This window comes from Streptomyces sp. MMG1533 (genome assembly GCF_001279775.1).
Classification (GTDB): domain Bacteria; phylum Actinomycetota; class Actinomycetes; order Streptomycetales; family Streptomycetaceae; genus Streptomyces.
Genome location: NZ_LGDG01000229.1, coordinates 1 through 57671, shown reverse-complemented (window position 1 = coordinate 57671; position 57671 = coordinate 1). Strand labels below are relative to the sequence as shown.

48 protein-coding genes and 3 pseudogenes are annotated in these 57671 nt (G+C 72.5%); 28 read left to right on the top strand and 23 right to left on the bottom strand.

What is annotated here, in order from left to right; all coding sequences use genetic code 11:
• Positions 1-138 precede the first annotated feature (138 nt).
• Positions 139-333 (top strand): annotated as a pseudogene (locus ADK57_RS47910) (ectoine/hydroxyectoine ABC transporter ATP-binding protein EhuA); the annotation flags it as partial.
• A 70-nt stretch (positions 334-403) separates the two neighbouring features.
• Here the strand turns inward: ADK57_RS47910 and ADK57_RS28295 are convergent.
• Positions 404-1069 (bottom strand): GntR family transcriptional regulator, encoded by a 666-nt coding sequence (locus ADK57_RS28295; protein WP_053752442.1) that lies wholly within the window; start codon positions 1067-1069, stop codon positions 404-406.
• Between the two features lie 116 nt (positions 1070-1185).
• Here ADK57_RS28295 and glyA point away from each other — a divergent pair, with 116 nt between their 5' ends.
• Genes glyA through ADK57_RS28265 form a run of 6 tightly spaced genes read left to right on the top strand, consistent with a single transcriptional unit; the run spans position 1186 to position 7793 of the window.
• A complete protein-coding gene (gene glyA, locus ADK57_RS28290) occupies positions 1186-2490 on the top strand; it encodes a serine hydroxymethyltransferase (RefSeq protein ID WP_053752425.1) in 1305 nt (434 codons plus the stop codon).
• Positions 2487-3707: a sarcosine oxidase subunit beta family protein gene (locus ADK57_RS28285; RefSeq protein ID WP_053752424.1), complete on the top strand. Its 1221-nt coding sequence runs from the start codon at positions 2487-2489 to the stop codon at positions 3705-3707. The genes glyA and ADK57_RS28285 overlap by 4 nt, the downstream gene beginning before the upstream one ends.
• Before the next feature lie 10 nt (positions 3708-3717).
• Positions 3718-4014 (top strand): sarcosine oxidase subunit delta, encoded by a 297-nt coding sequence (locus ADK57_RS28280; RefSeq protein ID WP_053752423.1) that lies wholly within the window; start codon positions 3718-3720, stop codon positions 4012-4014.
• Complete coding sequence (locus ADK57_RS28275) at positions 4011-6884, top strand: sarcosine oxidase subunit alpha family protein (RefSeq protein WP_053752422.1); 2874 nt, start codon at positions 4011-4013, stop codon at positions 6882-6884. The genes ADK57_RS28280 and ADK57_RS28275 overlap by 4 nt, the downstream gene beginning before the upstream one ends.
• Positions 6877-7515 (top strand): sarcosine oxidase subunit gamma, encoded by a 639-nt coding sequence (locus ADK57_RS28270; protein ID WP_053752421.1) that lies wholly within the window; start codon positions 6877-6879, stop codon positions 7513-7515. The genes ADK57_RS28275 and ADK57_RS28270 overlap by 8 nt, the downstream gene beginning before the upstream one ends.
• Complete coding sequence (locus tag ADK57_RS28265) at positions 7515-7793, top strand: hypothetical protein (protein ID WP_053752420.1); 279 nt, start codon at positions 7515-7517, stop codon at positions 7791-7793. The genes ADK57_RS28270 and ADK57_RS28265 overlap by 1 nt, the downstream gene beginning before the upstream one ends.
• A 14-nt stretch (positions 7794-7807) precedes the next feature.
• Here ADK57_RS28265 and ADK57_RS28260 read toward each other — a convergent pair whose 3' ends face one another.
• Positions 7808-9265, bottom strand: coding sequence for an MFS transporter (locus tag ADK57_RS28260; RefSeq protein WP_053752419.1), 1458 nt, complete (start codon positions 9263-9265; stop codon positions 7808-7810).
• 648 nt (positions 9266-9913) lie between these two features.
• On the opposite strand from ADK57_RS28260, the gene ADK57_RS28255 reads away from it, so the two are divergent.
• From ADK57_RS28255 to ADK57_RS28230, 7 genes are all read left to right on the top strand, one after another.
• On the top strand, positions 9914-10783 hold the full coding sequence (locus ADK57_RS28255; RefSeq protein ID WP_053752418.1) for an intradiol ring-cleavage dioxygenase: 870 nt from the start codon (positions 9914-9916) through the stop codon (positions 10781-10783).
• Positions 10780-11850 (top strand): maleylacetate reductase, encoded by a 1071-nt coding sequence (locus tag ADK57_RS28250; protein WP_053752417.1) that lies wholly within the window; start codon positions 10780-10782, stop codon positions 11848-11850. Before ADK57_RS28255 ends, ADK57_RS28250 begins: the two co-directional genes overlap by 4 nt.
• A gap of 101 nt (positions 11851-11951) precedes the next feature.
• Positions 11952-12086, top strand: coding sequence for a putative leader peptide (locus ADK57_RS52275; protein WP_324612210.1), 135 nt, complete (start codon positions 11952-11954; stop codon positions 12084-12086).
• 116 nt (positions 12087-12202) lie between these two features.
• Positions 12203-13072, top strand: a complete 870-nt coding sequence (locus ADK57_RS28245; RefSeq protein WP_053752416.1) for a glutathione S-transferase C-terminal domain-containing protein — start codon at positions 12203-12205, stop codon at positions 13070-13072.
• A 54-nt stretch (positions 13073-13126) separates the two neighbouring features.
• Positions 13127-13357 carry a putative leader peptide gene (locus ADK57_RS52575; protein ID WP_053752415.1) on the top strand — a complete coding sequence of 77 codons (231 nt, stop codon included), beginning with the start codon at positions 13127-13129 and terminating at the stop codon, positions 13355-13357.
• Between the two features lie 73 nt (positions 13358-13430).
• Positions 13431-14636: an LLM class flavin-dependent oxidoreductase gene (locus ADK57_RS28235; RefSeq protein WP_053752414.1), complete on the top strand. Its 1206-nt coding sequence runs from the start codon at positions 13431-13433 to the stop codon at positions 14634-14636.
• 18 nt (positions 14637-14654) lie between these two features.
• Positions 14655-16031 carry an NtaA/DmoA family FMN-dependent monooxygenase gene (locus ADK57_RS28230; protein ID WP_053752413.1) on the top strand — a complete coding sequence of 459 codons (1377 nt, stop codon included), beginning with the start codon at positions 14655-14657 and terminating at the stop codon, positions 16029-16031.
• A 28-nt stretch (positions 16032-16059) separates the two neighbouring features.
• Here ADK57_RS28230 and ADK57_RS28225 read toward each other — a convergent pair whose 3' ends face one another.
• Entirely contained in the window at positions 16060-16431 is a 372-nt protein-coding gene (locus tag ADK57_RS28225; RefSeq protein ID WP_053752412.1) for a hypothetical protein, read from the bottom strand.
• 99 nt (positions 16432-16530) lie between these two features.
• On the opposite strand from ADK57_RS28225, the gene ADK57_RS28220 reads away from it, so the two are divergent.
• Both ADK57_RS28220 and ADK57_RS28215 read left to right on the top strand, forming a co-directional pair.
• Entirely contained in the window at positions 16531-17502 is a 972-nt protein-coding gene (locus ADK57_RS28220) for a helix-turn-helix transcriptional regulator (RefSeq protein ID WP_053752411.1), read from the top strand.
• 8 nt (positions 17503-17510) lie between these two features.
• Positions 17511-17978 (top strand): GNAT family N-acetyltransferase, encoded by a 468-nt coding sequence (locus ADK57_RS28215; protein WP_234390443.1) that lies wholly within the window; start codon positions 17511-17513, stop codon positions 17976-17978.
• Positions 17979-18088: 110 nt separating this feature from the next.
• Here ADK57_RS28215 and ADK57_RS28210 read toward each other — a convergent pair whose 3' ends face one another.
• Entirely contained in the window at positions 18089-19174 is a 1086-nt protein-coding gene (locus tag ADK57_RS28210; RefSeq protein WP_053752409.1) for a M12 family metallopeptidase, read from the bottom strand.
• 77 nt (positions 19175-19251) lie between these two features.
• On the opposite strand from ADK57_RS28210, the gene ADK57_RS28205 reads away from it, so the two are divergent.
• Positions 19252-21075, top strand: a complete 1824-nt coding sequence (locus ADK57_RS28205; RefSeq protein WP_053752408.1) for a LuxR C-terminal-related transcriptional regulator — start codon at positions 19252-19254, stop codon at positions 21073-21075.
• A 134-nt stretch (positions 21076-21209) separates the two neighbouring features.
• On the opposite strand, the gene ADK57_RS28200 is transcribed toward ADK57_RS28205, so the two are convergent.
• The gene (locus tag ADK57_RS28200) at positions 21210-23777 is read right to left on the bottom strand and encodes a CHAT domain-containing protein (RefSeq protein WP_053752407.1); all 2568 of its coding nucleotides are present in this window, start codon (positions 23775-23777) and stop codon (positions 21210-21212) included.
• Positions 23778-23925: 148 nt separating this feature from the next.
• Between ADK57_RS28200 and ADK57_RS28195 the strand changes: the two genes are divergently transcribed.
• Genes ADK57_RS28195 through ADK57_RS28185 form a run of 3 tightly spaced genes read left to right on the top strand, consistent with a single transcriptional unit; the run spans position 23926 to position 26524 of the window.
• Entirely contained in the window at positions 23926-25359 is a 1434-nt protein-coding gene (locus ADK57_RS28195; protein ID WP_053752406.1) for a S8/S53 family peptidase, read from the top strand.
• 59 nt (positions 25360-25418) lie between these two features.
• Complete coding sequence (locus tag ADK57_RS28190; protein ID WP_053752405.1) at positions 25419-25991, top strand: RNA polymerase sigma factor; 573 nt, start codon at positions 25419-25421, stop codon at positions 25989-25991.
• An 8-nt stretch (positions 25992-25999) separates the two neighbouring features.
• Entirely contained in the window at positions 26000-26524 is a 525-nt protein-coding gene (locus ADK57_RS28185) for a hypothetical protein (protein WP_053752441.1), read from the top strand.
• Between the two features lie 328 nt (positions 26525-26852).
• Here ADK57_RS28185 and ADK57_RS28180 read toward each other — a convergent pair whose 3' ends face one another.
• On the bottom strand, positions 26853-27650 hold the full coding sequence (locus ADK57_RS28180) for an N-formylglutamate amidohydrolase (protein WP_053752404.1): 798 nt from the start codon (positions 27648-27650) through the stop codon (positions 26853-26855).
• Positions 27651-27736: 86 nt separating this feature from the next.
• On the opposite strand from ADK57_RS28180, the gene ADK57_RS28175 reads away from it, so the two are divergent.
• Positions 27737-28078 carry a DUF5713 family protein gene (locus ADK57_RS28175; protein ID WP_053752403.1) on the top strand — a complete coding sequence of 114 codons (342 nt, stop codon included), beginning with the start codon at positions 27737-27739 and terminating at the stop codon, positions 28076-28078.
• A 74-nt stretch (positions 28079-28152) separates the two neighbouring features.
• On the opposite strand, the gene ADK57_RS28170 is transcribed toward ADK57_RS28175, so the two are convergent.
• Entirely contained in the window at positions 28153-30372 is a 2220-nt protein-coding gene (locus ADK57_RS28170) for an NADP-dependent isocitrate dehydrogenase (protein ID WP_053752402.1), read from the bottom strand.
• 224 nt (positions 30373-30596) lie between these two features.
• Between ADK57_RS28170 and ADK57_RS28165 the strand changes: the two genes are divergently transcribed.
• Entirely contained in the window at positions 30597-32138 is a 1542-nt protein-coding gene (locus tag ADK57_RS28165) for a M1 family metallopeptidase (RefSeq protein ID WP_053752401.1), read from the top strand.
• Between the two features lie 18 nt (positions 32139-32156).
• Here the strand turns inward: ADK57_RS28165 and ADK57_RS28160 are convergent, their stop codons facing one another.
• The 3 genes from ADK57_RS28160 to ADK57_RS28150 all read right to left on the bottom strand — a co-directional run bounded on the left by ADK57_RS28160 (position 32157) and on the right by ADK57_RS28150 (position 36023).
• Positions 32157-33254 (bottom strand): mechanosensitive ion channel family protein, encoded by a 1098-nt coding sequence (locus tag ADK57_RS28160; RefSeq protein WP_053752400.1) that lies wholly within the window; start codon positions 33252-33254, stop codon positions 32157-32159.
• Between the two features lie 197 nt (positions 33255-33451).
• Positions 33452-34981 carry an amino acid permease gene (locus ADK57_RS28155; RefSeq protein ID WP_053752399.1) on the bottom strand — a complete coding sequence of 510 codons (1530 nt, stop codon included), beginning with the start codon at positions 34979-34981 and terminating at the stop codon, positions 33452-33454.
• A gap of 46 nt (positions 34982-35027) precedes the next feature.
• The gene (locus ADK57_RS28150; protein ID WP_053752398.1) at positions 35028-36023 is read right to left on the bottom strand and encodes a hypothetical protein; all 996 of its coding nucleotides are present in this window, start codon (positions 36021-36023) and stop codon (positions 35028-35030) included.
• Between the two features lie 283 nt (positions 36024-36306).
• Here ADK57_RS28150 and ADK57_RS28145 point away from each other — a divergent pair, with 283 nt between their 5' ends.
• The 3 genes from ADK57_RS28145 to ADK57_RS28135 are packed head-to-tail and all read left to right on the top strand — an operon-like array spanning position 36307 to position 40360.
• Positions 36307-37746, top strand: a complete 1440-nt coding sequence (locus ADK57_RS28145) for an FGGY family carbohydrate kinase (protein WP_053752397.1) — start codon at positions 36307-36309, stop codon at positions 37744-37746.
• Positions 37743-39149 (top strand): FAD-dependent oxidoreductase, encoded by a 1407-nt coding sequence (locus ADK57_RS28140; protein WP_053752396.1) that lies wholly within the window; start codon positions 37743-37745, stop codon positions 39147-39149. The genes ADK57_RS28145 and ADK57_RS28140 overlap by 4 nt, the downstream gene beginning before the upstream one ends.
• The gene (locus ADK57_RS28135; protein WP_053752395.1) at positions 39146-40360 is read left to right on the top strand and encodes an NAD(P)/FAD-dependent oxidoreductase; all 1215 of its coding nucleotides are present in this window, start codon (positions 39146-39148) and stop codon (positions 40358-40360) included. Before ADK57_RS28140 ends, ADK57_RS28135 begins: the two co-directional genes overlap by 4 nt.
• A gap of 1 nt (position 40361) precedes the next feature.
• Here ADK57_RS28135 and ADK57_RS28130 read toward each other — a convergent pair whose 3' ends face one another.
• Positions 40362-41330: a lysylphosphatidylglycerol synthase transmembrane domain-containing protein gene (locus ADK57_RS28130; RefSeq protein ID WP_420711905.1), complete on the bottom strand. Its 969-nt coding sequence runs from the start codon at positions 41328-41330 to the stop codon at positions 40362-40364.
• A 144-nt stretch (positions 41331-41474) separates the two neighbouring features.
• Between ADK57_RS28130 and ADK57_RS28125 the strand changes: the two genes are divergently transcribed.
• Positions 41475-43367, top strand: a complete 1893-nt coding sequence (locus tag ADK57_RS28125; protein ID WP_063786021.1) for an ABC transporter ATP-binding protein — start codon at positions 41475-41477, stop codon at positions 43365-43367.
• 136 nt (positions 43368-43503) lie between these two features.
• Here ADK57_RS28125 and ADK57_RS52570 read toward each other — a convergent pair.
• From ADK57_RS52570 to ADK57_RS28075, 11 genes and pseudogenes are all read right to left on the bottom strand, one after another.
• A pseudogene (locus tag ADK57_RS52570) lies at positions 43504-43812 on the bottom strand (alpha/beta hydrolase fold domain-containing protein); the annotation flags it as partial.
• A complete protein-coding gene (locus ADK57_RS28120; protein WP_078973382.1) occupies positions 43713-44741 on the bottom strand; it encodes a helix-turn-helix domain-containing protein in 1029 nt (342 codons plus the stop codon). The pseudogene ADK57_RS52570 and the gene ADK57_RS28120, both read right to left, overlap by 100 nt.
• A gap of 172 nt (positions 44742-44913) precedes the next feature.
• On the bottom strand, positions 44914-47226 hold the full coding sequence (locus ADK57_RS28115; RefSeq protein WP_053752393.1) for an ATP-binding protein: 2313 nt from the start codon (positions 47224-47226) through the stop codon (positions 44914-44916).
• A gap of 127 nt (positions 47227-47353) precedes the next feature.
• Positions 47354-48091, bottom strand: coding sequence for an alpha/beta hydrolase (locus ADK57_RS28110; protein ID WP_053752392.1), 738 nt, complete (start codon positions 48089-48091; stop codon positions 47354-47356).
• A gap of 23 nt (positions 48092-48114) precedes the next feature.
• Positions 48115-49086: an alpha/beta hydrolase gene (locus ADK57_RS28105; RefSeq protein ID WP_053752391.1), complete on the bottom strand. Its 972-nt coding sequence runs from the start codon at positions 49084-49086 to the stop codon at positions 48115-48117.
• 335 nt (positions 49087-49421) lie between these two features.
• Positions 49422-50477, bottom strand: coding sequence for an NAD(P)/FAD-dependent oxidoreductase (locus ADK57_RS28100; protein WP_053752390.1), 1056 nt, complete (start codon positions 50475-50477; stop codon positions 49422-49424).
• A gap of 11 nt (positions 50478-50488) precedes the next feature.
• Positions 50489-51007 carry an isoprenylcysteine carboxyl methyltransferase family protein gene (locus ADK57_RS28095; protein ID WP_053752389.1) on the bottom strand — a complete coding sequence of 173 codons (519 nt, stop codon included), beginning with the start codon at positions 51005-51007 and terminating at the stop codon, positions 50489-50491.
• On the bottom strand, positions 51004-52092 hold the full coding sequence (locus ADK57_RS28090; RefSeq protein ID WP_053752388.1) for a type III polyketide synthase: 1089 nt from the start codon (positions 52090-52092) through the stop codon (positions 51004-51006). Before ADK57_RS28090 ends, ADK57_RS28095 begins: the two co-directional genes overlap by 4 nt.
• Positions 52089-52679 carry a hypothetical protein gene (locus ADK57_RS28085; RefSeq protein ID WP_053752387.1) on the bottom strand — a complete coding sequence of 197 codons (591 nt, stop codon included), beginning with the start codon at positions 52677-52679 and terminating at the stop codon, positions 52089-52091. The genes ADK57_RS28090 and ADK57_RS28085 overlap by 4 nt, the downstream gene beginning before the upstream one ends.
• Complete coding sequence (locus ADK57_RS28080; RefSeq protein WP_053752439.1) at positions 52679-53515, bottom strand: UbiA family prenyltransferase; 837 nt, start codon at positions 53513-53515, stop codon at positions 52679-52681. The genes ADK57_RS28085 and ADK57_RS28080 overlap by 1 nt, the downstream gene beginning before the upstream one ends.
• Positions 53512-53769, bottom strand: a complete 258-nt coding sequence (locus tag ADK57_RS28075; RefSeq protein WP_053752386.1) for a hypothetical protein — start codon at positions 53767-53769, stop codon at positions 53512-53514. The genes ADK57_RS28080 and ADK57_RS28075 overlap by 4 nt, the downstream gene beginning before the upstream one ends.
• Before the next feature lie 475 nt (positions 53770-54244).
• Between ADK57_RS28075 and ADK57_RS28070 the strand changes: the two genes are divergently transcribed.
• A complete protein-coding gene (locus ADK57_RS28070) occupies positions 54245-55117 on the top strand; it encodes an oxygenase MpaB family protein (RefSeq protein ID WP_053752438.1) in 873 nt (290 codons plus the stop codon).
• A gap of 188 nt (positions 55118-55305) precedes the next feature.
• Positions 55306-55539 (top strand): annotated as a pseudogene (locus tag ADK57_RS28065) (alpha/beta hydrolase); the annotation flags it as partial.
• A gap of 49 nt (positions 55540-55588) precedes the next feature.
• Here the strand turns inward: ADK57_RS28065 and ADK57_RS28060 are convergent.
• Positions 55589-57616, bottom strand: a complete 2028-nt coding sequence (locus tag ADK57_RS28060) for a beta-galactosidase (RefSeq protein WP_053752384.1) — start codon at positions 57614-57616, stop codon at positions 55589-55591.
• Between the last annotated feature and the right edge of the window lie 55 nt (positions 57617-57671).

The following is a 57671-nucleotide window of genomic DNA, read 5'->3' as shown; positions in this document are numbered from 1 at the left end:
CGAGAGCGCTGCCGTCGATCATGGGCAGTCCGACGCCGCCGCGGGCCTTCTCGACGTGGTAGGTGCGGTGGTGATCCTCGAGCAGGCCGTCCTCACCGCAGGCCGGCTCGTGGGACGTGCTGACGATCCTGTTGCGCGGCTGTCATGAAACGGCTGGCGACCAGCGGGATGACGATGATCGTGGTCACCCATGAGATCGGCTTCGCCCGCGGCGTCGCCGACGAAGTGGTCTTCATGTCCGAGGGCCGGCTTGTCGAGAAGGGCCCGCCGTCCCAGGTCATCGACGCGCCCGTCCACGAATCCACGCGCAACCTTCACGACAGCATCCTGTGACAGCAGCGCCGGTCTGTCCCGAGGCGAGCCGGCGCCATGAACGGTGTGTGGAACACCCGGGAGCCTCGGGTCAGATGGCGTCGCGGATGGCCTGTTCGAAGCCCTCGACGTGGCTTCGGGCGAGCCGCGACGCCGTGTCGGGGTCGCCTGCGACGATCGCCTCGATCAACGGTTTGTGCTCTTGGACGTGGCCGGCCATGCCGGGCAGGCGGTCGATGAACAGGCACCAGATACGGGTGGCCAGGTTGTCGTGGCGGACGAGGGTGTCCTCCAGATACGGGTTGTGCGTGGCGGCGTAGGTGGCGCGGTGGACCCGGAGGTCCAGGCGCATGAGCTCGGCGGCGTCACGCCGAGGCGAGTCCACGCTCTCCAGGTCCCGCAGCAGGTCCGTCAGGGTCGCACGGTCGATGGCCGTGCCGCGCCGCGCGGCCTGGGCGGCGGCCAGGGGCTCCAGCTCCTGGCGCACCTCGGAGATGTGGGCCAGGTCGGTGATGTTGACCTCGGTGGCGAAGGTGCCGCGCCGGGGGTAGGTCGTGATCAGGCGCTCGTACTGGAGCCGCTTGAGCGCCTCGCGCACCGGGGTCCGCCCGACGCCGAGGGACTGGGCCAGCTGGTCCTCGTTGATCGGTGCGCCCGGCCGGATGTCGAGCATCACGAGCTGGTCGCGGATGGCGCGGTAGGCGCGCTCGGCGAGGGACAGCTCCTCGCCCCTGGGCTCGGTCGCCATCTGCTGCATGAAGCCCCCTGCCTGCTGCACGTAGTCCCCCTTGACCTGTCCGGAAGACTCCCATACCGTATCGCAGAGTCTGATATATCAGTTGCTCATTAGTTGGCTCTCAGGATGGTGCACAGATGGCAACGAACCCGTCGCTCACCCCGGTCGCCTCCCCCCTCTCCCGCCCGCTCGGCGAACTCGACCCCGATGTCGCCGCCGCCGTCGACGCCGAACTGCACCGTCAGCAGTCGACCCTCGAGATGATCGCCTCCGAGAACTTCGCCCCGGCCGCGGTCATGGAGGCCCAGGGCTCGGTCCTGACCAACAAGTACGCCGAGGGCTATCCCGGCCGCCGCTACTACGGCGGCTGCGAGCACGTCGACGTCATCGAGCAGCTCGCCATCGACCGGGTCAGGGAACTGTTCGGCGCCGAGGCCGCCAACGTGCAGCCGCACTCGGGTGCCCAGGCCAACGCGGCCGCGATGTTCGCTCTGCTCGACCCCGGCGACACGATCCTCGGCCTCGACCTGGCGCACGGCGGGCACCTGACCCACGGCATGCGCATCAACTACTCCGGCAAGCTGTACAACGTCGTGCCGTACCACGTGCGCGAGTCCGACCTGCGGATCGACATGGACGAGGTCGAACAGCTCGCTCTCGCGCACCGGCCCAGGATGATCGTCGCCGGGTGGTCGGCCTACCCCCGCCGGCTGGACTTCGCCGCGTTCCGACGGATCGCCGACGAGGTGGGCGCCTACCTGATGGTGGACATGGCGCACTTCGCCGGGCTGGTGGCCGCGGGCCTCCACCCGAACCCGGTGCCGTACGCCGACGTCGTGACGACCACGACGCACAAGACCCTCGGTGGCCCGCGTGGCGGTGTGATCCTCAGCCGGGCCGGCCTGGCCAAGAAGATCAACTCCGCGGTCTTCCCGGGCCAGCAGGGCGGCCCGCTGGAGCATGTCATCGCGGCGAAGGCGGTGGCCTTCAAGGTGGCGGCGGGCGAGGAGTTCAAGGAGCGCCAGCAGCGCACCCTGGACGGCGCCCGCATCCTCGCCGGACGGCTGCTGGCCGACGACGTGGCCGAGGCCGGGATCACGGTGCTGACCGGCGGCACCGAAGTGCACCTGGTCCTCGTCGACCTGCGGAACTCCGTGCTCGACGGGAAGCAGGCCGAGGACCGGCTGCACCGCGTCGGCATCACCGTCAACCGCAACGCGGTGCCGTTCGACCCCCGCCCGCCGATGGTCTCCTCGGGGCTGCGGATCGGCACCCCCGCCCTGGCCACCCGCGGCTTCGGCGCGGAGGAGTTCCGGGAGGTCGCCGACATCATCGCCGAGGCCCTGAAGAGCGGGCACTCCGACGACGAACTGCGCGCCCGGGTCGAGAAGCTCGCCGCCGCCTTCCCCCTCTACCCCCACCTGAACGGAGCCGCGGCATGACCAGCACGCCGCTGCCGGAGCATCCGGACTTCCTCTGGCGCAACCCCGAGCCGCGCTCCTCGTACGACGTCGTCATCATCGGCGCGGGCGGCCACGGCCTGGCCACCGCCTACTACCTGGCCAAGAACCACGGCATCACCAACGTCGCCGTCCTGGAGAAGGGCTGGCTGGCGGGCGGCAACATGGCCCGCAACACCACGATCATCCGCTCCAACTACCTGTGGGACGAGAGCGCGGCGATCTACGAGCACGCGCTCAAGCTGTGGGAGCGGCTGCCGGAGGAGCTGGGCTACGACTTCCTGTTCAGCCAGCGCGGCGTCCTCAACCTCGCGCACACCCTGCAGGACGTCCGCGAGGGCATGCGCCGCGTCAACGCCAACCGTCTCAACGGCGTCGACGCCGAGTGGCTCACACCGGACCAGGTCGGCGAGGTCTGCCCGATCGTCAACCTCTCGCCGCGCACCCGGTACCCGGTCCTCGGCGGCACCTTCCAGCCACGGGCCGGCATAGCCAAGCACGACCACGTCGCCTGGGCGCTGGCCCGCAGGGCCGACGAGCTGGGTGTCGACCTCATCCAGGGCTGCGAGGTCACCGGCTTCCTCAAGGACGGCGACCGGGTCGTGGGCGTCGAGACCAACCGCGGTCGTATCCACGCAGGCCGGGTCGGACTCGCGGCCGCCGGGCACAGCGGCGTGCTGGCCGAGCGGGCCGGATTCCGCCTGCCGATCCAGTCGCATCCGCTGCAGGCGCTGGTGTCCGAGCTGCACGAGCCGGTGCACCCGACGGTCGTCATGTCGAACCACGTGCACGTCTACGTCTCCCAGGCCCACAAGGGCGAGTTGGTGATGGGCGCGGGCGTCGACTCGTACAACGGCTACGGGCAGCGCGGCTCCTTCCACGTGATCGAGCAGCAGATGGCCGCCGCCGTCGAGCTGTTCCCCGTCTTCGCCCGCGCGCACGTGCTGCGGACCTGGGGCGGCATCGTCGACGTCACCCCGGACGCGTCCCCGATCATCGGCACCACCCCGGTGGAGAACCTCTACGTCAACTGCGGCTGGGGCACCGGCGGGTTCAAGGCCACCCCGGCCGCCGGCTGGGCCTTCGCGCACACCATCGCCACGGGTGAGCCGCATCCGCTGAACGCCCCCTTCGCCCTCGAACGTTTTGCGACGGGCGCCCTGATCGACGAGCACGGCGCCGCGGCCGTGGCCCACTGAGGAGGACACCGTGCTGCTGATCAGCTGCCCCTGGTGCGGACCGCGGGACGAGACCGAGTACCACTACGGGGGACAGGCCCACGTCCCCTACCCCGAGAACCCGGCCGACCTCACCGACGAGCAGTGGGCCGAGTACGTCTTCTACCGCGACAACCCCAAGGGCCCCTTCGCAGAGCGGTGGATGCACAGCACCGGCTGCCGCCGCTGGTTCAACGTCCTGCGCGACACCGCCACCTACGAGGTGCTGACCTCCTACCGGCTCGACGAGCCCCGCCCCGAACTGCCCCAGGCCGGAGGGAACCGATGACCGACCAGCACTTCCGGCTGCGGCAAGGGAGCCGCGTCGACCGCGGCGCCGTGCTGCGATTCACCCTCGACGGGCGGGAACTGACCGGGCACCCCGGAGACACCGTCGCCTCGGCGATGCTGGCGAACGGACTCGTCGAGGTCGCTCCGTCGATCTACCGCGGCCGCCCGCGCGGCATCGTCGCCGCGGGCGTCGAGGAGCCCAACGCCCTGTTGCAGATCGGCGGTTCGTACTCGGAGGGCATGCTGCCGGCGACGGCGGTGGAGCTGTACGACGGCCTGTCCGTCACGACGCTGTCCGGGATGGGCCGGCTCGACCCGGGCGCCGACCCCGCCGTCTACGACAAGAAGTACGTGCACACCGACGTCCTGGTCGTCGGCGCCGGACCGGCCGGGCTCGCTGCCGCCGCGGCTGCCGCCGGCTCCGGAGCCCGCGTGATCCTCGTCGACGACCAGCCCGAGCCCGGCGGTTCGCTGCTCTCGGGTGCGCAGACCGGCCTGACGTGGGTCGCCGACGTCCGCGCCGCGCTCGACTCCGCCCCCGAGGTCGTCGTACTGCAACGCACCATGGCCTTCGGCTCGTACGACGACAACTACGTGCTGGCCCTGCAGCGGCGCACCGACCATCTCGGAGCCGGCGCCCCCGACGCCTCCGCGGGCGTCTCGCGCCAGCGGCTGTGGCACATCCGGGCCCGCCAGGTGGTCCTGGCGACCGGCGCGCACGAGCGTCCGCTGGTCTTCGCCGGCAACGACCGACCCGGGGTGATGCTCGCCGCGGCCGTGCGTACGTACCTCAACCGGTACGCCGTGGCCCCGGGTTCGCGGGCCGTGGTGAGCACGACCAACGACAGCGCCTATGACACGGTCGCCGACCTCCACGCCGCCGGGATCGACATCGCCGCCGTCGTGGACGCGCGCCCCGGGCTGTCCCACCGGGCCGCCGAGGTCGCCGTGGCGACGGGGGTGCGGGTGCTGACGGGCAGCGCGGTGGTCGACACGGCGGGGGAGGGCCGACTGGCCGCCGTCACCGTCCAGGCCCTCGATGCCGACGGTCAACTCACCGGCGCACCACAGTCGTTCGACTGCGACCTGCTCGCCGTCTCCGGCGGCTGGAGCCCGGTGGTGCACCTGCACAGCCAGCGCCAGGGCAAGCTCCGCTGGGACGAGGACCTGGTCGCCTTCGTCCCCGACGGCACCGTACGGGACCAGCAGGTCGTCGGTGCCGCCCGCGGGACGTACGATCTCGACGGCTGTCTGGGCGAGGGGGCGCGGGCCGGTGCACGGGCCGCGACGGAGGCCGGGTTCCCGGTCCCCGTGCCCGCACCGCCCTCCGGTGATGCCCAGGGCTCGGGCCCGGTGCGCGCCCTGTGGCTGGTGCCCGCCCTCGAAGGCGAACCCGGCACCTGGGACACCCACTTCGTCGACCTGCAGCGCGATGTCACCGTCGCCGACGTCTGGCGGTCCACCGGCGCCGGCATGCGCGGTGTCGAGCACGTCAAGCGCTACACCTCGCTCGGCACGGCGGGCGACCAGGGCAAGACGTCCGGCGTCAACGCGATCGGGGTGATCGCCGAAGCCCTCGGCGGTTCACTGGGAGAGATCGGCACCACGGCCTATCGGGCGCCGTACACACCGGTGGCGTTCGCCGCCCTGGCGGGACGTGAGCGCGGCGAGTTGTTCGATCCGGAGCGGACCACCTCCATCCACAGCTGGCACGTGGCCCACGGCGCGGAGTTCGAGGACGTCGGGCAGTGGAAGCGCCCCTGGTACTTCCCCCTGCCCGGTGAGGACATGGACACGGCCGTGGCCCGCGAGTGCCGCGCGGCCCGTGAGGGGGTGGCGGTCATGGACGCCTCCACCCTCGGCAAGATCGAGCTCTGGGGCGCGGACGCGGGCGAGTTCCTCAACCGCATCTACACCAACGCCTTCAAGAAGCTCAAGCCCGGCCTCGCCCGCTACGGCGTGATGTGCAAGCCCGACGGCATGATCTTCGACGACGGTGTGACGCTGCGCCTCGACGACAACCGCTACTTCATGACCACCACGACCGGGGGCGCCGCAGGCGTCCTGGACTGGCTGGAGGAGTGGCTGCAGACCGAGTGGCCCGAACTCGACGTCCACTGCACCTCGGTGACCGAACAGTGGACGACGATCGCGGTCGTCGGCCCCAAGTCACGCGAGGTCGTCGCCCAGCTCGCGCCCGAAGTCGACCTGTCCGCCGAGGCGTTCCCCTTCATGGCCTTCCGCGAGACCACCCTGGCCTCCGGTGTCCCGGCCCGCATCTGCCGGATCTCCTTCTCCGGCGAACTCGCCTACGAGATCAACGTCTCCGCGTGGTACGGCCTCGCCGTCTGGGAGCAGGTGCACGAGGCCGGACAGCCGTACGGCATCACCCCGTACGGCACCGAGACCATGCACGTCCTGCGGGCCGAGAAGGGCTACATCATCGTCGGCCAGGACACCGACGGCACCGTCACCCCGCAGGACGCGGGCATGTCCTGGGTCGTCTCCAAGCAGAAGGACTTCATCGGAAAGCGGTCCTACGCCCGCGCCGACACCGCCCGCACCGACCGCAAGCAGCTCGTCGGCCTGCTGCCGGCCGACCGCACGACCCGGTTGCCCGAGGGCACCCAACTCGTCGCGCCGGACGTGCCGATCACCCCGGAGGCCGGGCCGGTGCCGATGCTCGGCCACGTCACCTCCAGCTACCACAGCCCGGCCCTCGGCCGCCCCTTCGCCCTCGCCCTCGTGGCCGACGGACGGGCCAGGATCGGCGAGACCCTGCTCGCCCCGGTGGGCGACGATCTGGTGCCCGTCGAGGTGGCCGACTTCGTCCTCTACGACCCCGAAGGGACCAAGCGAGATGGCTGAGCTGACCGAGGCCGGCCCGGTGCACCTGCGCCGCAGCCCGCTGGCACATCTGGAAGAGCGGATGCGCGCCGCCGCCGTCACGGGCGCCCGCGGCGTCACGGGCGCCCGCGGCGTCACGCTGACCGAGTGGCCGTTCGTCACCATGGTGAACCTGCGCGTCGACCCCGCTTCCGAAGCGGCCGACCGCATCGAGAAGGCCGTCGGGGCGCCGCTCCCGCAGCAGTGCGGCGACACCTCGACGTCCGGCCCCCACACGGTGCTCTGGCTCGCCCCCGACGAGTGGCTCGTGCTGTCCCAGGCCGAAGAGACCGCCGTCGCCGCCGAGTTGCGGAAGGCACTCGGAGGAGACCCGGGCTCGGTCGTGGACGTCTCGGCGAACCGCACCACGCTGGAGCTCAGCGGCCCGGCCGCCCGGCAGGTACTGGAGAAGGGCTGCCCGCTGGACCTGCATCCCCGGGTCTTCGGTCCCGGCCGGGCGGTGTCGACCACGGTGGGCCCTGTCGCGGTGCTGCTCTGGCAGGTCGACGACCTGCCGACGTACCGGCTGTTCCCACGGTCCTCGTTCGCCGACTACCTGGCGCGCTGGCTCCTCGACGCGATGACCGAGTACGACGGCCCGGAGGTGCCCTGATGGGCACGTCACCGAATGTCGAGCACGTCCTCACCCTCGACTGCCCCGAGGCTCCCGGCATCGTCCTTGCCGTCTCGCGGTTCCTGGTCGGGCAAGCAGCGACATCATCGACAACCAGCAGTTCGGCGACCGCCGCGACGGCCACTTCTTCATGCGGGTCGGGCCTCGACGCCCTCGACCAGGAGTTGCCGGTGGTTCCCCACGGGACCGGCCTGCCGCTTCGGACGTCCCCGACCCACGGGGCGGGCGACGGGAAGCGGCCACGGCCGGTGCCGTGAGGCGAACGCCGGGGTCAGGCTGCCTGGCCGACCTCGGCCTCGTCGAGGCGCTTGGCCCTGGGGATCAGGAGAACCAGCATCGTGCCCACGGCACAGCATCCGACGACCAGCCAGAGCCCGTTGGTGAAGCCGGTGTCGAGATAGAACTGAGTGCCCTTGAGGACGGCCCCGTGCTGGGCCATCACGACGAAGGCCAACTGGGAGACGACGATCTGTGCGACGCCCTGGCCGAGTGTCTGGACGCCGTTGGCCAGTGCCTGCTCTTCGGGGGTGACCACCTCGATGATCATGATGGGCACGATGGCCATGACGATGCCCGTGCCCAGCCCCGCGATCAGACCCATCCCCACGATCTGCTGGGCGTTGTGGTGCAGCTGGGTGCCGATGCCGTAACCGAGGACCGTGAGCGCGGAGCCGGTGCCCAGGATGATGCGCGCATCCACCCGGCGGGCGAGCAGACCGGTGCCGACGGCCGCCACGATGATCATGGCGCTGATGGGGCTCGTGACGATCGCGTTCCGGGTTCCGGACCAGCCCAGGCCCTCGGAGATGGTGGGGATGTTCGGCATCAGTATCAGCAGCTGTATCACCACGCCGACGGCGCTGAGTGAGCCGGCCGCGATGGATGTGGCCAGCAGGACGGTCCACACCGGACGACGCCGTGTCATGGCCGGCGGGAACAGCGGTTCGGCGACCCGGCGCTCGACGAGCACGAAGACGACCAGTGTGATCAGCGCCCCGGCGACCCAGGTGGCGAACTTGCCGCTGTCCCAGCCCCAGTGTGATCCCTGGCCGATGGCGTAGACGATCGCCGTGACCCCTCCGCCGAGGAGGATTCCGCCGATCCAGTCCATCCGGCCGCCCGCCGCGCGAATCGGGCTCTCGGGCACGAAGGCGGCCACCAGCAGGAAGCTTACGGCGGTGCTGATGGCCATGAACCACAGAACGCCGCGGAAGCCGTAGTCGTCCAGGAGCCAGCCGGACAGGAACGGCCCGCCGAAGGCGACGAGGCCGACACCGCCGGCGAGGATCCCGCTGGCGAGTCCGACCCAGCGGCGGGGGAACACGTCGCGGGTGATCGCGTAGGCGAGCGGGGCGGTGGCGGCGTAGATGCCCGCGATGCCGCGCCCGATCAGCAGGGTGCGGTAGTCGGTGGCGACGGCGGCGATCAGGTCGCCGACGAAGCCCAGACCGGTGGCGACGAGCAGGACGCGCTTCTTGCCGAAGAGGGCCGCGGCCTTGACTGCGAAGGGCAGAAAGAACGTCCCTGTCAGCAGGGTCATCAGGGTGAACCAGGCGATCTCGGTGGTCCGGAAGTGGATCGCGACCTCGGCCTGTGCGATGCCGGACAACGCGGCCATGAGCGCGACCAGTTGGACGGTCCACACGAGGGCGATGACGACGAGCACGTTGCGCGAGGTGGAGCGGGATCCCTCCTGCGTCTGCGGGGGAGGGGTTTTTGTCTGGGACATCGGCGGCCTTCCGTGGGTGAGCGGAGATGCGGAGAGTGGCTCTGGTCCAGGCGGCGTGGGGGACGTCCGGCGCGTGATCGGCTCCTGCCGGTCACACCGGCGAGAGCGGCTACTGGTCCGGGAAGAGCGGGACCCGGGGGCAGTGCGTGGCGGTCGCAAGCGCCGGCATACGTGCCTCCCGTCTGCAGCTCCGGTGCGGCTGACCGGTAAAATAGACCTAGCGGTCGGTACAATCAATGAAGTGCGCGGAAAAAGGGGCCCAAGGTGCTGAGCAGTCTGGTGAGACGGCTCCCGCTAGCGCTGTGACCTGCGCATTCGGCTCGTCGCCGACGGATTGTCCCGCAGGGCGTGGCCCGATTCCGTCCCGCTCAGTGGAATCGCGGACGTGCTCCAGCCCAAGGAATTCGGGCCACGCCTGCCGCCTCTGGCGCCTCTGCCACGTCTGCCGTGGCCACCGAGGACGCTGAGCGGTTGCCGACCGGGGCGGTGCGGTTGCCGACCGGGGCGGTGCGGCGGATCCTCGGGCATCTGACGGGAACGGAGGGGAAGACCTTCAGGTACGGCCCAGGGGCTGGCCGAGGGAACGGCCGAAAGGACGCCCGGAAGAACGCCCGAGGAAACAGTCGCGCCATCCAGGAGAGTGGTGGGATGACCACCGAATTCACCACCCGCCTCACCGAGGCGGTGGTCGACAGCATCGAGGGCACGGCCGACCCCCGGCTGCGCGAGCTGCTCGCCGCCCTCACCCGCCATCTGCACGCCTTCGTCCGCGAGACCCGGCCGACCATGACGGAATGGGAGAGGGCCGTCGGATTCCTGACGGCGACCGGGCAGGCATGCACGGACACCCGGCAGGAGTTCGTCCTCCTTTCGGACGTGCTCGGCATCTCGATGCTCGTCGAGACGATCAACAGCGACGGACGGGGAGGCGTGACGGAGTCGACGGTGCTCGGCCCCTTCCACATGACCGAGTCCCCGGTCCGCGCACTCGGCGCAGACATCGACCTGGTCGGCGGCGGCGAGCCGTGCGTGGTCAGCGGGCGCGTGCTGTCCCGGGACGGCACCCCGCTGCCGGGCGCGGTCCTCGACGTCTGGCAGGCGAACGCCGAGGGCTACTACGACGTCCAGCAGCCGGAGATCCAGCCCCCGGGCAACGGGCGAGGCCTGTTCACGGCGGACGGCGGGGGGCGCTTCTGGTTCCGCACCTGCGTGCCCAGCCCGTACCCGATCCCCACGGACGGCCCCGTCGGGGACCTCCTTCGGGCCACGGGCCGACACCCCTACCGCCCGGCCCACATCCACTTCATCGCCTCGGGTGAAGGGCATGCGCCGGTCACCACGCACATCTTCGTGGCGGGCAGCGACCACCTCGACTCGGACGCCGTGTTCGCAGTCAAGGAGAGCCTGGTCCAGGACTTCACCGAAACCGACGACCCGTCCCAGGCGCGGGAGTTCGGCGTCCCGAACCCCTTCCGGCACGCGCGCTTCGACCTCGTACTCGACCCGGTGCGCTCATGAGGGAGTTCGCCTACGAGGCCCAGCCCATGCGGGTCGTCCTGCGGCCCGGCGCCTCGGTCACCGCGACCCCGGACGAGGCCGAACGGCTCGGGCTGCGGCGGCTGTTGGTGGTCAGCGGGCCACGGGGCGCCCGGACGGCCCGGGCCGTCGCGGACGCGTTGGGCGGCGCCTGTGCCGGGCTGCACACCGAGGCCCGTATGCACGTTCCCGCGGAGGTCGCCGACCGGGCCGTAGAGGTCGCCCGGGCAGTCGGCGCCGACGGCTGCGTGGCGGTCGGCGGCGGCTCCGCCATCGGCCTCGGCAAGGTGATCGCGTTGCGCACCGGGCTGCCGCTGGTCGCCGTGCCGTCGACCTACTCGGGCTCCGAGATGACCCCGGTCTGGGGCCTGACCGAACACGGCGCCAAACGCACCGGCCGTGATCCGTCGGTCCTGCCGCGCAGCGTCGTCTACGACCCCGAGCTCACCCTGTCGCTCCCGGTGAGCCTGTCCGTGACCAGCGGCATCAACGCGGTGGCGCACGCGGCCGAGGCACTGTACGCGCCGGACGCCTCGCCGCTGGTGTCGCTGATGGCCGAGGAGGGCGCACGGGCCATGGCGGGTGCGCTGACCGACGTGGCGGCCGATCCAGGGGACCTGGACGCCCGCGGCCGTGCCCTCTACGGAGCCTGGCTCTGCGGTGCCGCACTCGGTGCGACCACCATGGGCCTGCATCACAAGCTGTGCCACGTCCTCGGCGGCACCTTCGGGCTGCCGCACGCCGAGACCCACACCGTGGTCCTGCCGTACGCCCTCGCCCACAACGCGCCCGCCGCGCCCGAGGCCATGACGGCGCTCGGCCGGGCCCTGGACGGCGACGATGTCCCGCTCGCCCTGTGGGAACTGGCCGGTCGCCTCGGCGCACCCCGTTCCCTCGCCGAACTCGGCCTGGCAGAAGCCGACTTGACGGTGGCGGCCCGCGAGGTGACCGGCCAGGCGTACCCGAACCCGCGGCCGGTCGGCGTGGCGGACGCCCTGGGCGTACTGAGAGCGGCGTACAAGGGCGACCGGCCGGCACCGGGGCCCTGACCTCCCACCCGGGCCATGCTCGCCCCGTGGACGCCCTCTTGACGTCGGCCCGACCTCGGCCGACACTCCAGATGGGAATCCTAGTGAACAGGTAGGGAAACATGGGGCGCCTTGGACCGGTCACCACCGACGTGAGCCGTACGTCCGGGCAGTCACCCCTTCTGACACCCCTTCTGACATCCCGCCGTCACATCGACCTGCTGCGAGTATGCAGCGCGATCAGCCCCCTGGGCTGAGTCCCGTCTTCCCTCGCGCCCCGACGGGTGCCGTCGCACGCGGGGGAGGGCCGTCTCTCACTGCCCGACGTCGCTTCCGCCGCGCGTACGTCCACGCGTCCACCCCGGGGAGAACCATGTCCGTCACACCGCTCGCCGCCGTCCCCTCCGCCCAGCCCGCCCCCGCCTTCAGGGGAAGGATCGGCCAGGACGCGCGCAGCGGGCACTACGCCGTGCCCCGCCGCTACCGACTCCATCTCGCACCCGCCTGTCCGAACGGGCTGCGCATCGCCGTCGTGCACAGCCTGCTCGGCCTCGACGACGCCTGTCCGGTCACCTTCCTGGACGCGGTCCCCGACGGTCCCGACGGGGGACATTCCGCGCTGCGCCCGTTGTACGAGGCGAGCGCGCACCGGTACGCCGGGGCGGCCGTCGGGCCGGTGCTCAGCGACGACTGGTCGGGGCGGATCGTCAGCACCCACGCCGCGGACATCACCCGCGACCTGGCCCGGCACTTCGGCGGCGGCCGCCCGGCGCTGTACCCGTGCGGGGCGGAGTCGGAGATCGAGGCCGTGGAGCGGCTGTGCGGGCAGGGCATCGAGCAGGCCGCTCAGGAGGCCGGGGCTGCGGGATCCGAACCGGCGGCGCGGGCCGCGGGACTCGCCGGGCTGCTCGAGACGCTGGGTTCGCTGGAGCGGTGGCTCGTCGGGTGCGACTACCTGATCCGCGATCAGATCACCGCGGCCGACGTCGAGTTGTGGGTCACGCTGGTCCAACTCGACACCGTGCACCGCCACCACCTGGACGCCGCCGCGGTGCACCGCATCGCCGACCACCCCGTCGTGTGGGCCTACGCCCGCCGCCTGGCCACCCACCCGGCCTTCGGCGCCCACCTCGACATCGACGGCATCGCCCGCCGGCACCACGCGCACTGCCGGGGCCTGGAGGCCGCCGGAGCGGCCGTGCAGATCCTCGACTGGGCCGCCCATGCCGGCCGGGGTGCCTGACCGTTCCTCGAGAAGAGCCGCCGAAGCCGGAACAGACCGCACGGGCGGGCCGTTGTGACTGACGACGACACGCGACCCGTGCACGACGACCCGTGCACGACGACCCGTGCACGACGACACGCGCACGACGACCCGTGCACGACGATCCCGGCGCACCGGACGGAGGTGGAGGAGTTGCCCCGCACACCCCACCCCCGTGTGCTGAACCCGCGCCGCCGTGTCCTCCTCCACTCCCGGCCGCACATCGACCTGCAGCGCGTGGCCGGCGCGCTCTGTTGTTCCTGACCCGTCGCTCCCCGCCGCGCCCTCCCGACGAGGGCCGGTGATCTCGTACGGACTTCCAGGAAGGCACCCCCTCTTGTCCTCGGCACCCTCTTCTTCCCCGCTGCACCTTGCCGTCGCCCTGGACGGCACCGGCTGGCATCCGGCCTCCTGGCGCGAGCCGGTGGCCCGTCCCCGCGACCTGTTCACCGCCGGATACTGGGCCGACCTGGTCGCCGAGGCGGAACGCGGTCTGCTCGACTTCGTGACCATCGAGGACGGCCTGGGCCCGCAGTCCTCCCACTTCCTCGCCCCGGACGAGCGCACCGACCAGGTGCGTGGCCGCCTGGACGCCGTCCTGATCGCGGCGCGCATCGCCCCGCTGTCCCGGCACATAGGACTGGTCCCGACCGCGGTGGTCACGCACACGGAGCCGTTCCACATCTCCAAGGCGATCGCCACCCTCGACTACGTGAGCACCGGCCGGGCGGGCCTCAGGGTGCAGATCACCGCCCGCCCGAACGAGGCCGCGCACTTCGGCCGCCGCACCATCCCCCGCATCGAGGCCTACGACAGCCCGGACACCCGCGACCTGGTGACCGACCTCTTCGACGAGGCGGCCGACTACGTCGAGGTCGTACGCCGCCTCTGGGACAGCTGGGAGGACGACGCGGAGATCCGGGACGTCGCCACCGGCCGCTTCGTCGACCGCGACAAGCTGCACTACATCGACTTCCGGGGCAGGCACTTCAGCGTCAAGGGGCCCTCCATCACGCCCCGCCCGCCACAAGGCCAGCCGCCGGTCAGCGCCCTCGCGCACGACATCGTGCCGTACCGCCTGGTGGCCCGGGCGACCGACATCGGCTACGTCACCCCGCACGACACCGACCAGGCCCGCGCGATCGTCAACGAGATCCGCGCCGAGCAGAAGACGGCCGGCCGCGCCGACCAGCTCCTGCACGTCTTCGGGGACCTGGTGGTCTTCCTCGACGACGACCCGGCCGAGGCAGCGGCCCGCCGGGACCGTCTCGACGCCCTCGCGGGGGAGCCGTACACGAGCGACGCGCGCATCTTCACCGGGAACCCGGCCCAACTAGCCGATCTTCTGCAGGAGTTGGCGTCGGCCGGTCTAACGGGCTTCCGGCTCCGTCCCGCCGTCCTCGGCCACGACCTCCCGGCGATCACCCGGGGCCTGGTCCCCGAACTCCAGCGCCGCGACGCCTTCCGCCGCGTCTACGAGGCCGACACCCTGCGCGGCCTGCTGGGCCTGGCCCGCCCCGCCAACCGCTACGCCGCCGCCTGAGCCGGAAGGACCGCAGACATGAGCAAGCCGCTGAAGCAGATCCATCTGGCCGCCCATTTCCCCGGCGTCAACAACACCACGGTCTGGAGCGACCCCGAGGCCGGCAGCCACATCGAGTTCAGCTCCTTCGCCCACTTCGCGCAGACCGCGGAACGCGCCAAGTTCGACTTCCTGTTCCTCGCCGAGGGGCTCAGGCTGCGCGAACAGGGCGGGAAGATCTACGACTTGGACGTCGTCGGCCGCCCGGACACCTTCACCGTCCTCGCCGCGCTCGCCGCCGTCACCGAGCGCCTCGGCCTGACCGGCACCATCAACTCCACCTTCAACGAGCCCTACGAGGTCGCCCGCCAGTTCGCCAGCCTCGACCACCTCTCCGGCGGCCGCTCCGCCTGGAACGTCGTCACCTCCTGGGACGCCTTCACCGGCGAGAACTTCCGCCGCGGCGGCTTCCTCCCGCAGGAAGAGCGCTACTCCCGGGCGAAGGAGTTCCTCGCCACCGCGAACGAACTCTTCGACTCCTGGCAGGGCGACGAGATCCTCGCCGACCGGACCACCGGTACCTTCCTGCGCGACGCGAAGGCCGGCTCCTTCGTCCACACCGGGCAGCACTTCGACATCCACGGCCGGTTCAACGTGCCCCGCTCCCCGCAGGGCCGCCCGGTCGTCTTCCAGGCCGGCGACTCCGAGGAGGGCCGGGAGTTCGCCGCCTCCGGCGCCGACGCGATCTTCAGCCGGTACGCCACGCTCGACGCGGGCCGGGCCTTCTACACGGACGTCAAGAACCGTCTCGCCAAGTACGGCCGCAGCCACGACCAGCTCAAGATCCTGCCCGCCGCGAGCTTCGTCCTCGGCGACACCGACGCCGAGGCCGAGGAGATCGCCAAGGACGTCCGCCGCCGGCAGGTCAGCGGGGCCACCGCCATCAGGCACCTGGAGTTCGTCTGGAACCGGGACCTGTCCTCGTACGACCCGGACGGCCCGCTGCCCGACATCGACCCGGACCTCGGCGACCACCACATCGCCCGCGGTCGGGCCCAGGTGCGGATGTACCGGGACCCGTCGGCCACCGCCCGCGAGTGGCGCGAGCTCGCCGAAGCCAACAACTGGTCGATCCGCGACCTGGTCATCGAGACCGGCAACCGCCAGAACTTCGTCGGCTCCCCGGCCACCGTGGCGAAGACCATCAACGACTTCGTCCAGTTGGATGCCAGTGACGGCTTCATCCTCGTCCCGCACATCACCCCGACCGGCCTGGACGGCTTCGCCGACAAGGTCGTCCCCCTGCTCCAGGAGCAGGGCGTGTTCCGCACGGAGTACGAGGGCCCGACCCTCCGCGACCACCTCGGCCTCGCGCTCCCGGACGCCGTACGGGGTGAGCAGCGGGCGGCGTCGTGAAACCGCTCGCCGGGAAGGGCGCCGGCGCTCACTCCCTCCAGTCGAGCTGATGCTCGGGAGTGCCCGCCGCGCGGCCGTACGCGATCGCTTCGGCGCGGCCCGCCTCGTCGCCGCGCCGGTAGCGGAAGACCTTCCCGGCGAAGACCACCACGCGTTTGTCACCGGCGGTGAAGTCGGCGTACCAGCCGTTCTCCGGTTCCAGCGCGGCGGAGAAGGCGTTCGCGAGCCCGGCGACGTCCTCGCCGTCGCTCTCCCACTCGACGAACGTCCACAGCCGCGGCTGCGCGTCGGTCGCGCTCGCCCCGACGTCGAGCCGGCCGACCTTCCGCAGCCGCAGTCCGTGCGGCTCGAACACCGCGCCGGGCCGGAGGCTTTCGCCGATGACGTATCCGCTGATCACGTGCTGTCTCCCTGAAGATCGGTGCCCTGCGTGCGGACGACGCTACGACGCCATGACTGACATCCTGTGTCAGTCATACGGTGAGGGAGTGATCGCCCGATGCGAGCGGACCGACTGCTGTCGCTGCTGCTCTGCCTGCAGTCCCGCGGACAGCTGACGGCCCGTCAACTCGCCGAGGAGCTGGAGGTGTCGGTCCGTACCGTCTACCGGGACCTGGAGGCGCTCGGTGCCGCCGGAGTGCCGGTGGTGGCCAGCGGAGGCCCCGGCGGCGGGTGCCGCCTCCTGGACGGCTGGCGCAGCCCGCTGCTCGGTATCAGCGCCGAGGAGGCGACGGCGCTGCTGGCCGTCTCCTCCGGCGGCCCGCTGGAGCGGATCGCGCTGGGCGACGCGCTGGCGCAGGCGAGGCTGAAACTGCTGGCGTCGCTGCCGGCGGCGGGCCGCGAGCACGCGAACACCGCGGCGAGCCGCTTCCACATCGACACACAGGCATGGTTCAAGCCGCCCGAACCGGTCCCGCACCTCGCCGTGCTCGTCGACGCGGTACGTCGGGACAGGCGCCTGCGCCTGACCCACGCGAGCCGGTCCGTCGCGAGGGTCGTGGACCCGCTGGGGCTCGTCGCGAAGGCGGGCGTCTGGTACCTCGTCGTTCGATCGAGCAGAGGAATCCGCGCGCACCGGGCGTCAAGGATCGCGGCAGCGGACCTCCTCGCCGAAGGCTTCACCCGCCCGGCGGACTTCGTCCTCGCGGACTACTGGGCGCACTGGACCGCCGAGTTCGAGGCGAGCCTGGACCGACTCCCCGTCACCGTACGCCTCACGTCGGACGCACTCGCCGCCCTGCCCGAGGTCCTCGGCGACACCTCCTCCGGCGCCCGCGCGACCCCGGACCCGGAGGACGGCTGGCACCGTCTGGTCCTCCGCTTCGACTCACCACGCGCCGCTTGCCGCCGCCTGCTGGCCTTCGGTCCCGACGCCGAGATCCTCGAACCTGCGGAGGTCCGGGAGGAGTTGGCCGAGACCGCCCGCCGCACAGCCGCCCGTTACCGGGAGCCGGGCGGCTCCGTGCCATGATCGACGCCATGGCTCTCCGTATCGTCCCCGCCGAGGTCATCGACATCCGTCAGGTCCTGGAGGACCACGCCCGCTACTGGGGTGACCGTGACCTTCGGGCGCTCCATCTGACGGCGCTGGTGCAGGAGTTCGGATCCACCTGTCTGGTCGCCCGGTCCGACGACGGCATCCGCGGATACCTCATCGGGTTCGTCACACCCGACCACACCGGGTACGTGCACCTGGTGGCGACACGGGACGACGCGCGCGGGTCCGGCCTCGGCCGCAGTCTGTACGGGGCATTCGTCGAGGCCGCCCGGATTCAGGGCGCGGTCCGCCTCAAGGCGATCACCTCGGTCACCAACGAGGGCTCCATCGCCTTCCACGACAGCCTGGGCTTCGACGCCCGCGTCGTGGAGGACTACGACGGCCCCGGCCGGCCTCGTGTCGTCTTCACCCGTGACCTGCCGCCGGAGCGGGTGAGCCAAGGCCGTTGACGTGGCATGGGCCGGGGCACGTCACCCTCCCCCGAAGGTGACGTGCCCCGACCGCTCCCCCGGCGCCGGACTGTGGTCCAGCATCGCCCGTGTGCGGCCTGCCTGTGCTGTCACCAGCACATGACCGCTGTTTCCCCCGAACCCCAGCCGGAGTACAGGCGCACACGGACGAAGTAGCGGCGGCCCTTGACGAGACGGGCCTTGATCGTGGCGTTGCGCGGGGTGCCCCCGTCGTCCTCGCCGGTGAGGTAGCGGGGCTCGCCGTCCCGCTCCTCGAAGAGCACCACCAGGGCGTCGCTGTCGCCGAAGGTGCCCACGGTGTACTCGCGGGTCTCCGGCGGCTCGACGACGAAGTCGGCCTGCTCGCCCGGGCCGAGACCGAGCGGCGCCGAACGGAAGGGCACCAGTGCGGGCGCCGGCTGCGGCTCGCGCGGCGGGTACCAGCGCAGCACGTACTCCTTGTCGGAGGCGGAGAGGGTGCCGGGCGGGTCGAGGCCCGCGCGGTACTCCTCCGGCTCCAGGATCAGCCCCGCCTCGAAGGGGTACTCCATGATCGACTGAGGGTCCCAGACGGAGCCGTTCACCTCGTGCGGGTCCAGCTTGCGCAGGATGTTGAAGAACGTCCGGTCCCGGCTCCAGAAGTTCGGCGGGCCCGCCAGATCGGCGTAGACGGCCTCGTCGTCCCAGTGGATGCCGGCGAACGGGCTCTGGTGCTCGTGCAGCATGCCGAGCCCGTGCCCGATCTCGTGCAGGGCCGTCCCGCGCTCCCCGGGCGCGGTCAGGTCCCAGCCGAAGTTCATGGTGCGCTCGTTCAGACCGACCTGGAGGGCGTCCTTGCCGACGGTCGACCAGGAGCCGTCGCCGAGCTGGAACCCGATCCGCAGCTCGGCCTCGGAGCGGTCCAAGACCTCGGTGAACGACACTCCGATGCCGAGGTCCTGCCAGTCGCGGAAGCACTCGCGTACGACGTCCCGCTGCTCCTTGGCGCCGGCCCACGACACCCGCCTGGTCGCGCCGGATCCCGGCACGGGAATGACGGACCCGTCGGTGTCGTCGTCGAAGAAGTAGTAGTGCAGCACGGTGTGGTTGGCCCACATCCGGCCGCCGGCGATGAGCGCACTGTGCCGCTCGGCGGCCAGTCCCGGCGCGAAGGCGGGGGCGGGCTGCTGCGCGAGTGAGCAGTAGCGTGCGGTCATGGCGAACAGACTGCCGCGGGCCGCCCCCGGGCGCCTGAGTCGGGGGCTACTCAAGTCCCCCTGTATCAGGCGTGAGTATGGCGGCTCTTGCTGTCGTGACGACTTTCGAGCGGGACGCGAAGACGCTGGAGCTGCCCTGGCCGTTCACTGGTCGGGAGGACGAACTCGCACTGGTCCGCAGGGCCCTGACCGCCGCCCGCCACGGCATCGTGGTGACCGGCCCGGCGGGCAGTGGCAAGACCCGCCTCGCCGCCGAGGCCGTCCGCGGCGCCGACTGTGCCAAGGTCGCCGGGACGCCCGAGACCCGGCAGCTCCCCTTCGCCGCGTTCGCGCACCTGCTCCCCGAGCCCGTCTCCCTGCACCGTGCCGTCCAACTCCTGGCCGGCACCCGGCTGTTGCTGGTCGACGACGCCCATCTGCTCGACGACGCCTCGGCCGCCCTGGTCCACCAGCTGGCCGTGCACGGGCGCACCCGTCTCGTGGTCGTCGCCACCGAGGGCGTCCCGGTGCCCGGCGCGATCTCCCGGCTGTGGACCGGAGAGCTGCTGCCGCGCCTCGCCCTGGAGCCGCTGCCCCGGGAGGAGACGGCCCACCTGCTCGCGGCGGTTGACGGTGAGGGTCTGGAGCCGCTCACCGTCAACCGCCTGTACCGCCTGTGCCAGGGCGACCTGCGGCTGCTGCGCGACCTGCTGGGCGCGGTGCGCGAACGGCTCACCCCCGTGCCGGGCTCCGGTACGCGGGCCTGGCGCGGTCCGGTGCCGATCACGGCGACCGTCCGTGAGCGCACCGCGCACCTCCTCGGCCGCACCGCCCCCGACGAGCGCGAGACCCTCGAACGGCTGGCCTTCGCCGAGCCCCTCCCGCTCCCCATGGACGACCTCGACCTGCGGCCCCTCGAACACCTGGAGGCCGACGGCCTGGTCCACGTCGACGACCACGGCGCCGTCCGCCTCGCCCACCCCCTGTACGGCCCGGTCCTGCGCGCCGCCGCCGGACGGCTGCGCGCCCGGCGACTGGCCCGCACGCCGGACAGCTGCACGGCCGCCCTGGCCGCCGAGTCGGCCGCGCTGACCAGGGGGATCGAGCGGGCGGACGTACGGACGATTCCGGCACCGGTGGGGGAGTGGCTGCTGGACGAGGGCGCCGAGGTGCCGGCCGCGTACGCGGCCGTACGCGCGCGGTTCTCGCGGCTGCGGGGGGAACTGCGCGAGGCGGCGGCCTGGGCGCGGGAGGGTTTGCGAGGGTCCGGTGACGATCCGGACTGCCGTCGTGAACTCGCCCTGGCCGCCGCCCAGTCGGGCGACACGACGACCGCCCACGAGGTCCTGGGTGGCCGCCCTCACGGGGGTGGGGCGGCCACCTGGCCGGCGGCGGGTGGTGACATCGACGGAGCCGTGGCGGCGCTCACCGGCGACGGGTACGACGCCGTCCGGCTCGGCGTCCCCGAGCCGGACGGCAGTCGGCTGTCCGGCGTCTTCCGTGTGCACGCCGACGCGCTCGCCCGTGGTGACGGTCCCGCCCTGGACCGGGCGGCCGAAGAGCTGGAGGAGCGCGGCTTCCTGCTGTTCGCGGCCGAGGCGCACGCCCAGGCCGTACGCGCCCACCGCGACCCGCGGGCCGCCCGCACGTCACGTACGCGTGCCGTCGCCCTCGCCCGGCGCTGCCAGGGCGCCCGCACCCCGGCACTGTCCGGCCTGGTCCTGGGCGAACTGACCGCCAGGCAGCGGCAGATCGTCACGCTCGCAGCCGCCGGCCTGAGCAACCGGCAGATCGCGGAGAAGCTCACCCTGTCGATCCGTACCGTCGGCAATCACCTCTACAGCGCGTACGCCCGCCTCGGCGCGAGCGACCGCGGCGCGCTGCCGTGGCTCGTCGAACTGCCGGAGGCACAGCCGGCCTGAGCCGCACACCGGACCGGCGGTCTGACCCCCGTGATCGGGGGAGGGGTCAGGCCGCCACACAGCGGGTCAGGCCCGCCACACACAGTGGGTCAGGCCCGCCACACACGGAGGGTCTGACCGTCACACACGGAGGGTCAGGCCGCCCCGAACGCCGAGAAGGCCCACCCCGTCGCCTGGTGGGTCGCGTCGCCCGGCAGCGCGGCGCGCGCGTCGCGCAGCGCCTCCGCCAGGGACAGGCCGGCGCCGAGTCCCTTGTGCAGGGCGAGCATCAGGGGCACCACCGCGGCGTCGTTGACGGGCGCGCTGCACGCCACCACCCCGGCCGTGCCCAGCGGCAGCAGCGCGGTGACCAGACCGAGCAGTTCGTCGGCGCCGACGGACGCGAACCGCGCGGTGTCGCAGCAGGAGAGGATTATCCGGTACGGGCTGCGGTCCAGGCGTTCGAAGTCGTGGACGATGAGCGGGCCGTCGGCCATCCGCAGCGACGAGAACAGCGGGCTGTCCGCGCGGAACGTGCCGTGCGCGGCGATGTGCGCCAACGCCGACCCGTCGAGCTCCTCCAACACCCGTGGAACCCGCGCCTCTTCGTGCTCCAGCACGATCGATCCGCCGTACCGGCCCGCCAGTTCGGGCACCTCCGCACCGCCGGTCGCCAACCCCGGTCCGCGTACCAGCACCTGGCGGCCACCCGGCGGCGGCGCCGTGTCCCGGGCGCGCAGCCAGCTGCTCGCCGACGGCGACACGCTGAACACCCGCTCCCGCAGCGACGGCAGCAACGCCCACGGCACCCGGTGCAGCCGGCCCGGCGGCACCACCACGACCGGGCCCGTGCCCAGATGCGCCGCCGCCGGACCGAACAGCAGCTCCTCCAGGCGGCGCCCCGCCGCCTCCACCACCGGAAAACGCGCCTCCGCCCCCGGATGGGCCAGCCGCCGCAACCCGGCCTGCACATGCTCGGCCTCGGTCTCCGCCTCGGCCAGCAGCCCGGCCTCGAACCGCCGCACCCGCCCCCGCCCGCACAGCAGCACCTGCACCCGCCCGTCGAGGACGGCCAGTTCCACCAGCCGTACGTCGTCCCCCAGACGTTCCAGCAGCCGGGCGGGGTCGAACCGGTCCCCGTCGCCCGGCGCGTCACCGCGGATGTGCAGGGTCCGGGAGCGGATCTCCCGCTCCAGGCGCCGCTGTTCGCGCTCCAGTGCCGGCACCGGACGGCCCTCCATCCGGGCGGCCTCGGCGCGGGCGGCGATCTCCCGGAAGGCGGTCATTCCGCTGAGCAGGGCGGGGTCGGCCGGGGGCCGGGTCGGCGGCGCGGACAGGACGGTGGCCCGCCAGCGTTCGCTCCACACCAGCAGCCGCCGCGGGCCGCCCGAGTCGAGACTGGCCTGCTGGGCCAGCGCGGCGAGTTCCGCGCCCTGTGCGGTGGCCCGGGCCCTCAGCTCCGAGGCGCCGAGCGTCGTCCGGTGGTCGTCCAGCACGTCGAGACCGCGCCGGCAGGCCTCCAGGACACCCCGGCCGGAACCGGCGGCCCGGGCCCACAGCGCCTGCGCCGCCCAGCCCGTCATCCGCGCCAGCGGCGGCCCGCTGTGCCTGCTGCGGGCGGCGACCGTCAAGTGCCGCTCGGCGTCGGCCGTCCAGCCGAGGCCCAGGGCGATCCGCCCGGCGAGCAGCGAGGCCTCCGGTGCGGCCGGCGCGCCGAAGGCGGCCAGCCGGTCGGCCACCGCGGCGGCGTCCGCGACCAGCCGCCCGGAGCCGCGCCCGGCGGCGACCCGCGCCTCGATCAGCACCAGCCGGGCGTGCGTCTCCCACCAGGTGCGCCGCTGCCCGGCGAAGAGCCGTACGGCCATGTCCGCGCGCGCGATCGCGGTGTGCGGATCACCCGCCAGCCGGGCCGCCCGCGCGGCCGCCAGCAGCAGCTCGGCCTTGCGGGTGGACTGACCGCCGATGCCGTCGAGGACGGCGATCGCCGCGTCCGCCTCGCCGAGCGCCTCGGGTGCGAGCCCGGCCGCCATCAGGACCTCGCAGCGCCGGATGTTGAGCATGAAGGTCGGCGTGCCGAGCTTGGAGTACCGTTCCCCCGCCTCGTCGAGCAGCCGCAGCGCCGCAGGGATGTCGCCCGACCGGAACGCGGCAAGGCCCCGGCTCTCCACCGCGTCGGCCTTGTCGTGTTCCTGCCCGGTGGTGTCCCACAGCGCCTCGGCGGCGGCGAAGTCGGCCTCCGCGCGGTCCACAGCGCCGAGCGCGAGATGCACCGTCGCGCGCAGGGTCAGCGCGCGCGCCGTCCAGATGACGTCGTCCGCCTGTCGCAGCACGGGGATCGACCGGCGCACGTCCTCCAGCGCCTCCCGGTGATGCCCCAGTACCCACGACGCGTAGGCCCGCCGGAACAGGACCCGCGCGCGCGTGTGCCCGCTGCTCACCGCGACACCCCGCTCCAGGGCCTTCAGGCCCTCCCGGGTACGGCCCGCATGCACCAGCGCCACCCCGAGGGCGGCCAGGACGTCCGCCTCACGGTCGGGAGACTCCGCGCGCACCGCCAGATCGCGGGCAAGGCGCAGGTGGTGCAGCGCGATCCTGAGATCGCCCCAGTCCCGCTGCCAGATGCCGATCACCTGGTGGGCCACGGAGGCACACCACGGCGACGGATCGGAGTCGAGCACGGCCCGTGCCCGCGTCAGAGCCTCGTTCGGTGCGGCGAACACCATCGGCAGCAGTTCGAGAACCGAGTCGCTTCCCGCTGTCACTCCATGGATGGTAGTGGCCCCGGTTGCACGTCACACAGGTTTGGCGCTGTATCAATCGGCGCCCCCGTGGCTCTGACTGACGACCGCCGTCACAAGGGGAGGACATGCCATGGCACCACAGCGTTTCCACGAGCAGTTCGACCAGATCCAGCGCTCCATGCCCGACGTCCCCCTGGCCCTGGGGCCCGACGACGCCGCGGAGTTCATCTACGAGAAGGGAGTCGTACTCGCCCGCGACGGTGAGGAGGCGCGACTCGTCGAGGACAGCGTGCGCACCCACTTCACCGCGGCGCCCGACCTGACCGCCGACCACGTGCGGCGGGCGAGCCCTCAGACCAACCGCTCGGGCATCACCCGCATCCAGGTCGGCGACCCCGGCCAAGGCGGCCGAAGCGCCGACCAGGCCGTCGCCCACGCCCTGCGCGCCCTGCGCGAGCCCGAGGGACGTGCCGGACGCCGGCTGATCAGCCGCAACCACGTGGTGTCGATCGCGGTCAACTCCTGCCCCGGCGACGAGCCCGTGCCCGCCCCCCGCGCCCAGGGCACCAACCCGGCCCCGGCCGAGGCCGGCCACGACCCGGACACCGCCGTCGGCGTCCTCGTCGTCGACAACGGCCTCACGCACGACTACACGGCCGCGGGTGCCCTGCTCGCCCACGTCCAGGGCGACCTGCACGGCACCGAGACCGACAGCCAGGGCAACCTCCTGCAGTACATCGGCCACGGCACCTTCATCGCGGGCCTCGTCGCGGCCGTCGCACCCAACACGGACATCACCGTGCTGAGCAGCCTCAACGACGCCGGCGCCATCCTGGAGTCGGAGTTCGGCGAGCGGCTCTTCGACGCCGTCGACCGGCGCGGCTGGCCCGACATCATCAGCCTCTCCGCCGGCACCTCCAACGGCCGCACCGACGGCCTGCTCGGCCTCGACGCCTTCATGGCGGAACTCCTGCAACAGCGCACCCTGTTGGTCGCGGCGGCCGGCAACAACGCCAGCGCCACGCCCTTCTGGCCCGCCGCCTACGCCGCACTTCCCGAGTACCGCAACAGCGTCCTGTCGGTCGGCGCGCTGCGCGGCGACGGCGAGTACGGCGCCTGCTTCAGCAACCACGGCGCCTGGGTGAACGCCTACGCCCCCGGCGAGCGCCTCACCAGCGCCCTCACCGGCTTCGACGCCCCCGTCCCGTACGTGTACCAGCACTCCACGTACGACGCCTGCCGCTACGGCTTCACCTACGCCTGCACCTGCCAGTCCCCGCAGCATGCCGGCGTGTTGAGCGAGGACGGCGACACCGTCACGCCCGACCGCGTGACGTTCGAGGGGTTCGCACACTGGAGCGGCACGTCCTTCGCCACCCCGGTCGTCGCCGGCCTGGTCGCCGCCCACATGACCGCGCACAAGGAGACCGACCCCCGCGCCGCCCGGCAGCAACTGCTCGCCGCGAACACCGAGTTCGCGGAGGTGCGCGGGGCGCACGTGCCGGCGCTGCGCCCGGCCACTTGGCACCCGGTCACCGACGGTCAGTCCGCGGCGGGCGTATGACGGCCGGAATCGCCCACTCCACGGCGTACGATGACTTGCCGTACACGAGGGGTGGGACCGTGGACCGTGCAGATGTCGGCGCGCTCGTCCAGTCCGCCGTCGACGGCGACGCGGCGGCCTGGAAGGCATTGGTGGAAGGGCTGAGCCCACTGGTGTGGTCCGTGGTGCGCGCGCATCGGCTGTCCGACGCCGACGCGCACGAGGTGTACCAGACCGTGTGGTTCCGCTTCGCCCAGCACCTGGGCCGGATCCGCGAACCGCAGAAAGCGGGCTCCTGGCTGGCCAGCACCGCGCGGCACGAGTGCCTGAAGGTGCTCAAGAGCTTAAGGCGGCTGACGCCGACGGACGACCCGCAGGTCCTGGACCGCATCAGCGAGGACCGTACGCCCGAGCAGTCGTTCCTCGACTCGGAGGAGGCCGCCGCCGAGACCGAGCGCATCCGGCGGGTGTGGCAGGAGTTCGAGGAACTCGGCGACCGGTGCAGGCAGTTGCTGCGGGTGCTGATGGCCTCGCCGCCGCCGAGCTACCAGGAGGTGTCCGGCGCACTGGGCATCGCGGTGGGCAGCATCGGGCCGCTGCGCCAGCGCTGTCTGCGCCGCCTGCGGGCCCGACTCGACGCACGGGGAGCGTAGTGAACGACATGAGTGACCTGAATGATCTGAATGATCCGAAGAGCGGCTCCTTCGCCGAAGAAGGCATCGGCGAAGAGGAGTTCGACGACGGACCCGACGAGGAGTTCGACGACAGCCTCTTGCAGGATCTGCGCCTGGCCGCCGGCATCCTGGACCCGGTGCCGGCCGAGCTGCGTCAGCTCGCCGTCGAGGCGTACGCGCTGCACGACCTCGACGCCCGGCTCGCCGAGCTGACCTTCGACTCGCTGGTCGACGCGATCCCGGTCAGAGGGGCGACGGATCCTCCGCGGATGCTGACCTTCCACACCGGTGACGTGACCGTCGACGTCGAGGTGACCTCGCAGGGACTGATGGGGCAGGTGCTGCCACCGCAGCCGGCGAGCATCGAGGTGCTCAGCGGACCCCGGGCGGGTGCCGCGCTCGAGGCCGACGACCTGGGGCGCTTCACGTCCGATTTGGCCCCCGCCGGACCCTTCGCACTGCGGCTGCGGGCCGGCGGGGAGGTGGTGGTCACGGAGTGGCTGCGGGCCTGACCCGGCGGTCCCTCCTCACCACATGACGGGCAGGGTCTGCAGCCCGCGCATCATCGCCTTCCTGCGCCGGACGACCGGGTCGGTGGAGACCGCGGGCCGCAGCCCGGGCAACCGGTCGAGCAGCGTGCCGACCCCGGGTCACTCGACGGCTCGTCACCTCCCCGCCCGGCTGAACCGCGGATCGTTGGTGATCGCCGACGCGGGCCGGTCCCGTATCGGCGACGGCGACGGCGCCGGTCCCGTGAGCGTGGAGGTCTCCTCGGTCATGGCCCCCGCCCCCACCACCACCGCCCGGCAGCCTGTCGCGCGGGAGTGCTCCAGCCGGAGGTCAGCCGGTCAGGACATCGACGAGGCCGGCCAGCGCCGACGCGAGACGGGTCAGTCCGGGTCCGGCGGGGCCGCCCGGCTCGCTCATGTAGGTGTCGCGGCGGATCTCCACCATCAGGGCACTCACCCGGGGTTCGGTCCCGTAGAACTCCAGCGGCACGTACGCCCCGCCGAACGGGCTGTCGAGCCCGATCTCCCCGCACTCCGCGAACGCCTCCCGTGCCGCGCCGAGCAGCTCGCCGGGCGTGTGGAAGGAGTCGGTGCCCAGGCAGACCGGCGGCCGAGGTCCCGCGCCGTGCAGCTCGTAGGGCAGCGACGCGGTGGGATACGAGTGCACGTCGATGATCACGGCCCGCCCGGCGACGGCGAGCCGTCCGGCCACGGCTTCCGTCATCGCCTGCGCGTACGGTCGGAAGTACCGCGCGATCAACGGCTCCGGGTCGGTGTCCGCGGGCCGCAGCGGCGCGCGATGAGTCGTCCGGGTGTATACGGCGCCCATCCCGACGGCGAGCATCTCCTCCCGCTCGTCCGGGAACCGCTCCGGGTCCACGACGAGCCGGGAGAGCCGGTTGACGAACCGCCAGGGAGCGACCGGGGACAGCCCGGAGGCTTCGGCGGCGATCTCGGCGGTGTGCGCGTCGGTGATGTGGTCCAGCTCCCGCTCCAGCCCCGCGTCGTCCAGCACGATCCCGGTCCGCACCGCGGGCGGTATCTCCCGCGCCGAGTGCGGCACATGCAGGATCACGGGCGAGTCCGCCGCGCCGGGCAGCAGCTCGAAGGACGGTGCGGCGGACGTCATGAGGCGGCTCCCGGGGGCGTTGTCAGTGGCGTGGTGCACGATCAAGGTGCCACATTCGCACCATCGAGGAAGGGCGGGGGAGCAGCATGCCCGTCGGCAACCAGCAGGTCACCGCACACCCGTTTCTGAAGGGTCTCTACCGGGACGACTACTACCCCGACCACGTGGTCGACCGGGGCAAGGAGATCCTGCTGCGCCTGTGTGAGCGCATCGAGACCGAGCGGCCCGCGGACCTGTCGGCGCTGTACGCCCTGACCCAGGCCGCCACCGACGAGTTCAACGACCTGCAGGCCGACTTCGAGGAAGCCGACAGCGACATCGAGACCGTGGCACGCGAGGAGATAGCCGAGGACTTCTGGTTCGTGGCACAGGCCTACGGCTTCGCCGACGCGGACGTGGAGGAGCTGATCGCCACCCGGGACTGGTGAGACACGGCTCCGCCCCGGCCGGGCAGCTGCCGACCGGGGCGGAGTCACGCAAGGGCCTCGCGGAGGCCGTCGCGTCAGCTCAGGGACGCGAGCGCCTCGTTCCACGTGGTCGACGGGCGCATGACCGCGGCGGCCTTGGCCGGGTCGGGCTGGTAGTAGCCGCCGATGTCGGCCGGCTGGCCCTGGACGGCGTTCAGCTCGTCGACGATCTGCTGCTCGTTCGCCGCGAGGGTCTCGGCGAGCGGGGCGAAGGCCTTCGCAAGGTCCGCGTCGTCGGTCTGCCGGGCCAGCTCCTGCGCCCAGTACAGGGACAGGAAGAAGTGGCTGCCGCGGTTGTCGATGCCGCCGACGCGACGGGTCGGCGACTTGTCCTCGTTGAGGAAGGTAGCCGTGGCGCGGTCGAGGGTGTCGGCGAGGACCTTGGCGCGGGAGTTGCCGGTGAAGTCGGCGAACTGCTCCAGGGACGGGACCAGCGCGAAGAACTCACCGAGGGAGTCCCAGCGCAGGTAGTTCTGGTTGACCAGCTGCTGGACGTGCTTCGGCGCGCTGCCGCCGGCACCCGTCTCGAACAGGCCGCCGCCCGCCATCAGGGGGACGACCGACAGCATCTTGGCGCTGGTGCCCAGCTCCAGGATCGGGAACAGGTCGGTGAGGTAGTCACGCAGCACGTTGCCGGTCACCGAGATGGTGTCCTCGCCGCGGCGGATCCGCTCGACCGACAGCTTGGTGGCCTCGACCGGGTTGAGGATCCGGATGTCCAGGCCCTCGGTGTCGTGCTCCGTCAGGTACGCGTTGACCTTGGCGATCAGGTTGGCGTCGTGCGCACGGGTCTCGTCCAGCCAGAAGACGGCCGGGTTGCCGGTGGCGCGGGCACGGGTGACGGCCAGCTTCACCCAGTCCTTGATCGGGGCGTCCTTGGTCTGGCAGGCGCGGAAGATGTCACCGGCGGAGACGGTCTGCTCGATCACGACGTTGCCGGCCTGGTCGACGAGGCGGACCGTGCCGGTGGTCGGGATCTCGAACGTCTTGTCGTGGCTGCCGTACTCCTCGGCCTTCTGCGCCATGAGGCCGACGTTCGGGACCGAGCCCATCGTGGACGGGTCGTAGGCGCCGTTGGCGCGGCAGTCCTCGATCACGGCCTGGTACACGCCGGAGTAGCTGCTGTCCGGCAGGACCGCGAGGGTGTCGGCCTCCTGGCCGTCCGCGCCCCACATGTGGCCGGAGGTGCGGATCATGGCCGGCATCGAGGCGTCGACGATCACGTCGGACGGCACGTGCAGGTTGGTGATGCCCTTGTCGGAGTCGACCATGGCGAGCTCGGGGCCCTCGGCGAGCTCGGCGTCGAAGGAGGCCTTGATCTCGGCGCCCTCGGGCAGGGCCTCCAGGCCCTTGTAGATGCCGCCCAGACCGTCGTTCGGGGTCAGGCCGGCCGCGGCGAGGGCCTCGCCGTACTTCGCGAAGGTCTTCGGGAAGAAGGCGCGCACCACGTGACCGAAGATGATCGGGTCGGAGACCTTCATCATCGTGGCCTTGAGGTGGACGGAGAAGAGCACGCCCTCCGCCTTGGCCTTGGCGATCTGCGCGGTGAGGAACTCACGCAGCGGCGCGACGTGCATGACGGAGGCGTCGACGACCTCGTCCTTGAGGACGGGTACGGACTGGCGCAGCACGGTGGTCGTGCCGTCGTCGCCCACGAGCTCGATGCGCAGGGCGCCGTCCTCGGCGATGACGGCGGACTTCTCGGTGGAGCGGAAGTCGTCGACGCCCATGGTCGCCACGTTCGTCTTGGACTCGGGGGTCCAAGCGCCCATGCGGTGCGGGTGGGTCTTGGCGTAGTTCTTGACCGAGGCTGGGGCGCGGCGGTCGGAGTTGCCCTCGCGCAGGACGGGGTTGACCGCGGAGCCCTTGACCTTGTCGTAGCGGGCCTGGATGTCCCGCTCCTCGTCGGTCTTCGGGTCGTCCGGGTAGTTCGGCAGCGCGTAGCCCTGGCTCTGCAGCTCGGCGATCGCGGCCTTGAGCTGCGGGATCGACGCCGAGATGTTCGGCAGCTTGATGATGTTGGCCTCGGGCGTCTTGGCGAGCTCGCCGAGCTCCGCGAGGGCGTCCGGGATGCGCTGTCCCTCCTCCAGGTACTCCGGGAACAGCGCGATGATGCGCCCGGCGAGGGAGATGTCGCGGGTTTCGACGGCGACACCCGCCTGCGAGGCGTACGCCTGGACCACCGGCAGGAAGGAATACGTCGCCAGGGCCGGGGCCTCGTCAGTGTGCGTATAGATGATGGTCGAGTCAGTCACCGGGTGCTCCGCTCCACGTCTGCAACATTGCTCGACATCAAGATATCTCGTGATCGACCTCGTCTCGACAGGGGTCCGCACAGTCGTGCAGCACCCGCGAGAAATATTCGCTCCCAGGCAACCCGCGCTCCCGATCATGTGGTCATGGAGGGTGATCGCCCACGATCGCCCACTGGACGCGACGGCCGGACCTGACCCCCCGGCCGCCCGAGCGAAAGCGGATCATGAGATATCGCACCAGAGTGACGGCCCCGGTGGCCGTCCTCATCGGCACGGCCGCGGCCCTGACCACGGCATCCTCGGCACACGCGGCCCCGACGGAGACCGGCACCCCAGGGCCCGAGACCCTCGGCGACCCCGTCTTCCCGAGCCTCGGCAACGACGGCTACCGCGTCTCGGCCTATCACCTGGACCTCGCCTACGACGCGACGACACAGCTCGTCGACGCCACGGCGACCCTGCGGATCCACACCACCCAGGCCCTGACCCGCCTCTCCCTCGACGCTCTCGGCCTGGACATACGCGCCGTCCGTGTCGCGGGCCGCCCGGCCACGTACGAGCAGGTCGACGAGAAGCTGCGGATCACGCCGGCGAGCCCCCTGCAGGCGGACACGCCGGTCACCGTCTGCGTCGAGTACGCGGCCGACCCGCGCCGCGAGCTCGCGCACACCGCCTGGGTGCCCACCCCGGACGGGTTCGCGGTGTGCCCCCAGCCGAACTCCGCGCACACCGTCTTCCCCTGCAACGACCACCCGGCGGACAAGGCCGGCTTCACCTTCCGGCTCACCGTTCCCAGCGGCCTGCGCGGCGTCGCCACGGGCCTTCTCGTCCGCACCGAGAGCCTCGACGGCGACCGGACCGCGTACACCTACCGGTCCGGCTCGCCGATGGCCACCGAGTTGGTGCAGATCACCGTCGGCGACTACGTGGTCAAGGACCGGCAGGGTCCGCACGGGCTGCCGCTCAGGGACGTCGTGCCGGTCGCCCGCGCCGCCGCGCTGGAGCCCGCGCTCGCGCTGACGCCCGGCCTCGTCGAGTGGATCGAGCAGCGGCTGGGGGCGTACCCCTTCGAGACGTACGGGCTGCTGCCCTGCAACTCCGACGACGCGAACGCCTTCGACTTCACCGGCCTGGAGACCCAGACCCTCACCCTGTACAAGCCGAACTACCTGCTCCAGGCGGAGCCGAAGATCGGCTCGCACATGATGCACGAGCTGGTCCACTCCTACTTCGGCAACAGCGTCAGTCCCGCCACCTGGGCCGACCTGTGGCTGAACGAGGGCCACGCCGACTTCTACGGGCTGCTGTACCGCTATGAGCGCGGCTGGGCCGACTCCCTGGGCCTGACCACGATGGAAGCCCGGATGAAGGACACGTACGCGCGCGGCGACCAGTGGCGCAAGACCTCCGGGCCGGTCGCGTCGCCCAACGCGGTGAACCTCTTCGACAGCCAGCGCTACCTGGGCGGCGTCCTGGTCCTCTACGCGCTCCGGCAGGCCGTCGGCGAGGACGTCTTCCACGCGGTCGAGCGCACGTTCCTGGAGCGGTTCCGGGGCTCCTCCGCGTCCACCGAGGACTACATCGCCGTCGCCACGGAGGTCTCCGGCCAGGACCAGTCCGGTTTCCTGCGGGACTGGCTGTACGGCACGAAGACCCCGCGGATGCCCGGCCATCCGGACTGGACGGTCACGCCGGTGACCTCGTCCCTCGTCGCACCGCAGGGCCGGACGGGCGGGCACTACCACGACAACTCGGCCACCCTGTGAGGGAGTCGAGGTAGGTGATCAGTCGAGCCGGGCGGAGGAGACTTCGCCCGGTTCGATCTCCGCGCCGCGCTGCTGCGGGATCACCACCGTGCCCTGCTGCAACGCCACCGTGCGCGTGGGCGCCGGGATGCGGATGCCCTCCTCGCGGTAGCGCCGGTGCAGGCGCTTGATGAACTCGTGCTTGATCCGGAACTGGTCGCTGAACTCGCCGACGCCCAGGATCACCGTGAAGCCGATCCGGGAGTCGCCGAAGGTGTGGAAGCGGACCAGCGGCTCATGGTCGGGGACCGCGCCGGTGATCTCGGTCATGACCTCGGCGACGACCTCGATGGTCACCCGCTCGACGTGCTCCAGGTCGCTGTCGTACGCCACCCCCACCTGGACCAGGATGGTCAACTGCTGCTCGGGACGCATGAAGTTGGTCATGTTCGTCTTCGCGAGCTCCCCGTTGGGGATGACGACCAGGTTGTTGGAGAGCGCGCGGACCGTGGTCTGACGCCAGTTGATGTCCTCGACGTAGCCCTCCTCGCCGCTGCTCAGCCGGATGTAGTCGCCGGGCTGGACGGTCTTGGAGGCGAGGATGTGGATGCCCGCGAAGAGGTTGGCGAGGGTGTCCTGGAGGGCCAGCGCGACCGCCAGACCGCCGACGCCCAGCGCGGTGAGCATCGGCGCTATGGAGATGCCCAGCGTCTGCAGCACCACCAGGAAGCCGATCGCCAGGACCAGCACCCGGGTGATGTTGACGAAGATCGTGGCCGACCCGGCGACCCCGGAGCGGGACTGGGTGACCGACCGGACGAGACCGGCGACCAGCCGGGCGGCCGCCACCGTCACGACGAAGATCAGCAGCACGGTCAGGATCTGGTTGACGGTGTGCTGGACGGCCGAGATCAGCGGCAGCGCCGCCGCCGCGGAGGCAGCACCACCCGCGATCGCCGCAGCCGGTACGACCGTGCGCAGCGCGTCCACGATGACGTCGTCGCCGCTCCAGCGGGTGCGGTCGGCGTGCTTGCCCAGCCAGCGCAGCAGCATGCGCAGCAGGAACGCCGCCAGCAGGCCCGCGATCAGGGCGATCCCGGCGATCACCAGGTCGTCCATGGTGAGATCCCGCTTCACCGGTCACCTCCGGAGAGAAGTCCTGCGGCGAAGGCCCTCGCCGACGGCCGGATGTGAAGTTGCGTCACGTTGCCACCTGTTCGATTCCGGATGAGAGGTCGTGCCGGCCAGGAAGCCCCCCATGGTCGGCGCGACCGCTCATCCTGCCGCATCCGGTACAGGAGTTCGTACCGGGCCCGGCGCCGGATCGCGGTGTTTCAGACGATCCCCTCGGCCAGTTCGGCCTGCTCGCGGTCGGAGTACGCGGCGGTGGTGGGCGTTCCGTACGAACGGCGGGCGACGAACCACCACACCGTGGCGAGGACCAGTACGACGGCGAGGGCCACGGAGGCGTAGTTCATCGTGGCCACCGTCACCGGCGACGACTGCGGCAGACAGAACAGGACCGTCACACAGGCCACCCACACCACGGCGACCCATCCGATCGGCTTGCTCCACCGGCCCAGGTTCCACGGACCCGGCTGAAAACGATCGCCAGCGCGCAGGCGCAACAGGACGGGAATGGCGTACGCCGGTGTGATGCCGATGACGTTGATGGCGGTCACCGCGCCGTAGGCGGTCGTCGAGTACAGGGACGGCAGGGCGAGCACACAGGCGACCACCACCGACAGCCACACCGCCGCGACCGGGGTCTGGGTGCGCTCGCTGACCTTGCGCCACAGTGCGGAACCCGGCAGGGCCTTGTCCCGGCTGAACGCGAACACCATCCGACTGGCCGCCGCGACCTCCGCGTTGCCGCAGAACAGCTGGGCCACGATCACCACCAGCAGCAGCGCGCTCGCCCCGTCCGTGCCCAGACCGTCGAGCAGGATCTGCGCGGGCGGCACCCCGGTCTCCGTGGCCCGCGTGGCGTCGTAGTCCTGGATGGCGAAGGTGAGACCGGCGAGCAGCACGAAGCCCGCGATCCACGACACCCAGATGGAACGCACGATGCCCTTCGCGGCCGACACCGACGCGTTGGAGGTCTCCTCGGACAGGTGCGCCGAGGCGTCGTAGCCGGAGAACGTGTACTGGGCGAGCAGCAGGCCGATCGCGGCCACGTAGACCGGGTTGGACCAGCCGGTGTCGTTGACGAACTCGGTGAACACGAAGGACGGGGACCGGTGGTGGTCGGGGACGATCGCCAGCGCGCCGACGATGACGGCCACGCCCGCCAGGTGCCACCACACGGATATCGAGTTGAGCACGCTGACCAGCCGCACGCCGAACAGGTTCAGTACGGCGTGCAGCAGCAGGATCGCCATGAAGATCAGCATCGTCTTCTCCGGCGTCGGCTCGAAACCCCACTGGAGGTTGGCGAACGCCCCCGCGAACAGGGCGGCGCCGTAGTCGATGCCGGCGATCGCGCCGAGCAGACCGAGCAGGTTCAGCCAGCCCGTGTACCAGCCCCAGCGGCGCCCGCCGAGCCGGTCGGCCATGTAGTACAGGGCGCCGGACGTCGGATACGCGCTGGTGACCTCAGCCAGCGCCAGTCCCACGCACAGCACGAACAGGCCGACGCCCGCCCAGCCCCACAGCATCACGGCGGGGCCGCCCGCGCCCATGCCGAAGCCGTACAGGGTCATGCAGCCGGACAGGATCGAGATCACCGAGAAGCTGATCGCGAAGTTGCCGAAGCCGCCCATACGGCGGGCGAGCACCGGCCGGTAGCCGAGCTCGCGCAGGCGCCTCTCCTCGTCGTGCTGCGGGACTCCTCGGGATGTCGACGAACCGGGACTGGGGGACATGCGAAAACCTCCGGTGAGGGGACGGAACACGGGGGAAGTCGAGTCGTCAGGCGTCGGGGCCGGGTGCCGCGGACCGGCTGCGCGCACGGGCCTGGAGGAAGATCCGTACGGCCTGGGACTGGTCGCCCGGATCCGCGGTGCGGTGGGCCCAGGGCACGGGCGTGTAGTACGGGCCGATCGCGTCGAACACCCGGGCCGCTTCCTCGAACTGCAGCGCTCCCCACAGGGCGTGGGCCAGGTGGTTGAGGTCGAGCGGGGAGTGTTCGACCGGCAGGGACCGCTCGAACCAGGCGTGGTACGCCCGGCGTGCCTCGCGCGTCGCGTCCTCGGCCACCCAGTGCAGATCCAGGGCGGCGGAGCGCCCGCCCCCGCGCCGGTAGCGCTCGACCCGCACATGGAGCGGCAGGACGTGCAGCGCGGAGCCCGGCGGGGCCGTGTCGGCCACCCAGTGCGCGTAGCCGACCGCCTCCGCCAGCCGTTCCGAGGCCGCCTGCGCGTACAGGAACTGCAGCATGCGGTGGTGGGCCTCGCGGTTGTACGGGTCTCGCTTGTCGGCCTCGGCCAGCAGGCCCCACGGCCCGGGCGGCAGCATCGGCTCGGGCGGCGCCGCCCGGTGCTCCTCCCACAGCTGCCTGCGGTCCAGCTGGGCGAGCGCCAGCAGACACACCCAGGGCACGGGGTCCTGGGGTGCGACACGTGTGGCCGCGTCGCTCAGGTCCCAGGCCTCGATCCACAGTTCGTGCGTGCGGCGGTGTTCCTCGCGCCGGGCCCGTAACGCGCGCTCCACGGCTACCCGGGCCCGCATCACCGTCGCCGGCACGCTGTCCGGCTCCTCGGCGAGCCAGGTCCGCACCACGTCGGTGCCGGCGGCGGCCGCGGCCAGGACCTGGGTGCGCTGCGTCCACTGCCACCAGGTCACGGTCCGCTCCAGCAGGGTCCGCATCGACATCCAGCGCCCGGTCCGCACCTCCTGGAGGGCGGCGCGCAGTTCGGCGTCCTGGCCTGCGGGATCGTAAGCGGGGCGTGCTCCGTCTCTGGCCATCAGCCGTCCGCCCCGGGTAACGGGAACGGGTCGGGCCGGACGGCAAGATGGAGTAACAACAGCCCTCCTCGGGGCGGCGGTTGAGGAGATCGCGTTGGTCCGCGGTCACTATAGGGGTGGTGCTTGTGTGTCACATTCGGTTCCCGAACTTCTTTGGCTTGAAGGTCAATTGACTGGCCATCAGCCAATGGACAGGGCGGCGTCGGTGCTGGTCGGGGGGTGCTTGACGCGTGGGGCCGTCGGCGGCAGGCTGTCGGGCTGTGATCACCGAGGGAGGGGCGTGATGGCAGGTCCGGTACTCGCCGTCGACCAGGGCACGTCCGGCACCAAGGCTCTGGTGGTCTGCCCAGAACGCGGCGTCATCGGGACCGGGTTCGCCGCCGTACGACCCCGTCATCTGCCCGGCGGACTGGTGGAAGCCGACCCCGCCGAGCTGTACGACTCGGTGGTCGAGGCCGGTACCCGCGCCCTCGCCGAGGCGCGGGAACCCGTCGTCGCACTGGGCCTCGCCAACCAGGGCGAGACCGTGCTCGCCTGGGACCCGTCGACGGGCCGTCCGCTCACCGACGCCCTCGTCTGGCAGGACCGCCGGGCCGAGAGCGTGTGCGCCGAACTCGCCGAGCACGCCGATGAGTTGCGGCAGCTGACCGGCCTGCCCCTCGACCCCTATTTCGCCGCTCCCAAGATGGCCTGGACACGACGGCACCTCACCACCGAGGGAGTCGTCACCACCAGCGATGCCTGGCTGGTCCACCGCCTCACCGGCGCGTATGTCACGGACGCCGCCACCGCCGGCCGTACGCAACTCCTGGACCTCGACCATGCGCAGTGGTCACAGCGCGCGCTGGAGGTGTACGGCCTGTCCGGCGAGCGACTGCCGGACGTCGTCGACACCGCCGGGCCGGTCGGTACGACCACCGCCTTCGGACCCGAGATCCCGCTCACCGGGCTGGTCGTCGACCAGCAGGCCGCTCTGCTCGCCCAGCGCATCACCGCACCCGGCGGCGTCAAGTGCACCTACGGCACCGGGGCGTTCCTCCTCGCCCACACCGGCGACACGCCCCGGCGCGGCACCTCCGGGCTGGTCAGCTGTGTCGCCTGGCGGCTCGGCGGACGCACCAGCTACTGCCTCGACGGCCAGGTGTACACGGCCGCCTCCGCTGTCCGCTGGCTCACCGACCTCGGCGTCATCCAGGGCGCCGCCGACCTCGACACCGTCGGCCGGACCGTGCCCGACAGCGGCGGCGTCACCTTCGTCCCGGCCCTCGCCGGGCTCGCCGCCCCCTGGTGGCGCGGCGACCTGCGCGGCTCCCTCACGGGACTCGGCCTGGACACCGGCCCCGGGCACCTCGTACGCGCGCTCTGCGAGGGCCTCGCCGCGCAGGTGGTGTTGCTCGCGGAGGCCGCCGCGGCCGACCTCGGCGGGGCGCTCGGCGTCCTGCGCGTCGACGGCGGCCTGACCCGCTCCGCCCTGCTCATGCAGACCCAGGCCGACCTGCTGCAACGCCCCGTCGAGGTGTCCGCGCTGCCCGACGCGACCGCGCTCGGGGCGGGCGCGCTGGCGCGGCTCGGCGCCGAACCCGGGCTGAGCGTGGCCGACGCGCTGCCGGACTGGAAGCCGGCCGCCGTGTACGAGCCGCTCGTCTCGGCCGACGAGGCCGCCCAGCGCCTCGGCGGCTTCCGGGCGGCCGTGACCGCGTTGCTCGACGGGACGCCCGCATGACGGTCACGGACCGAGGGCCGCTGCCTTCGGCCCCGTACGACGTCGTGATCGTCGGTGCCGGGGTCGTCGGCTGTGCGATCGCCCGTGCCCTCGCCCGCCGTCCCGGACTGCGCATCGCCCTCGTCGAGGCGCAGGACGACGTCGGTCAGGGCACCTCGAAGGCCAACACCGCCATCCTGCACACCGGTTTCGACGCCGTACCCGGTTCCCTGGAGGCACGCCTGGTCCGCGAGGGCTCACGCCTGCTGGCCGCGTACGCCGCCGAGTCCGGCATCCCCGTCGAACCCGTCGGCGCACTCCTCGTCGCCTGGGACGAGGAGCAGCTCGCCGCGCTGCCCCGCCTCGCCGGGAAGGCCGAGCGCAACGACCACCGGAACACCCGCCTGATCGGGCCCGGCGAGCTGTACGAGCGCGAACCGCACCTCGGCCCCGGCGCGCTCGGTGCCCTGCACGTGCCCGGCGAGAGCATCATCTGCCCCTGGACGACCACTCTGGCGTACGCCACCCAGGCCGTCCGGCACGGAGTCGAACTCCACCTCAACTGCCGCGTGAAGCAGCTGAGTCGGCAGGACGGTACCCATGTCGTCGGCACCGGACGGGGCACCCTGCGCACCCGCTGGCTCGTCAACGCGGCCGGACTGCACGCCGACACCCTCGACCGGCAGCTCGGCCACGAGGACTTCACCGTCACCCCGCGCCGCGGCCAGCTCCTCGTCTTCGACAAGCTCGCCCGCGGCCTCGTGCGCCACATCCTGCTGCCCGTGCCCACGGAGCTCGGCAAGGGCGTCCTGGTCGCGCCCACGGTCTACGGCAACGTCCTGCTCGGCCCGACCGCCGAGGACCTGGACGACAAGCGGGTCACCGGCTCGACGGCCGAAGGGCTGGACATGCTGGGGGAGAAGGGCCGCCGTATCCTCCCCGACCTGCTCGACGAGGACGTCACCGCCGTCTACGCCGGCCTGCGCGCCGCCACCGAGCACGACGACTACCACATCGCCGCCCACCCCGACCAGACGTACGTCACCGTCGGCGGCATCCGCTCCACCGGCCTCACCGCGTCCCTCGCCATCGCCGAGCACGTGACGGGGCTGCTCGCCGAAGCGGGGCTGGAACAGGGCCCGGCGGCACGGGAGCTGGAGCCGGTCCGCATGCCCAGCCTCGGCGAGGCCTTCCCGCGCCCCCACCAGCGGCCCGAACTCGTCGCGGCCGACCCGGAGTACGGCACCCTCGTCTGCCACTGCGAACGTGTCTCGCGCGGCGAGATCCGCGACGCCCTCGCCGGCCCGATCCCACCCGCCGGCCTCGACGGCCTGCGCCGCCGGACCCGGGCCCGGGCAGGCCGCTGCCAGGGGTTCTACTGCGGTGCGGCCGTGCGGGCGCTGTTCGAGGGGGCGCGGGCGTGAGGGCGGTTGACGTCCTGGTCGTGGGAGCCGGCCCGGCCGGCCTCGCCGCCGCCGCCCGCCTCGCCGCCGCCGGAGTGCGCAGCGTCGAGGTCCTGGAACGCGAGCAACACGCCGGGGGAGTCGCACGGCACTGCGCGCACGGCGGCTACGGCACCCGGCTGCACCCGCTGACCGGCCCCGAGTACGCCCACCTGCTCGCCACCGCCACCGAGCGCGCCGGAGCCGTCGTCCGCACCGGGGTCACGGCCCTCGACTGGGCCGGACCCCTGGCGCTGCACACGGTCGGCCCGCACGGGCAGGAGACGATCGGCGCACGGGCCGTCGTGCTGGCCACCGGCGCGCGCGAACGGCCCCGCGCCGCACGGCTGGTGCCCGGCACCCGCCCCGCCGGGGTGTACACCACGGGCGAGCTCCAGCAGGCCGTGCACCTGTATGGACAGCACATCGGCACGCGCGCGGTCGTGGTCGGCGCGGAGGACGTCTCGTACACGGCCGCCGACACCGTACGGACCGTCGGAGCCTCGGTCGTCGCGATGGTCACCGACCTGGCCCGCCCGCAGACCACGCCCGCCCGTGCCCTCGACGCCCGCCTGCGCCACGCCATCCCGCTCCTCACCGGCACCACGGTCACCGAACTCGTCGGCCACGGACGCCTCTCCGGCGTACGCGTGCGCCACCGGGACGGCAGGACGGCCACGCTGCCCTGCGACACCGTCGTGTTCACCGGCGACTTCGTGCCCGAGCACGAACTGGCCCGGCGCGGCGGACTGGTCCTCGACACCGGTACCCGCGGACCGGCCGTCGACGGCTCCCTGCACACCTCGCGGCCCGGCGTGTTCGCCGTCGGCAGTGTGCTGCACGCCGTGGAGAGCGCGGCCACCGCGGCCCGCGAGGGCGCGCACGCGGCCGGTGCCGTCCTCGGGACGCTCGCCGGAGCCGAACCGCCGAAGGGCGTCCCGCTGATCGTGGACCCGCCCCTGCGCTGGATCGCCCCGAACCGGGTCACACCGGCCGACCGGCTGCCGTACGTCCTGCGCACCGCGGCCGAACTGTCCCGTCCGGTCCTGCGGGTCACCCAGGACGGCCGCCCACTGCACCGCCAACGCCTCTGGAGCGCCGTACCGAACCGCACGGTGACCCTGACGGCAGGCTGGGCCGGGCGCGTGGATCCGAAGGGCGGTCCGGTGCGCGTGGCGCTCGCGGAGCGGTGAGTCAGATCACCTTCAGCCGGACCAGCGCGCCGAGCGTCAGCGCACCCGGCAGCAGCGGCAGCCACACCGTGATGATCCGGTAGGCGAGCACCACGGCGGTCGCCACGGCCACCGGGCCGCCCGCCGCCACCAGGGCCACGATCAGCGCCGCCTCGACCGAGCCGATCCCGCCCGGCACGGGCACCAGGGCCACCGCGACCGTCGCCGCCAGATAGGCGAGGGCCATGTGCGCGGGCGGCACCGGCAGCCCGAGTGCCTGCCCCACCGCGGCCAGCCCGGTCGCCTGCAACGCGGGGAAGGCCAGCGAGCCGCCCCACAGTGCGAGCGCCCGGGCCGGACGCGTGTGCACCGACCGTGCCTCGCCCAGCGCGGTCCGCAGGAAGGACACCACGGCCGTACGCAGCCGTCGTACGCACGCGAGCACGCCCGCCGCCACGACCAGGACCGCCACGACGGCCAGCAGCAGCGGGCCCACGGCCCCGCCGGGCACAAGCGTCCCGAGCCGCAGCGCGTCCGGGAAGGCGATGAGCAGCGCGGCCAGCAGGCCGACCCGGCCGATCGACTCGGCCAGCAGATACAGGGCGAGGGCGGCGGACGAACGGGCGAGCGGAAGCCCGCACACCGTCATGAACCGCAGGTTGACCGCGCTCGCGCCCAGGCCCGTCGGCAGCAGATGGTTGGCCGCGCCCGCCGCGAACTGCGTGGCCACCAGCCGCCGTTTCGGCAGCGCCTCGACGACGGCACCCTGCCGGGTGAGGGCGGCGGCGACCCAGGTCAGGCAGGTGGCGCCGACCGCGACCACCAGCCAGGGCCACCGGGCGTTCCGCAGATGGCCGAAGCCCTCGGCGAGCACGGACCGGTGCTCCACCGCGACGACGGTGACGAGCAGGAGCGGAAGCAGGCACAGGATCTGGCGGATCCGCCGGACCCGGGCGCGACGGGGAAGTTCGGGGAGTTGTACCGCTGTCACATCCGCAGAGGCTTCCCAGCCCACACCAACTGCGGGTTGCGGAAGCGGGGACAGGGGATTGCGTACGGTCATCGGGTCCTTCGCGAGGGTGGACGACGGAAACACATTGACCTCAATCATGCTCGAGGTTCTACGGTCGTTCCCATGAGCATGGAGACCACAGCCTGGACACAGCTGCACAGCGTCATGAACGCCGAGCAGAAACGCCGCCCCCTCGCCCGCGACACGCTGCGCCGCATCGGCGCGTTCGCCCGCCCGCACCGCCGCCGTATCGCCCGGTTCGTGGCGCTCGGCGTGGTGACCGCGCTGCTCGCCGTCGCGACCCCGGTACTCGCCGGACGCGTGGTGAACGCGATCGTGTCGGGCGACGACGAAGGCACGGTCGTACGCCTGGCCCTGCTCATCGCGCTCATCGCGGTCGCGGAGGCGACCCTCGGCGTGCTCGGCCGACGGCTGTCGGCGACGCTCGGAGAGGGCCTCATCCTCGATCTGCGGACGGCTGTGTTCGATCATGTGCAGCGGATGCCGGTCGCGTTCTTCACACGTACTCGTACGGGAGCGCTCGTCTCCCGTCTCAACAACGACGTCATCGGCGCCCAGCGCGCCTTCAGCAACACACTCTCCGGAGTGGTGAGCAACCTGGTCACGCTGCTGCTCACGCTCGCTGTGATGCTCACCCTGTCCTGGCAGATCACTCTGCTCGCGCTGGTGCTGCTGCCGGTGTTCGTGATCCCGGCGAGGCGCATGGGCAGGCGGATGGCCGGAATGCAGCGGGAGGCGGCGGCCCTGAACGCGGCGATGGGCACCCGGATGACCGAACGCTTCTCCGCACCCGGCGCCACCCTGGTCAAGCTCTTCGGCCGCCCGGAGGAGGAGTCCGAGGAGTTCGCCGTCCGCGCGCGCCAGGTGCGGGACATCGGCGTACGGACGGCCATGGCGCAGTCCATGTTCATCACCGCCCTGACCCTGGTCTCCGCCCTGGCCCTCGCCCTGGTCTACGGCCTCGGCGGCTGGTTCGCCCTGCGCGGCACCCTCGACCCGGGCGCCGTCGTGGCTCTCGCCCTGCTCCTGACCCGCCTGTACGCCCCGCTGACCGCACTGGCCGGCGCCCGCGTCGAGGTGATGAGCGCCCTGGTCAGCTTCGAGCGCGTCTTCGAGGTGCTGGACCTGGAGCCGCTGATCAAGGAGCAGCCGCACGCACGGCCGGTCCCCGAGGGCCCGGTCTCCGTCGAGTTCGAGAACGTCCGCTTCGGCTACCCCTCCGCCGACAAGGTCTCCCTCGCCTCCCTGGAGGAGGTGGCCACCCTCGACTCCCGCGGCGGCGCCGAGGTCCTGCACGGCATCTCCTTCCGCGCCGAACCCGGGCAGACCGTCGCGCTCGTCGGCACGTCCGGCGCCGGCAAGTCGACGGTCGCACAACTGCTGCCGCGCCTGTACGACGTCGACGAGGGCGCCGTCCGGGTCGGCGGTGTCGACGTCCGCGACCTGAGCACCGACTCACTGCGCGGCGCCCTCGGCATGGTCACCCAGGACGGCCACCTCTTCCACGACACCGTCCGTGCCAACCTCCTCCTCGCCCGCCCCACCGCGACCGAGCCCGAACTGTGGGACGCCCTGCGCCGCTCCCGCCTCGACGATCTCGTGCGGTCCCTGCCCGACGGCCTCGACACGGTGGTCGGCGAGCGCGGCTACCGGCTCTCCGGCGGCGAACGCCAGCGCATGACCATCGCCCGGCTGCTGCTGGCCCGCCAGCGCGTCGTCATCCTCGACGAGGCCACCGCCCACCTGGACAACACCTCGGAGGCGGCCGTCCAGGAGGCGCTCACCGAGGCCCTCGAGGGCAGGACGGCCGTGGTGATCGCCCACCGGCTGTCCACCGTGCGCGCGGCGGACCTGATCCTCGTCGTCGAGGCGGGGAGGATCGTGGAACGCGGCACGCACGAGGAGCTGCTGGCGGTCGAGGGACGGTACACGGAGCTGTACCGGACGCAGTTCGCGCAGGGGCCGGACGGGGTGACGGAGATCGCGGCGGCCTAGGCACGGGACGCGCCGCCGCCGCGGTGGATCGGTGGCGGTGACGGCGCAGGGCCACGTGCACGGTGTCCGGGGCCTGCCCGAGGACGGCGCGGGCGGCATCGGTGCCGCGCAGGGGGTCGAGCACCATGAAGGCGTGGATCGTGCCGTGGTGGCGCAGGGACATCACGGGCACGCCCGCCGCCCGGACCTTCGCCGCGTAGGCCTCGCCCTCGTCGCGCAGGACGTCGGCCTCACCGGTGACGGCCAACGCCGCAGGGAGCCCGGCCGGCTGGTCCGGCGAGGCCCGCAGCGGCGAGGCGGTCGCCTCGCTCCGCCGCCATACGTCGTGTCGCTCGTCTGCGGCTGCTACCGGTGCTCTGCGGCGGGGAGAGCCGGCGCCGAAGCTCTGTCGGCCTGCGGTGCGTCGGCGACTTCGGCGACTTCCGCGGCGCGCAGGCTGCGCCACTCGCGTGGCGCGAGGCCGTACGCGGTGCGGAAGGCCCGGCTGAAGTGGGCGGGACTGACGAAGCCCCAGCGCTGGGCCACGGCCGACACGGTCGGGTTCGTCCTGCCGCGACGCGCCAGTTCGCGTGCGCACTCCTCCAGGCGACGCTGCTGGATCAGCCGCGAGACGGTGATTCCCTCGCCCTCGAAGAGCCGGTGCAGGTATCGGACGGATATCCGGTGCGCCCCCGCGACGGCCTCCGGCGAGAGGGCCGGATCCCCCAGGTTCCGGTCGATGTGGGCGCGGATGCGCGGCACGAGGTGACTGCGGGTGCTGTCCGCCTCCGGCGTGGCCTGCCGGGTCTGCTCGGTCACCAGGGCGGCGAAGAGGTCGATGACGCTGCCGGCCAGTCTGCCCCCGGTGGCCGGGGAGTAGGAGGGGGCCGAGGCGGCCAGCGTGCCGAGCAACGACAGCAGCACCGCACCGACGCCGTCCGCAGTGCCCACGGCGGTGGCGGTGACCCGGCGGATGTCGGACTCCGGTACGCCCAGCGCGCGGTGGGGCAGCTGGAAGACGTGGGTGGAGAACCGCTCCGGGTAGTCGAAGGAGTACGGCCGTGTCGTGTCGTACACCATCAGGTCGCCCTCGCCCACCTGGGCCCGCCGGCCGTCCTGGACGAGGGTCGCCGAGCCCGCCACCTGGATGCCGACGCCCACGAACGCCTCGGACGGGCGCGCGATGAGGGCTTGGGTGCGGCTGACCCGATTGGCGTCGGCCTCCATCGTGGACACCTGGAGACAGCCGAGGCGGCTGGTCGTGAGGCGCCCGGCGAACGGACCGGTGCCGCGCGGGGCGACGGTCATGGGCACCAGCGCCTTGCCCACCGCGTTCCGCCAGTATGCGATCTTGTCCTGATCGGGAACCGAAGCGGTCGTCACTACCGGACTCAACTGGCCTTCCCCTCCTCACGTACGGCGCCGACGGGGACCCCGGCCGAGCCCTGCGCGACCGGTTTTCCCCGCCTGACCAGCCAAGCAGTCGGCCGTTGCGGGCTCCAGGCACATCGCAGGCAGAAAGTCCGGCTGCCCGCACGTATGCCTGCCGAGCCCCGGCGAGGAGGAATCAGCTGTCGATGCGGGCGAGTTGCTCCCGGGCCTGACTGACGCTCTGGGGGTCGGCGTCGGCACCGAGGGAAAGGCAGCGGGTGAAGGCCAGCCGGGCTCGGTCCTGGTGTCCCGCGCCCAGCAGGGCGATACCCAGGGTGATCAGGAAGCGGCCCTCCATGGCGGTGTTGCCGCTGTCGCGGCCGAGGTTCACGGCGGTCTGCAGATGGGTCACGGCCTCGTCCCAACGCTTCAGGGCGAGACAGGCCCGACCTGTGTTCGCGTACAGGTTGAGGCGGGTGATCCGGGAGATGTGCGGTTCGATCCGGTCACCGCTCTCGTCCAGGAAGGCGAGCGCCCGCTGGTCGGAGGCGATGGCCTCCTCGGCCCGGCCCTCCTCGAGCAGACTCATTCCGTGGCCGCCCATGGCCTGGAGGGTGCCGTGGAGATCGCCGGCGGCTTCGAACAGCCGGGCGGCATGACCGTTGTGGTCGACGGCCGCCGCGAGGTCGCCCAGCAAGCGGTGGGCCCAGGCGCGATAGAAGTGGGCCCAGGCCTGCTGGCCCGGGTCGCCGGCGCGCTCGGCGGCCGCGAGGGCCTGGGCCGAGCGGTCGAGGCCGGCGCGGTGGCGGCCTTCGCACAGGAGCAGGGCCCAGGCGTGGTAGTTGAGTTGGGTGGCTTCGACGAGCGGGTCGTCCAGGGCCTGGGCGGAGTCGGCGGCGGTGCCGAAGACCTCGGGCCAGTGTCCCCAGAAGATCCACTGGTCGGAGAACCAGTGCAGGGCCTCGGCCACCTCCACCACGGTGGCGTGGTCGCCCGCGGCGGCGGTCCGGCGCAGGGCGGCCAGCCAGTTGGCACCCTCGGCCTGCAGCCACTGGCGGGCCTTGTCGGCGGTGGACAGGTCGACGCTGTCCTGCCAGGTCTTCGGCGGGGCGCCGTGGTCGGGCTCGTACCAGCGACCGGCCACGACCGCGGTCCGCAGCAGCCAACGGTCCATCGCCGCACGGGCCCGCGCGGCGTCCTCGGTGCTTTCCTCGGCCTCCAGGCGGGTCCGGGCGAACAACCGCAGCAGGTCGTGGAAGCGGTAGCGGTCCCCCTCCACACCCAGCAGGCCGGTCTCGACCAGTTCCTCCAGAGCGTCCTCGGCGTCGAAGAGCATCTGCCCGGTCAGCCGGGCGGCACAAGCGGCGCCGACGTCCGGACCCTCGACCAGGGAGAGGCGCCTGAACAGGCGGGCGGCCGGGGGAGTGAGCTGGCGGTAGGACAGGTCGAAGGCGGCCGACACACGGACGTCCCCGGCCGCCAGTGCGTCCAGGCGGCGTTCCTCCAGGGCGAGGCGGTCGGCCAGCCGGCGCACGCTCCAACCGGTGCGGGTGGCAAGCCAGTTGCCGGCCACGCGCAGCGCCAGCGGCAGGTGGCCGCACCGCTGGGCGACCTCGACCAGCGCGGCCTCGTCCGCACCGGCCCGCTCCGCCCCCACCAGGCCGGTCAGGAACGCGGCCGCATCGTCCGCGCCGAGTTCCCCGAGCGGCATACGGTGCACGCTCTCCAGGCCGGTGAGCATCCGGCGACTGGTCACCAGCACCATCCCGCCGCCGCTGCCGGGCAGCAGGGGGCGGACCTGCGCCTCGTCACGGGCGTTGTCCAGCACCAGCAGATACCGCCGGTCGGCCAGCGCCCGGCGGTAGAGCCCGGGACGGCCCTGCGGCCCGGCCTTCGCGAGGTCCCGGTCGGCCACCCCCAGCGCCTTGAGCACGCCCAGCATCAGCTCGGCCGGCTCGGGCGGCGCGTCGTCCATCCCGCGCAGGTCCACCAGCAACTGCCCGTCGGGGAACCGGTCGGCGAGCTGCCGGGCGCCGTGCAGCGCGAGTGTGGTCTTGCCCGTCCCCGGCGGCCCGGACACCGCCGCCACCACCGCCGGCTTCCCGGAGGCGGCCGTACCGGGCCCGCCCCCGTCGGCGTGCGGGTGCGGGTGCGGGTGCGGGGCCACGGCTCGGTCGGCGAGCTCCGCCAACCGCACCAACTCCCGCTCACGGCCCACGAAGTCGTCGATGCCACGCGGGAAGGCACGCACTCCCACCGGGCTGTAGCCCGGGCTGCGTCCGGACCGGGCCGCCGCGAGCAGCCGCTCCCGCTCCGCCTCGTCCAGCCCCAGGCCGTCGGCGAGCGCGGCCACCGTACGGCGCTGCGGGGCCGCCCGTCGGCCCCGTTCCAGGTCCCCGATGCCCCGCACGCTCACACCCGACGCCTCGGCCAGGCCCTCCAGCGTCAATGACGCGGCGAGCCGCAACTCCCGTAGCAGCGACCCGAATACCGCGCTCTCCTCGGCCAATCCGCCCCCTCGTGCACACCATGCGCGAGCCGGAACGCCCGAGCATGATCACGAGAAGTGTAGGGGGGTGCTGTGTGCCGGAGGTAAACGAGCGGTGTGCCCGGAAGGCGGGGCGGGAGCCGCCAGGTCAGCTCGTCGCGCGTACCGCCTCGCGGATCAGGTCGGCGACGTCCTTGGGCCGGGACACCGCCACGGCGTGCGAGGCGCCCTCCAGTTCGACGACCGTCGCCCCGGCCCGCTTCGCGCCGAACCGCTGCACCTCGGGGTTGATCGCCTGGTCAGAGCCGGCCACCAGCGCCCAGGACGGCTTGGTCCGCCACGCTGCGGCCGATGCCGTCTCCGTGAACGCCCCGGCGGTCAACGGTCGTTGGGCGACCGCCAGGATCTTGGTGACCTCGGGCGGAACGTCTGCAGCGAAGATCTCCGGGAACGCCTCCGCCTTGATGGTGACCTCGACCGCGGCCGCCGCCCCAGCCCCCGCCCCAGCCGCCCCCTCAACGGGGTACGTCACCTCTCGCAGATTGCTGACCAGCGGCGACAGCGGGAAGCGCCCCTGCAGCTCGCCCAGGCTCTCGCCCTCCTCGGTGACATAGGCGGCCACGTAGACCAGTCCGACGACGTTCTCCACGGCCCCGGCCACGGAGATCAGCGCGCCGCCGTAGGAGTGGCCGACCAGCACGACCGGACCCTTGACCTGGGCGGCCGCGGAGGCGATGTACGCGGCGTCGGAGGCCAGGCCGCGCAGCGGGTTGGGCGGTGCCAGGACGGGGATGCCGTGCTGCTGCAACTCGGCGATGACGCCGGCCCAGCTGCCGGCGTCCGCGAAGGCGCCATGCACGAGAAGGACGGTGGGGGTGGTGGACATGCCGGATTCTCCTTGTCGATGTCTCAGTGGCCGTGGAGCGCGGTGCGCAGGGTGCCGACGGCCATCGCGATCGCGGCCTCGGCGGCATGCGTCTCGCGCAGCGCGTTGAGCATCACGAAGTCGTGGATGATGGCCTGGAAACGCACGGCGGTCACCGGAACACCGGCCTCGCGCAGCTTGTTCGCGTACGCCTCGCCCTCGTCGCGCAGGACGTCGGCCTCCCCGGTGATGACGAGGGCCGGCGGCAGCCCGGCGAGCTGCTCGGTGGTGGCCCGCAGCGGCGACGCGGTGATCTCGGCCCGCTCCGCCTCGTCGGTCGTGTACTGGTCCCAGAACCACTGCATGCCGTCACGGCGCAGGAAGTAGCCGGTGGCGAACTGGTGGTACGAGCCGGTGTCGAAGTTCGCATCGGTGACCGGGTAGAAGAGGACCTGCTGGACCAAGGGGACATCGCCCCGCTGCTTCGCCATCAGCGTCAGCGCGGCGGTCATGTTCCCGCCGACGGAGTCGCCGGCCACGGCGATCCGCGTGGCGTCCAGGTCCTTGGACCCGCCCTGCTCCACGACCCAGCGGGCGACCGCGTAGTTCTGCTCGATGGCGACCGGGTACCGGACCTCGGGAGAGAGGTCGTACTCCGGGAAGACCACGGCGGCGTTCGCGCCCACGGCGAGTTCGCGCACCAGCCGGTCGTGCGTGTGGGCGTTGCCGAAGACCCAGCCGGCGCCGTGGATGTACAGGATCACCGGCAGCGTCCCCTCGGCGCCCGCCGGCCTGACGAGGCGGGCCCGGACGCTGCCCGTAGGGCCGCCCTGGACGGTGATCCACTCCTCGTCGATCTCCGGCTTGTCGATCTCGCCGGACTGCACCTCGTCGACGGCCTTGCGGCCCTCGGCGGGCGGCAGGTCGAAGAGGTAGGGCGGGTTCGCGGTCGCCTCGGCGAACGCGGCGGCCGCCGGCTCCAGTACCGGCTGAACCGGCTCGACGGCGTCGGACATGTGACTCTCCTGAAGTGTCGTGCGTGAACCGCGGGTTCTTTCACCGCAGATTCTTCGTTCAGCACGCTAGATCCGCGAAGCCGACACGCCTTGCCCAGGAGCGCACCGGCGCTGACCTCACAGCGCACGGCGGTGTGGACCGCAGACCTGGCGCTGCCTGGCACCCGGATCCAAGTCTGCGAGAACCCACGCGTGGTCGGGCCGCGGCCGACACCGGTCGTACGGCGCCCTTGATCCGGCACGGAACCGAATTCGGACGCCAGGAGCGCGGTGAGCCCGACGCCTTCCTCCACGAGCGGTCATGGCGGCCGCCGACCACCCAGCCGACTACCCACCTACCCACTCCGGCGGCTCGCCTGCGCGTGCTGCCCGGCCGGGCGGGCCAGTGCGTCGACGGTCGCGGAGAACAACCACGGCAGCCGCAGTGCCAGAGGCACCAGCGCCGCGCGAGCCGGGGGCGCCCGCGTCGCGCCGAGCAGCGCGTGGGTCAGCCAGCGGTAGCGCCGTGTGAGCCGGCGCCACTCCCGCTCGTAGCCTGCCAGGTCACCGCTGGTGACGGCCCGGACGGCCGCCGGCGCCTGCGCGAGCGCCAGGGCGATGCCCTCACCGGTCAGCGCGTCGACGTAGCCGGCGGCATCGCCCACGAGCAGCACTCGACCCGCGGTGCGCGCGCTGGTGTCCTGGCGGAGCGGGCCCGCCCCGCGCACCGGTCCGGCGGGCTCGGCTCCGGCCAGCCGCTCCCGCAGCTCGGGGAAGGCGGCCAGGTGGTCGTCGAATGATCCGCGGGCGGTGGTGAGCACCGCGACACCCACGAGGTGGTCGGCCACCGGGGTCACGTAGGCCTCCGCGCATCGGGCCCAGTGCACCTCGACGTGGTCGCTCCAGGGGGCGAGCACGTAGTGGCGCCGCAGCCCGTGTCGCGGGCGGGCCCGGCGTGGCCGGCCGAGCCCCAGGGCCCGGCGGATCGGCGAGTGCAGGCCGTCGGCCGCGACGAGATGGCCGGCACGGGTGCCGTCGACCGACACACCGTTCCCGTCCTGCTCGACCCGGCGCGCGGTGCGCTGCTCGATCCGTACGCCCGCGGCCAGCACCGCCTCGCGCAGCGCCGCGTGCAGCGTCGTACGACGCACCCCGCGGCCCGGGCCCGCTGCGAAGTCGGCATCCACCCGGCGCGGTCCGGCGACGTAGACGATGCCGCGCAGGTCGCGCCCCGGCGGGTGCACGCCGAGCGCTGCCAAGGCGGTGACGGCACCCGGCATCAGTCCCTCGCCGCACGCCTTGTCGACGGTACCGGCGCGCTGCTCCCACACGGCGACGTCGAGCCCCGCCCGGGCCGCGTGCAGGGCCGTAGCCAGGCCTGCGGGGCCCCCGCCGACGACGAGCAGGTCCATGTGCGCCTCCTTCAGGCCAGTCGTGCCAGGGCGGTGTCCTCGGTGCGGATGCGGGTCGCGAGCAGGAACCCGTTCAGCGCGGTGAAGACGACCGCCGTGACCCAGGCCGAGTGCACCAGGGGGAGCGCGAGCCCCTCGACGACGACGGCGACGTAGTTGGGGTGCGGGATCCAGCGGTAGGGGCCGCCCGTCACGCGCGCGGCACCCGGCACGACGATCACCCGGGTGTTCCACTGCCGTCCCAACGTGGCGATGCACCACCACCGCAGCGCCTGCGAGGCCGCGACGAAGGCGAGCATGGCCCAGGCGAGGACCGCCACCGCGTCCGGTCGGCGCATCCACACCTCCACGAGCGCGCCGACGAGCAGGCCCGTGTGCAGGACCACCATGACCGGGTAGTGCCCCCGCCCGCACTCCACGCCGCCCCGCGCGAGGCTGAAGGCGGCGTTGCGGTGCGACACGACCAGTTCGGCGAGCCGCTCCAGGCCGACGGCCACGACCAGGACGGTGAACAGGACCTCGCTGCTCACCGCTCACCGCCCGGAGCGCGCAGGAGCACGAACTCGGAACAGAAGCCCGGCCCCATGGCGAGCATGAGTCCGTAGGAGCCGGGCGGGGGCGGACGGTCGGCGAGGGTGTCCGCCATGACGTGCAGCACCGAGGAGGACGACAGGTTGCCGATCCGGCGCAGCGAGTCCCAGGTCACGCCCAGGGCGTCCCGCTCGACCTCGAGGGCCTCCTGCAGCGCTTCGAGGACCTTGGGGCCGCCGGGGTGCGCCACGTACCAGCCGAGGTCGTCGCGGGTCAGCCGGTGGTCGGTGAGGAAGCCGCGGACGTCGTCGCCGATGTGACGGCGCACCAGGTCGGGGACCGAGGGGTCGAGCACGATCCGCAGCCCGCCGGAGCCGACGTCCCAGCCCATCATGCGCTCCGAGTCGGGGTAGAGACGGCTGCGCGACGCGAGGACCTCGGGACGAGCCGGGTCGTCGGACTGCGCGAGCGCGTGCTCGGACCCGACGGCGACCACCGCCGCGGCGCCGTCCCCGAACAGGCCGCTGGCCACGAGGTTGGCGACCGAGGTGTCGTCGCGCTGCAGCGTGAGAGAGCACAGCTCGACCGACATCAGCACCGCGACCCCGTCCGGGCGGCCGCGCAGCAGATCGTGCAGGCGGGCGATACCGGCCACGCCCGCCACGCAGCCGAGGCCGACGAGGGGCAGACGCACCACGTCGGGACGCAGCCCGATCTCCGCTGCGACGCGGGCCTCGAGCGAGGGGACGGCCAGTCCGGTCACGGTGCACGACACGATGTAGTCGACGTCGGCCGGTGTGAGGCCGACGCTCTTGAGCGCGTCGACGACCGCGCGGGCGCCGAGCTCGACGCCGGCCCGGATGAAGACGTCGTTCGACTGGCCGAAATCATCGAGACGGGCGTACTCCTCCAGCGGGAGCACGGTATGCCGGGTCTCGACGCACACGTTGCGGTGGAACCGTTCCACGACGCCGGGGTTGACCGCGTCCTCGACCATCGTGGCCGTGAAGGACTCGGTGATCTCCTCCTGGCGGTGGCGGTGTTCGGGCAGGGCGCCGCGGACGCTGAGGACGCGCATGGTCATGCTGGCTCCTGTGGTCGGCTGGTCGCGCGAGTGGGCGCGCCGAGCGCCCGACGAAGGCCGAGCGCGACGGTCGGGCTGAGCCGGCCCCGGGCGAGGCCGAGCTCGACGAGGCCATCAAAAGCATGCTGGTCGGCGGCCGAGGCGTGCAGCCCGCCCCCGGGAAGCCGCGTGTTGCGGGCGAGGCGGGCGAGGCGGGCGGCGGGAGCGGTATGGCGTAGCCGGGGGAGCAGGATCCGGCGGGTGGCTCGGGCACACCGCTCCCCGGCACGCTCGGGCCGCACGTCGCACCGTGCCTCCGTCGCGGCCCGGCCGGGTGCGATGCTGAAAACCACGGTGGGGTGGATGCCCTCGCGAGTCAGCGAGTTCACCGGGTCGGCAGCGTCGCCCGCGAGCGGCAGGCGGCCCGTCGGAGGGCGCCGGCGTGCCGTCGAGAGCGGCAGACGGCGCCCGCCCCGGTGCTGCCCGTCCTCGCCCGCGCCGGGCAGGAGCGTCTCTTGGCGCCGGAGCGGCTGGGCACCTGTCGGTGATGGACGCTTCTCGCGCAGGCCGGCCACCGCGAGGTCGAAGTGGTGGGGCGAGGGCGCCATCAGCCGGCCGCCACGAGCAGCACGACGTCGACCAGGGCGATGGCCACCGCGGCCCGGAAGGGAGTACGACCGCGGGCGGCCAGCGTGAGCAGTGCGAGGACGACCACCAGTGCGAGGACCGCCCATGCCCACGCCGGGGGCGTTCCTGCGGGGCCGAGCACGGCGAGCAGTGAGGCGGCGGGCAGCAGCACGGCGGCAAGGGCGCGCGAGCGACGCTCGCCGATCCGGTGCGGGAGGCCGCGGACGCCGGTCCGTTCGTCGTCGGCGAGGTCGGGCAGCGTGTTGAGCAGGTGCGCCCCGACACCGAGCGCGGCGCCGGCGCCGGTCATCCACAGCGGCGCCCAGCCCTGGGCGGGGTCGGCGAGTGTGACGACCGAGGGCAGCGTTCCGAAGGCGCAGGCGTACGGCGCCCAGGACCACGCGGTGGCCTTCAGCCCGAGGTTGTAGGCGTGGCCCGCACCGGTGGCAAGGGTGGCGTTGACCAGCGCGCTGCGCCAGTCGGCGAGCGCGGACAGCACGAGGCAGGCGAGGGCGGCCACGACCAGGGCTCCCACCACCCGGCCGACCGGGAGGGTTCCGACGGCCAACGGCTTGTCGGTGCGACCGACGGCGCGGTCGCGACGGAGGTCCAGCAGGTCGTTGCCCCAGCCGACGGTGAGCTGGCCGGTGAACACCGCCGCGGTGACGGCGAGGGCGTCGAGCGGACGCAGGTCGGCGCGGAGCGCGAGCAGGCCCGCGACGGCGGTGACCGCAAGGGCCGGCCCGCCGTGGGCGGCGGCTAGCAGCGCGGGAACGGGCGGCGGTCCGGGGCGGGCTGGGACCGCGCGGGTGGTCACGGGCACAGCCGCACCTCGACCGGCCGGTGACGGATCGTGGAGCCGAGCGCGCCGAACACCGTGTGCGGGCGCAGCACCGCCGCGGGCACGGAGGTCTCGGCGGCCGGATCGAACGGACCGCCCGCGCGCTGGTGGCGCACGGCGGCGGGCGCTTCGGCGATCACCTCGGCGATCTCTCGGGTGTGGACCATCAGGGTGGTCAGCCCTCGGTCCGCCGGCAGGACCGGCAGCAGGCCGAGCGCCTTGGCGGGCACGCCGTACGGGACTTGGCGCTCAGGCCGACCGAGCGCCGGTCGACGCCACGGCTGCCGGGGCCGTGGGGCAGCCGCCGGGCCGGGCCGAGGAGGTCGCGAGGACCCTCCGGACGCGGGCGTCGTACAGCGGAGCCGATGCTTCCTGATGCACGTGTGACCATGATGGGCATGCAGGATCGATCCCACGTTGCCCGCCCGCTCACACGAGGCACTCCGGCATCCGGCGGACGTCCGCAGCATCGGCAGCCCCCGGCTGTGTCGTGTGTCGTGCCCTCCTCCGCCTCGCTCCCGAGGCCCTGAAGACACTGGCCGACGGCGACATCGACCGGCTCGTGCCACGGCGCGGTCCAGCGCCGGCGGGCCGCTCGTGCCAGGGCGGCCGGTGCCCCGGGTACGGCGAGAACGTGGAACGGACGGCTCGAGGCCGGGGCGGTGTCCGCCGGACTGTGCAGGGGCGCAGAATGGGACCATGGACATGGACGTCCTCACGGTTTCCGGCGTGCGGGACAGGCTCGGCAAGGCGCTCTTCAGCCGCGTCGCGGGGCCGGACGGTCCCGCGAACCGGGCTCGCATCCACAACACCCCGGGGCCGCGGTGGTTCGGCGCCGAACGGCCCATCCGCGTCGTGCACGGCGACGCCTCGATGTTCATCGGCGGACTGCGCGCCCTGCTGCTGCAATCCCTGCACCCGCTGGCCATGGCCGCCGTGGCCGCTCATTCCGGGTACCGCGGCGACCCCTGGGGGCGGTTGCAGCGCACCAGTACGTTCCTCGCCGTGACGACCTTCGGAACCGCCGAGGACGCCCGCAGCGCCGTCGAACGGGTCCGCGCGATCCATGAGCGGGTCAGGGGGGTGACAGCGGAGGGCGAGTACTACCACGCCGCCGATCCGCACCTGCTCGAGTGGGTGCATGTCACCGAGACGGACAGTTTCCTGCGTGCCCATGAGCGGTTCGGGGCCCGGCCCTTCGCATCCGCCGACTACGACGCCTACGTGGCGGACACGGCGAAGGTGGCGACGGCCCTCGGGGTGCCCGACCCGCCTCGGACGCGGGCGGAGCTCGAAGCCCGCCTGGCCGCGTACCGTCCGGAACTCCGTGCCACCCCGGAGTGCCGGGCGGCGGCGCGCTTCCTGCTGCTACAGCCACCGCTGCCGCTTGCCGCCCGGCCCGCCTACGCCCTCCTCGCCGCCAACGCGGTGACGTCCCTCCCGGAGTGGGCCCGAAGGCTGCTGGGGTTTCCGCGCGTTCCCGTGCTCGAGGACGCCGCGATACCGCTCACCGGCCATGTCCTGACCAGGGCGATCAGGTGGAGCATGAAGCCTCCGCCCTCGGCCGACGTCCGGTGACGTTGCGGCGCCACCCCCCGACCGCACGTGGTGGGTCCAGGGAAGCGCCGTGCGGCGTGCGTCCGGAGCCGTCGCCGAGAGGGTAGCGGCGCGAGTGCTCCCAGGGCCGTGGCTACCGCACCGACGTCACCGGGCTGACCGACGACGATGCGCGGATTCGCGGGTCAGCGCGGAGGCGGAGCCGGGTTCAGATGACCGGCCTGGGCGTATGGGACCGCACCGCCAACGAAACCGGTTGGAACGCGTTGCTGGGCGAGGCACGCGGCACCGACGACGTCTCCCCCTACTCTGCTCCGGCCCGCGCGGCCGACCTGTCCGGTCCGCCCCCGGCCTTCATCGACGTGGGCTCGGCCGGGACGTTCGGCGACGAGGACGTCACTTATGCATCCAGGATCTGGCAGGCCGGAGGGATCGCCGAACTCCGCTGCGGGCAACGTCGGCCGGACGCTGACAGTGGCTTCTTACTCGGCGTCAGGACGTGATGAGGTGCGGTTCTCGGACGACGACGACACCTCCGGGAGGGACGAAGACGGTCCCGGAGACCGGGGTGCCGGTGAGGAGCTCCACCCCCGCGGCGGGGGCTTCGGCTCCTTTCCCGGTGTGGTCGATGAGGAACAGGAAGTCGGCCTCCGTGCCGCGGCGCCGGACGACCTCGACTCCGGCGGGCACCTGGTGTTCGGGAGCGACGTCGGCGTCCTGGCGGATGCGGTGGAGCAGGGTGGCCAGGGTTTCCTGGTCGGGGTGGGTCGCCAGATACCAGGCGGTGCCGCTGCCATACGCATGGCGAGTGACGGCAGGCAGGCCGGTCAACGGGCCGTCGGCGTAGGAGACGACTTCCAGCGCGCCGGCCAGCCGCACCCGTTCCGACCACAGGTCGGCCCTGGCACCCGGGGGCACATCACCGGTCAGCCCTGTTGTCTCTCCCGGAAGCAAGGGGAAGAGTTCGTCGGTGACCACGCCCAGGAGGTCGCGGAACGCGCCGGGGTAGCCGCCGAGGCGTATGTGGCCGTTCTCGTCGACCATGCCGCTGTGGAAGCCGACGGCCAGCGTGCCCCCGCCTGCGGTGAAGGCGGTGAGGTTGTCCGCGGCCGCGTCCGTCACCAGGTACAGCGACGGGACGAGGACGAGCTTGTAGCGGTCGAGCGCGGGGTCGTCAGGGCGTACGAAGTCGACGGCGACGCCCGCTCGCCACAGGGGCGTGTACCAGTCGCGCACCAGGTCCTGGTAGCGCAGCTCGCCGCTGGGCTGGGAGGGCAGTTCCAGTGCCCAGCGGGCGTCCCAGTCCCATACGATCGCCACCTGCGCCGCGACCGTGGAGCCTCGTACCTCGGTCAGGGCCTTCAGGTCCTTGCCCAGTCGGACGACGTCCTGCCAGATGGCGCTGTCGGTTCCCGCGTGCGGCAGCATCGCGGAGTGCCACTGCTCGGCTCCCGCCTTCGCCGCCCGCCACTGGAAGAAGGCGATGCCGTCGGCACCGTGCGCCACGTGCGCGAGTGCGTTGCGGCGCATTTCTCCCGGGCTCTTGGCGCGGTTGACCTGCTGCCAGTTGACGGCACCGGTCGAGTGCTCCATCAGAAACCACGGGCCGCCCGCGAGAGACCTCATGAGATCGCCGCTGAGGGCGATGTCGAGCTCCGCCTCAGGGTCGTCGGACATCAGGTAGTGGTCGTTGGAGAGGATGTCCAACTCGGGTGCCCAGCGCCAGTAGTCGAGTGCGTCGAAGGTTCGCAGGACCATGAGGTTGGTGGTCGCGGGGATGTCCGGGGCGGCCCGGAGCAGTACTTCGCGTTCGGCGGTGCACAGCGAGAGCAGTTCGTCGGAGCAGAACCGGCGCCAGTCGAGTTGATGGGTGGGATTGGGAGGAGCCGCGGTGGCGCGGGGCGGGATGATCTCGTCCCAGGCGTAGTACCACTGGCTCCAGAAGGTGGTGCCCCAGGCGTGGTTGAGGGCGTCGAGGTCGTCGCCGTACTTCGCGCGCAGCCAGGTGCGGAAGGCGGCGGCGCTGGTGTCGCAGTAGCAGGCGGGGGTGTGGCAGCCGTATTCGTTGTGGACGTGCCACATGGCGACGGCCGGATGGGTGGCGTACCGGTGGGCGAGGACCTCCGCGATACGCAGTGCCGCTCGGCGGTAGGCAGGGCTGGACGGGCAGAAGGTCTGGCGGCTGCCGGGCCACAGCCGACGCCCGTCCCGGTCGACCGGCAGCGCCTCCGGGTGGGCCTTGAAGAACCAGGCGGGCGGGGCGGCGGTCGGCGTGGCCAGGTCGGCCGCGATGCCGTTCTCGTGGAGGAGGTCGAGGATCCGGTCCATGCGGGAGAAGTCGTGGACGCCCTCGGACGGTTCGAGCAGCGCCCAGGAGAAGATGCCGACGCTGACCATGGTGACGCCGGCCTCACGCATGAGGCGCATGTCCTCGGCCCAGACCTCCTCGGGCCACTGCTCGGGGTTGTAGTCACCCCCGTAGGCGATGCCGGGGATGCGAAGGCGGCGTTGAGTGCTCACTGGTGGTGCTCCGAGATAGCAGAAACAGGTGGCTTGAGGGAGCGTCAGCCCTTGT

Bases quoted from the DNA above. Each gene is read 5' to 3' on its own strand.
- ADK57_RS28105 (WP_053752391.1), bottom strand. From the start codon at position 49,086: ATGTCCGACGCCGTCGAGCCGGTTCAGCCGGTACTGGAGCCGGCGGCC.
- ADK57_RS28285 (WP_053752424.1), top strand. From the start codon at position 2,487: ATGACCAGCACGCCGCTGCCGGAGCATCCGGACTTCCTCTGGCGCAAC.
- ADK57_RS28140 (WP_053752396.1), top strand. From the start codon at position 37,743: ATGACGGTCACGGACCGAGGGCCGCTGCCTTCGGCCCCGTACGACGTC.
- ADK57_RS28245 (WP_053752416.1), top strand. From the start codon at position 12,203: ATGTCCGTCACACCGCTCGCCGCCGTCCCCTCCGCCCAGCCCGCCCCC.
- ADK57_RS28085 (WP_053752387.1), bottom strand. From the start codon at position 52,679: ATGGCGCCCTCGCCCCACCACTTCGACCTCGCGGTGGCCGGCCTGCGC.
- ADK57_RS28195 (WP_053752406.1), top strand. From the start codon at position 23,926: ATGGCACCACAGCGTTTCCACGAGCAGTTCGACCAGATCCAGCGCTCC.
- ADK57_RS52275 (WP_324612210.1), top strand. From the start codon at position 11,952: ATGGGGCGCCTTGGACCGGTCACCACCGACGTGAGCCGTACGTCCGGG.
- ADK57_RS28205 (WP_053752408.1), top strand. From the start codon at position 19,252: ATGGCGGCTCTTGCTGTCGTGACGACTTTCGAGCGGGACGCGAAGACG.
- glyA (WP_053752425.1), top strand. From the start codon at position 1,186: ATGGCAACGAACCCGTCGCTCACCCCGGTCGCCTCCCCCCTCTCCCGC.
- ADK57_RS28275 (WP_053752422.1), top strand. From the start codon at position 4,011: ATGACCGACCAGCACTTCCGGCTGCGGCAAGGGAGCCGCGTCGACCGC.
- ADK57_RS28090 (WP_053752388.1), bottom strand. From the start codon at position 52,092: ATGACCATGCGCGTCCTCAGCGTCCGCGGCGCCCTGCCCGAACACCGC.
- ADK57_RS28150 (WP_053752398.1), bottom strand. From the start codon at position 36,023: ATGGCCAGAGACGGAGCACGCCCCGCTTACGATCCCGCAGGCCAGGAC.
- ADK57_RS28200 (WP_053752407.1), bottom strand. From the start codon at position 23,777: ATGGTGTTCGCCGCACCGAACGAGGCTCTGACGCGGGCACGGGCCGTG.
- ADK57_RS28210 (WP_053752409.1), bottom strand. From the start codon at position 19,174: ATGACCGCACGCTACTGCTCACTCGCGCAGCAGCCCGCCCCCGCCTTC.
- ADK57_RS28265 (WP_053752420.1), top strand. From the start codon at position 7,515: ATGGGCACGTCACCGAATGTCGAGCACGTCCTCACCCTCGACTGCCCC.
- ADK57_RS28215 (WP_234390443.1), top strand. From the start codon at position 17,511: ATGGCTCTCCGTATCGTCCCCGCCGAGGTCATCGACATCCGTCAGGTC.
- ADK57_RS28220 (WP_053752411.1), top strand. From the start codon at position 16,531: ATGCGAGCGGACCGACTGCTGTCGCTGCTGCTCTGCCTGCAGTCCCGC.
- ADK57_RS28255 (WP_053752418.1), top strand. From the start codon at position 9,914: ATGACCACCGAATTCACCACCCGCCTCACCGAGGCGGTGGTCGACAGC.
- ADK57_RS28260 (WP_053752419.1), bottom strand. From the start codon at position 9,265: ATGTCCCAGACAAAAACCCCTCCCCCGCAGACGCAGGAGGGATCCCGC.
- ADK57_RS28250 (WP_053752417.1), top strand. From the start codon at position 10,780: ATGAGGGAGTTCGCCTACGAGGCCCAGCCCATGCGGGTCGTCCTGCGG.
- ADK57_RS28145 (WP_053752397.1), top strand. From the start codon at position 36,307: ATGGCAGGTCCGGTACTCGCCGTCGACCAGGGCACGTCCGGCACCAAG.
- ADK57_RS28270 (WP_053752421.1), top strand. From the start codon at position 6,877: ATGGCTGAGCTGACCGAGGCCGGCCCGGTGCACCTGCGCCGCAGCCCG.
- ADK57_RS28100 (WP_053752390.1), bottom strand. From the start codon at position 50,477: ATGGACCTGCTCGTCGTCGGCGGGGGCCCCGCAGGCCTGGCTACGGCC.
- ADK57_RS28110 (WP_053752392.1), bottom strand. From the start codon at position 48,091: ATGTCCACCACCCCCACCGTCCTTCTCGTGCATGGCGCCTTCGCGGAC.
- ADK57_RS28180 (WP_053752404.1), bottom strand. From the start codon at position 27,650: ATGACGTCCGCCGCACCGTCCTTCGAGCTGCTGCCCGGCGCGGCGGAC.
- ADK57_RS28155 (WP_053752399.1), bottom strand. From the start codon at position 34,981: ATGTCCCCCAGTCCCGGTTCGTCGACATCCCGAGGAGTCCCGCAGCAC.
- ADK57_RS28125 (WP_063786021.1), top strand. From the start codon at position 41,475: ATGAGCATGGAGACCACAGCCTGGACACAGCTGCACAGCGTCATGAAC.
- ADK57_RS28175 (WP_053752403.1), top strand. From the start codon at position 27,737: ATGCCCGTCGGCAACCAGCAGGTCACCGCACACCCGTTTCTGAAGGGT.
- ADK57_RS28295 (WP_053752442.1), bottom strand. From the start codon at position 1,069: ATGCAGCAGATGGCGACCGAGCCCAGGGGCGAGGAGCTGTCCCTCGCC.
- ADK57_RS28230 (WP_053752413.1), top strand. From the start codon at position 14,655: ATGAGCAAGCCGCTGAAGCAGATCCATCTGGCCGCCCATTTCCCCGGC.
- ADK57_RS28185 (WP_053752441.1), top strand. From the start codon at position 26,000: ATGAGTGACCTGAATGATCTGAATGATCCGAAGAGCGGCTCCTTCGCC.
- ADK57_RS28070 (WP_053752438.1), top strand. From the start codon at position 54,245: ATGGACGTCCTCACGGTTTCCGGCGTGCGGGACAGGCTCGGCAAGGCG.
- ADK57_RS28165 (WP_053752401.1), top strand. From the start codon at position 30,597: ATGAGATATCGCACCAGAGTGACGGCCCCGGTGGCCGTCCTCATCGGC.